The sequence below is a fragment of the Vibrio sp. R11-SG3-ISO9 genome (genome assembly GCF_059834255.1).
On the sequence record NZ_JCBDGU010000056.1, the window covers coordinates 1 to 57,671 of the forward strand.

The 57,671-nt window shown below is 44.8% G+C and carries 51 protein-coding genes (1 of these 51 running past the window's edge); 19 read left to right on the plus strand and 32 right to left on the minus strand.

The window, feature by feature from the left end:
- Window positions 1-122 precede the first annotated feature (122 nt).
- Genes AC6R05_RS20990 through AC6R05_RS21045 form a run of 12 tightly spaced genes read right to left on the minus strand, consistent with a single transcriptional unit; the run spans window position 123 to window position 13,456 of the window.
- Complete coding sequence (locus tag AC6R05_RS20990) at window positions 123-1,547, minus strand: type VI secretion system contractile sheath domain-containing protein (protein WP_032552860.1); 1,425 nt, start codon at window positions 1,545-1,547, stop codon at window positions 123-125.
- Window positions 1,548-1,581: 34 nt separating this feature from the next.
- On the minus strand, window positions 1,582-3,060 hold the full coding sequence (tssC, locus tag AC6R05_RS20995; RefSeq protein WP_150870119.1) for a type VI secretion system contractile sheath large subunit: 1,479 nt from the start codon (window positions 3,058-3,060) through the stop codon (window positions 1,582-1,584).
- A complete protein-coding gene (tssB, locus tag AC6R05_RS21000) occupies window positions 3,060-3,563 on the minus strand; it encodes a type VI secretion system contractile sheath small subunit (protein WP_032552862.1) in 504 nt (167 codons plus the stop codon). The genes tssC and tssB overlap by 1 nt, the downstream gene beginning before the upstream one ends.
- Before the next feature lie 24 nt (window positions 3,564-3,587).
- Window positions 3,588-4,112 carry an Hcp family type VI secretion system effector gene (locus tag AC6R05_RS21005; protein ID WP_032552863.1) on the minus strand — a complete coding sequence of 175 codons (525 nt, stop codon included), beginning with the start codon at window positions 4,110-4,112 and terminating at the stop codon, window positions 3,588-3,590.
- A 47-nt stretch (window positions 4,113-4,159) separates the two neighbouring features.
- On the minus strand, window positions 4,160-5,494 hold the full coding sequence (locus AC6R05_RS21010) for a type VI secretion system protein TssA (protein WP_500648515.1): 1,335 nt from the start codon (window positions 5,492-5,494) through the stop codon (window positions 4,160-4,162).
- Window positions 5,495-5,508: 14 nt separating this feature from the next.
- Entirely contained in the window at window positions 5,509-6,561 is a 1,053-nt protein-coding gene (locus AC6R05_RS21015) for a hypothetical protein (protein ID WP_500648516.1), read from the minus strand.
- A 40-nt stretch (window positions 6,562-6,601) separates the two neighbouring features.
- Window positions 6,602-6,901, minus strand: a complete 300-nt coding sequence (locus tag AC6R05_RS21020) for a PAAR domain-containing protein (protein ID WP_032552866.1) — start codon at window positions 6,899-6,901, stop codon at window positions 6,602-6,604.
- Window positions 6,901-7,479 carry a DUF6931 family protein gene (locus tag AC6R05_RS21025; protein ID WP_032552867.1) on the minus strand — a complete coding sequence of 193 codons (579 nt, stop codon included), beginning with the start codon at window positions 7,477-7,479 and terminating at the stop codon, window positions 6,901-6,903. The genes AC6R05_RS21020 and AC6R05_RS21025 overlap by 1 nt, the downstream gene beginning before the upstream one ends.
- The gene (locus AC6R05_RS21030) at window positions 7,479-9,533 is read right to left on the minus strand and encodes a type VI secretion system Vgr family protein (protein WP_500648517.1); all 2,055 of its coding nucleotides are present in this window, start codon (window positions 9,531-9,533) and stop codon (window positions 7,479-7,481) included. The genes AC6R05_RS21025 and AC6R05_RS21030 overlap by 1 nt, the downstream gene beginning before the upstream one ends.
- Before the next feature lie 50 nt (window positions 9,534-9,583).
- Window positions 9,584-10,582 (minus strand): ABC transporter substrate-binding protein, encoded by a 999-nt coding sequence (locus AC6R05_RS21035; protein ID WP_500648518.1) that lies wholly within the window; start codon window positions 10,580-10,582, stop codon window positions 9,584-9,586.
- A 10-nt stretch (window positions 10,583-10,592) separates the two neighbouring features.
- Window positions 10,593-12,719, minus strand: a complete 2,127-nt coding sequence (locus tag AC6R05_RS21040) for an MFS transporter (RefSeq protein WP_500648519.1) — start codon at window positions 12,717-12,719, stop codon at window positions 10,593-10,595.
- Entirely contained in the window at window positions 12,716-13,456 is a 741-nt protein-coding gene (locus AC6R05_RS21045) for a hypothetical protein (protein WP_253895506.1), read from the minus strand. The genes AC6R05_RS21040 and AC6R05_RS21045 overlap by 4 nt, the downstream gene beginning before the upstream one ends.
- A 397-nt stretch (window positions 13,457-13,853) precedes the next feature.
- On the opposite strand from AC6R05_RS21045, the gene AC6R05_RS21050 reads away from it, so the two are divergent.
- Both AC6R05_RS21050 and AC6R05_RS21055 read left to right on the plus strand, forming a co-directional pair.
- Window positions 13,854-15,416 (plus strand): HD domain-containing phosphohydrolase, encoded by a 1,563-nt coding sequence (locus AC6R05_RS21050; RefSeq protein ID WP_500648520.1) that lies wholly within the window; start codon window positions 13,854-13,856, stop codon window positions 15,414-15,416.
- A 17-nt stretch (window positions 15,417-15,433) separates the two neighbouring features.
- Entirely contained in the window at window positions 15,434-16,789 is a 1,356-nt protein-coding gene (locus AC6R05_RS21055; protein WP_500648521.1) for a sensor histidine kinase, read from the plus strand.
- A 214-nt stretch (window positions 16,790-17,003) separates the two neighbouring features.
- Here the strand turns inward: AC6R05_RS21055 and AC6R05_RS21060 are convergent, their stop codons facing one another.
- The 4 genes from AC6R05_RS21060 to AC6R05_RS21075 form a co-directional block, all read right to left on the minus strand.
- Window positions 17,004-17,648 (minus strand): transmembrane anchor protein, encoded by a 645-nt coding sequence (locus tag AC6R05_RS21060; RefSeq protein WP_500648522.1) that lies wholly within the window; start codon window positions 17,646-17,648, stop codon window positions 17,004-17,006.
- 18 nt (window positions 17,649-17,666) lie between these two features.
- Complete coding sequence (locus AC6R05_RS21065) at window positions 17,667-18,410, minus strand: HupE/UreJ family protein (RefSeq protein WP_500648523.1); 744 nt, start codon at window positions 18,408-18,410, stop codon at window positions 17,667-17,669.
- Between the two features lie 54 nt (window positions 18,411-18,464).
- Window positions 18,465-18,866, minus strand: a complete 402-nt coding sequence (locus AC6R05_RS21070) for a hypothetical protein (RefSeq protein ID WP_500648524.1) — start codon at window positions 18,864-18,866, stop codon at window positions 18,465-18,467.
- Between the two features lie 178 nt (window positions 18,867-19,044).
- Window positions 19,045-20,238 (minus strand): benzoate/H(+) symporter BenE family transporter, encoded by a 1,194-nt coding sequence (locus AC6R05_RS21075; protein WP_500648525.1) that lies wholly within the window; start codon window positions 20,236-20,238, stop codon window positions 19,045-19,047.
- 101 nt (window positions 20,239-20,339) lie between these two features.
- Here AC6R05_RS21075 and AC6R05_RS21080 point away from each other — a divergent pair, with 101 nt between their 5' ends.
- Window positions 20,340-20,906 (plus strand): helix-turn-helix domain-containing protein, encoded by a 567-nt coding sequence (locus AC6R05_RS21080; protein WP_500648526.1) that lies wholly within the window; start codon window positions 20,340-20,342, stop codon window positions 20,904-20,906.
- 235 nt (window positions 20,907-21,141) lie between these two features.
- Entirely contained in the window at window positions 21,142-21,981 is an 840-nt protein-coding gene (locus tag AC6R05_RS21085) for a patatin-like phospholipase family protein (RefSeq protein ID WP_500648527.1), read from the plus strand.
- Window positions 21,982-22,054: 73 nt separating this feature from the next.
- On the opposite strand, the gene AC6R05_RS21090 is transcribed toward AC6R05_RS21085, so the two are convergent.
- On the minus strand, window positions 22,055-23,671 hold the full coding sequence (locus AC6R05_RS21090) for an endonuclease (protein ID WP_500648528.1): 1,617 nt from the start codon (window positions 23,669-23,671) through the stop codon (window positions 22,055-22,057).
- Window positions 23,672-24,060: 389 nt separating this feature from the next.
- Window positions 24,061-25,254: an acetate/propionate family kinase gene (locus tag AC6R05_RS21095; protein WP_500648529.1), complete on the minus strand. Its 1,194-nt coding sequence runs from the start codon at window positions 25,252-25,254 to the stop codon at window positions 24,061-24,063.
- A gap of 387 nt (window positions 25,255-25,641) precedes the next feature.
- On the opposite strand from AC6R05_RS21095, the gene AC6R05_RS21100 reads away from it, so the two are divergent.
- Window positions 25,642-27,243 carry a putative bifunctional diguanylate cyclase/phosphodiesterase gene (locus AC6R05_RS21100; protein ID WP_500648530.1) on the plus strand — a complete coding sequence of 534 codons (1,602 nt, stop codon included), beginning with the start codon at window positions 25,642-25,644 and terminating at the stop codon, window positions 27,241-27,243.
- Window positions 27,244-27,507: 264 nt separating this feature from the next.
- Here AC6R05_RS21100 and AC6R05_RS21105 read toward each other — a convergent pair whose 3' ends face one another.
- Window positions 27,508-29,427 (minus strand): DEAD/DEAH box helicase, encoded by a 1,920-nt coding sequence (locus tag AC6R05_RS21105; protein ID WP_152469793.1) that lies wholly within the window; start codon window positions 29,425-29,427, stop codon window positions 27,508-27,510.
- Between the two features lie 388 nt (window positions 29,428-29,815).
- On the opposite strand from AC6R05_RS21105, the gene rnb reads away from it, so the two are divergent.
- Both rnb and AC6R05_RS21115 read left to right on the plus strand, forming a co-directional pair.
- Window positions 29,816-31,822 (plus strand): exoribonuclease II, encoded by a 2,007-nt coding sequence (gene rnb, locus AC6R05_RS21110; protein WP_150896680.1) that lies wholly within the window; start codon window positions 29,816-29,818, stop codon window positions 31,820-31,822.
- Window positions 31,823-31,995: 173 nt separating this feature from the next.
- Window positions 31,996-32,811, plus strand: a complete 816-nt coding sequence (locus AC6R05_RS21115) for a helix-turn-helix transcriptional regulator (protein WP_500648531.1) — start codon at window positions 31,996-31,998, stop codon at window positions 32,809-32,811.
- Window positions 32,812-32,867: 56 nt separating this feature from the next.
- Here AC6R05_RS21115 and AC6R05_RS21120 read toward each other — a convergent pair whose 3' ends face one another.
- Window positions 32,868-33,230, minus strand: a complete 363-nt coding sequence (locus AC6R05_RS21120; RefSeq protein WP_150870085.1) for a DUF3024 domain-containing protein — start codon at window positions 33,228-33,230, stop codon at window positions 32,868-32,870.
- A gap of 214 nt (window positions 33,231-33,444) precedes the next feature.
- Here AC6R05_RS21120 and AC6R05_RS21125 point away from each other — a divergent pair, with 214 nt between their 5' ends.
- Entirely contained in the window at window positions 33,445-34,260 is an 816-nt protein-coding gene (locus tag AC6R05_RS21125; RefSeq protein WP_150896682.1) for a phosphate ABC transporter substrate-binding protein, read from the plus strand.
- 69 nt (window positions 34,261-34,329) lie between these two features.
- Here the strand turns inward: AC6R05_RS21125 and AC6R05_RS21130 are convergent, their stop codons facing one another.
- The 3 genes from AC6R05_RS21130 to AC6R05_RS21140 form a co-directional block, all read right to left on the minus strand.
- The gene (locus tag AC6R05_RS21130; RefSeq protein WP_032552889.1) at window positions 34,330-35,025 is read right to left on the minus strand and encodes a MaoC family dehydratase; all 696 of its coding nucleotides are present in this window, start codon (window positions 35,023-35,025) and stop codon (window positions 34,330-34,332) included.
- A 292-nt stretch (window positions 35,026-35,317) separates the two neighbouring features.
- Window positions 35,318-38,470 (minus strand): efflux RND transporter permease subunit, encoded by a 3,153-nt coding sequence (locus AC6R05_RS21135; RefSeq protein WP_150870079.1) that lies wholly within the window; start codon window positions 38,468-38,470, stop codon window positions 35,318-35,320.
- A gap of 11 nt (window positions 38,471-38,481) precedes the next feature.
- On the minus strand, window positions 38,482-39,621 hold the full coding sequence (locus AC6R05_RS21140; RefSeq protein ID WP_032552891.1) for an efflux RND transporter periplasmic adaptor subunit: 1,140 nt from the start codon (window positions 39,619-39,621) through the stop codon (window positions 38,482-38,484).
- A gap of 261 nt (window positions 39,622-39,882) precedes the next feature.
- Here AC6R05_RS21140 and AC6R05_RS21145 point away from each other — a divergent pair, with 261 nt between their 5' ends.
- Window positions 39,883-40,326 (plus strand): dCMP deaminase family protein, encoded by a 444-nt coding sequence (locus AC6R05_RS21145; protein WP_032552892.1) that lies wholly within the window; start codon window positions 39,883-39,885, stop codon window positions 40,324-40,326.
- A 118-nt stretch (window positions 40,327-40,444) separates the two neighbouring features.
- On the opposite strand, the gene AC6R05_RS21150 is transcribed toward AC6R05_RS21145, so the two are convergent.
- The 3 genes from AC6R05_RS21150 to pepT form a co-directional block, all read right to left on the minus strand.
- Complete coding sequence (locus AC6R05_RS21150; RefSeq protein ID WP_152469796.1) at window positions 40,445-41,287, minus strand: mechanosensitive ion channel family protein; 843 nt, start codon at window positions 41,285-41,287, stop codon at window positions 40,445-40,447.
- A gap of 373 nt (window positions 41,288-41,660) precedes the next feature.
- Window positions 41,661-42,128 carry a DM13 domain-containing protein gene (locus AC6R05_RS21155; protein ID WP_152469797.1) on the minus strand — a complete coding sequence of 156 codons (468 nt, stop codon included), beginning with the start codon at window positions 42,126-42,128 and terminating at the stop codon, window positions 41,661-41,663.
- 78 nt (window positions 42,129-42,206) lie between these two features.
- Window positions 42,207-43,439 (minus strand): peptidase T, encoded by a 1,233-nt coding sequence (pepT, locus tag AC6R05_RS21160; protein ID WP_500648532.1) that lies wholly within the window; start codon window positions 43,437-43,439, stop codon window positions 42,207-42,209.
- A gap of 348 nt (window positions 43,440-43,787) precedes the next feature.
- Between pepT and AC6R05_RS21165 the strand changes: the two genes are divergently transcribed.
- The 3 genes from AC6R05_RS21165 (at window position 43,788) to AC6R05_RS21175 (ending at window position 46,192) form a co-directional block, all read left to right on the plus strand.
- Window positions 43,788-43,928, plus strand: a complete 141-nt coding sequence (locus AC6R05_RS21165; RefSeq protein ID WP_167332357.1) for a hypothetical protein — start codon at window positions 43,788-43,790, stop codon at window positions 43,926-43,928.
- A 312-nt stretch (window positions 43,929-44,240) separates the two neighbouring features.
- Window positions 44,241-45,293, plus strand: coding sequence for an aldo/keto reductase (locus tag AC6R05_RS21170; RefSeq protein ID WP_500648533.1), 1,053 nt, complete (start codon window positions 44,241-44,243; stop codon window positions 45,291-45,293).
- 164 nt (window positions 45,294-45,457) lie between these two features.
- Complete coding sequence (locus AC6R05_RS21175) at window positions 45,458-46,192, plus strand: RNA methyltransferase (RefSeq protein ID WP_390520309.1); 735 nt, start codon at window positions 45,458-45,460, stop codon at window positions 46,190-46,192.
- Window positions 46,193-46,379: 187 nt separating this feature from the next.
- Here the strand turns inward: AC6R05_RS21175 and fdxA are convergent, their stop codons facing one another.
- Complete coding sequence (gene fdxA / locus AC6R05_RS21180) at window positions 46,380-46,703, minus strand: ferredoxin FdxA (protein ID WP_032550401.1); 324 nt, start codon at window positions 46,701-46,703, stop codon at window positions 46,380-46,382.
- A 238-nt stretch (window positions 46,704-46,941) separates the two neighbouring features.
- On the opposite strand from fdxA, the gene AC6R05_RS21185 reads away from it, so the two are divergent.
- The gene (locus AC6R05_RS21185) at window positions 46,942-48,555 is read left to right on the plus strand and encodes an NAD(P)/FAD-dependent oxidoreductase (RefSeq protein WP_032550402.1); all 1,614 of its coding nucleotides are present in this window, start codon (window positions 46,942-46,944) and stop codon (window positions 48,553-48,555) included.
- A gap of 57 nt (window positions 48,556-48,612) precedes the next feature.
- On the opposite strand, the gene bluB is transcribed toward AC6R05_RS21185, so the two are convergent.
- Window positions 48,613-49,287 carry a 5,6-dimethylbenzimidazole synthase gene (bluB, locus tag AC6R05_RS21190; protein WP_500648534.1) on the minus strand — a complete coding sequence of 225 codons (675 nt, stop codon included), beginning with the start codon at window positions 49,285-49,287 and terminating at the stop codon, window positions 48,613-48,615.
- Window positions 49,288-49,467: 180 nt separating this feature from the next.
- Here bluB and AC6R05_RS21195 point away from each other — a divergent pair, with 180 nt between their 5' ends.
- The 3 genes from AC6R05_RS21195 (at window position 49,468) to AC6R05_RS21205 (ending at window position 51,786) form a co-directional block, all read left to right on the plus strand.
- A complete protein-coding gene (locus tag AC6R05_RS21195) occupies window positions 49,468-50,661 on the plus strand; it encodes a DEAD/DEAH box helicase (protein WP_032550404.1) in 1,194 nt (397 codons plus the stop codon).
- Between the two features lie 74 nt (window positions 50,662-50,735).
- Window positions 50,736-51,128 (plus strand): PPC domain-containing DNA-binding protein, encoded by a 393-nt coding sequence (locus AC6R05_RS21200; RefSeq protein ID WP_500648535.1) that lies wholly within the window; start codon window positions 50,736-50,738, stop codon window positions 51,126-51,128.
- Window positions 51,129-51,162: 34 nt separating this feature from the next.
- Entirely contained in the window at window positions 51,163-51,786 is a 624-nt protein-coding gene (locus AC6R05_RS21205) for a 3'-5' exonuclease (RefSeq protein ID WP_500648536.1), read from the plus strand.
- A 42-nt stretch (window positions 51,787-51,828) separates the two neighbouring features.
- On the opposite strand, the gene AC6R05_RS21210 is transcribed toward AC6R05_RS21205, so the two are convergent.
- On the minus strand, window positions 51,829-52,668 hold the full coding sequence (locus AC6R05_RS21210; protein ID WP_500648537.1) for a DUF6279 family lipoprotein: 840 nt from the start codon (window positions 52,666-52,668) through the stop codon (window positions 51,829-51,831).
- Between the two features lie 247 nt (window positions 52,669-52,915).
- Between AC6R05_RS21210 and AC6R05_RS21215 the strand changes: the two genes are divergently transcribed.
- Complete coding sequence (locus AC6R05_RS21215; protein ID WP_032550409.1) at window positions 52,916-53,089, plus strand: hypothetical protein; 174 nt, start codon at window positions 52,916-52,918, stop codon at window positions 53,087-53,089.
- Between the two features lie 75 nt (window positions 53,090-53,164).
- Here the strand turns inward: AC6R05_RS21215 and dbpA are convergent, their stop codons facing one another.
- Window positions 53,165-54,544: an ATP-dependent RNA helicase DbpA gene (gene dbpA, locus AC6R05_RS21220; RefSeq protein ID WP_390520303.1), complete on the minus strand. Its 1,380-nt coding sequence runs from the start codon at window positions 54,542-54,544 to the stop codon at window positions 53,165-53,167.
- Between the two features lie 202 nt (window positions 54,545-54,746).
- Here dbpA and AC6R05_RS21225 point away from each other — a divergent pair, with 202 nt between their 5' ends.
- Window positions 54,747-55,418 carry a prepilin-type N-terminal cleavage/methylation domain-containing protein gene (locus AC6R05_RS21225; protein WP_152469806.1) on the plus strand — a complete coding sequence of 224 codons (672 nt, stop codon included), beginning with the start codon at window positions 54,747-54,749 and terminating at the stop codon, window positions 55,416-55,418.
- 59 nt (window positions 55,419-55,477) lie between these two features.
- Here AC6R05_RS21225 and AC6R05_RS21230 read toward each other — a convergent pair whose 3' ends face one another.
- Window positions 55,478-56,386 carry an aldo/keto reductase gene (locus AC6R05_RS21230; protein WP_150870049.1) on the minus strand — a complete coding sequence of 303 codons (909 nt, stop codon included), beginning with the start codon at window positions 56,384-56,386 and terminating at the stop codon, window positions 55,478-55,480.
- 140 nt (window positions 56,387-56,526) lie between these two features.
- Window positions 56,527-57,117 (minus strand): hypothetical protein, encoded by a 591-nt coding sequence (locus AC6R05_RS21235; RefSeq protein WP_500648538.1) that lies wholly within the window; start codon window positions 57,115-57,117, stop codon window positions 56,527-56,529.
- A 476-nt stretch (window positions 57,118-57,593) separates the two neighbouring features.
- Here AC6R05_RS21235 and AC6R05_RS21240 point away from each other — a divergent pair, with 476 nt between their 5' ends.
- Window positions 57,594-57,671: the 5' portion of a M3 family metallopeptidase gene (locus AC6R05_RS21240; RefSeq protein WP_500648539.1), read on the plus strand. 1,770 nt of this gene lie beyond the right edge of the window; the window shows 78 of its 1,848 coding nt (coding positions 1-78); it begins with the start codon at window positions 57,594-57,596; its stop codon lies beyond the right edge, outside the window.

Genomic DNA, 57,671 nt, shown 5'->3' on the forward strand with positions numbered 1-57,671 from the left:
CGGAATCAAACGCATTGGCGCTTCCGAGTTGAGTAACGTCGTCAATTGATAATGAATAGACTCGAGCAGATCATCTCGATCCGAGCTGGTGTTGCTTTTCTTAACAAAGGTTTTCCAGAAACTCATGCGCGGCCTCCAGAAGCAAACAATGACTCTTCCGTGCCAAGGTCTGTTGAAAGCAATACTTCACCACACACGTTATCGAACTGATACTGGGGCTGAACGAGTACATTACACACGTAACGATCGTTCTCACCTTTCACCTGCTTCACTTCTACGCGGCTCTTACTAAGTGGAAATTTTGCAAGCGTTGCTTCATCGGCATTGAACAAGTTACTGGTGTATTTTTGCAGCCAGTTGTTCAGATACAATTCACACTCTTCTGCACTTTGAAAATTGCCGATCATGCCGCGGATTTGCACCTTCAAGAAATGAGCGATGCGGCAGATCATCAGTGTAGTTTGCACTTGGCCTGCGACAAGGTCGGCATCATCTCGAGCCTTATCCCAAATAGAACGATTACCTCTGAAGAAATACTTATCGGTGGTGGTGCTATGACACAAAGGAATAAATCCTTGGTCTGCGTAGAAGTTACCCATCTCGGTATATATGTTGAGTTCTGGCGTTGGAGTGAATGTTGCAGGCGTGCCCACGCCATTTTGCGGGACATTCACTAATGAGCCGATCAACTTGTCTTGCCAGCGCGACTTCATAAAACCAAACCAATTGATGCGATTAAATTCTCGCATCGCAATCGAGGCAAACAACATAGCTGCACTGCCCCACAAGCCCTTTTGCATCTGTGCTGATTCAGAAAAAACAATGCGACGAGAAGATGAAAAAGAGTGCGCTTCACGCAAGCGAACACGTGGCATCGCAAGAGCGATGAATCTGGCTTGGCTAATACTTCTTAAACGCTGCCAAGAGACAAAATCCGGTCCATCTAAGATCTTTTCTATTCGATTGGTATCAGATAGCCAGTCAGGGCCACTCTCGCCAAAAAAGTTATCTTCTGGAGACAGTACAAAAGGACACAAACAGAGCTCGCCTAGACAGGCTAATAGCTCTAATGTGTAGAGATCATCATAGTCGTCATCGACATCCATTGAGATAGCATGGTCGACGACTATCATGCCAAAAGGCTGACCGCCAGAAGTGTTTAACTCTCTGTTGGCGACCAAATTATATAAGCTGGTTCTCTTTAAAGAGACGGCGTTATTAAGCTCATGAGAAAGCTCTCCCCACGAGGTATCTAACAATTTAACTCGTATTTTTTGGTAGTTAACTGGAAGCATGACAAGGGTTTCTACGCCCTTCCATGTTGCCTCCAATTGACTAAAACTAGGATGATGAATGATGTGAGACAGCTGCTCTGAAATACGACGATCTATCTCCGCAATGAGGCGAGTGACACCGGCGAATAACAAACCAGTATCACTTAGCATCTCTGCATCAATATGGAATAGCAAAGAGAGCGCATCATGCAGATACGCACTGTCCTCACTATTCAATTCGCAAAACTCCGTTTGCAGCTTCTCATCAAACATCCATCAATCCATTCGTGCTTGCTGTTGTTCCAGATTAACCTGGGATCTTCGTTACCATACGGACAGAAGTGGTTAATTCCTCCATTTGCAACCACGGTCTTAGGTGAGCGACAGCAGAGTACGCACCCGGTCTACCTGGCTGTTCCACAACCTGAATCTGAGATTCACACAGTGGCGTTTTAGAACGTTCAGAGTTACCAACAGCACCAGAGTTCGTGTATTGATCAATCCACGTTTGCAGCTGCTTCTGAATATCCGTTGCTTCTAGGTTCGAGCCCAACATATCGCGGCCCATTACTTTTAGGTAATGTGCGATACGGCTACTTGCCATGATGTAAGGGATACGTGCAGAGATCGCTGCATTACTGGTTGCATCAGGATCGGTGTAAACTTTTGGCTTCTGAGTCGTTTGGCTACCAATAAACACACCGTAGTTGGTGTTTTTGTAGTGAACCAAAGGCAAGAATCCAAGATCGCTCAGCTCTTTCTCACGCTCATCAGTCAAGTTAACTTCGATCGGACATTGCTGCTGAATATCACCAGCATCAGACTTAAACGTCAGGTTAGGTAGGTTCTCAACCTTACCGCCATTGTCTAGGCCACGAACTGCTGTACACCAACCAAATTGCGTGTGAGCTTGAGTCATTTTCAAGCCAAACTCAAAAGCAGCGTTAGACCAAACTAACTCTGAATTATTGCTTGGTTTAGGGTTACCCTCTGCGTCTGTTGCTAGCTCTTCATAATTGAATGAGTTAGTTGCCAGACCTTTTTCGCCATATGGAAGACGAGCAAGCGTTTGAGGCATAGTTAATACCACGTAGCGAGCGTCATCACTTTCACGGAAAGCGTTCCAAGAAGCGTACGCTGGAGAGTCGAAACCAGCTGCCACTGGCTTACCTTCATCGAAGGTTTCAAACGAATCAAACTCAAACATTTCAGGGTTAGCTGCTGCAACAAAAGGAGCATGGCTTGCTGCCGCTGTTTCACCCATGTATCTCAGTAGCGCTACGTCTTCATCTTTATGACTGAAGCTGTAGTCACCAATTAGTGCACCATAAGGTTCTCCACCAGCCGTGCCGAACTCTTTCTGATAAAGCGCATCGAATAGCGGGCTACGATCAACTGCAGGCGCATCTTCAAACTGCTCAATAAGTTCATCTTTGGTAAAGTCGACCAGTTTGATCTTAAGCGACTGACCGGTTTCACTCTCTTTCACGAGTTTATTCAATCCGCGCCAAGAGCCTTCTAGCCTTTGGAACTCATCGTTTTGCATCACTTGTGAAAGCTGCTTAGACATCTGTTGGTCGATCTGAGCAATCGCGTTTTCTATCGTTTTAGAAACGTTTTTATCCCAGGTAACAGTGCCGCTTAGAGCCTGCTCTGCCAGTACGGAGAACAGTTCTTTGGTTGTATCAGCCGGGGTTTGGTTAGTCGCTGCAATCGCTCTGTCTAATAGACTCGCCGATGCCGCTTCTGCTTCTCCACCCGCTTGGCTTTCTAGTTCAGAACTCATTACTCATCTCCTTTGCTTTCTACGCCCAACTCACTAGAAAGTGCGTTAATCTGATCTGCACTTTGTAGTACCTCTTTCAATAGCTTCTCTAGATCACGAGAACGATCCGCTTTTGAAAGGAGTGTCTTTAGTTGCTGACGTGTTTCAGCAAGTTTTTTCAATGGTTCAACTTGCTCGATGAGCGCATCTGGCTCGAAGTCTTTCATTGAAGAGAAAGATAAAGCGGCTTCAAATTGGCTATCGTCATCTTGTAGCGTGTTGTCTACTTTCAACTTTAGCTCTGGGCCTACACGTTTAAGCACAGTGTCGAAGTTATCTTTATCGATCTGGTAAAACGTTCTCTCTTCTAAATCTTCACGATCTTCTTTATGCGCAGAAAAATCCCCAATAACACCGACAACAAACGGCAGTTCTTTGTTCTCTACTGCACCATTGGTTTCGACATCGTAAGTGATACTTACCCGGTTTTTGCTAACACGTTTGTGTTGTGAATTTAAAGCCACGTTACTTCTCCCTGTTAATCAAAATTAAGCCGCCTTAGACTCAAGTTTGCCTGTGGTACAATCGAACTTAACAGTATCGCCTTTCTCGATCTTACCGCCGTCACCTTCTTGGTAGTAAACCTTAGTCAGCGTGGTGTATGTCAGTGAGAAATCTTCTACTGGTAGCTGGCCATCAGAGCCGTGAATGTTGTAGCTAGCAATACGAGTTTTCTCTAGAGTTAATACAAGGTATGGATCTGCACCCGCACCATCACGAGATGGTTTAGTCAGCAGGATTTCAACCGTTTTACCTTCTGCACCTGGTGCGAATAGGAATGTCGTTAGGTGAGGAGACGCACCGTCTGATGTACGAGAAACATGGATTGCATCCAGTGAAACCATACCCTTGTCGGCGTTGTTTGCGTTACCAACATCAACAGCTACGCCACGGTTTGCACCCCAACTCATGTTATCGATAGCGAAGAAGCCTTTCTTACCACCGATATCACCAATTGTTGCTGCACCTTTAATCGTGTTTAAACCATCAATTCGCATGTAAATAGAAGCCATGATTATTCCCTTTTCTATGATTTGTCATTTTTGACTGTTAGTAACCGCTACCACTCAATATTGGAGAGCCCTGAATCAGAGCTTGGGGTAGAGGTCGATTCCTGCGCTTTCACTTCTTCCTGAACTGTCTCCTGCGGCATGACCACTTGAGGCTGTGGTACCGCTGTCGCTTTGAGTTCTGCTTTATGCTCAGCACTCTCAAGTCCAGCTAGATGTTCGATTCTTTGATGTACGGCGTTGTTATCGCCGACCAGTTCTTCGAGTAATTCTGGTAATGACATTCCTCCCCAACGTATCGCTCGTTTAAGTAGTAAATAAATTGGACTGTGTGGTTCATTCTCTAAAAAGTAGTCGGCAATCACCTGCAGATCTGCCAATGCTTGTTCACGAGTCGCTGCTGCACTGGCTGTTGCCATAGTCGCGATTGCAGGTGAGCTGAGAGCAGCGGGAGCTGCAACAGTAACTGGAGATACAGCGGGCGTGGTCGGTGACTCCGCGACAGCATCTACAACAGCGGAGTCAACTGCTGATGATACTTCCGCAGGCTCTGGTTCAGCCGGCGTTTCGACTACAGGGTCAAGTGGCCAATGAGCAAACTGTTCCCCAACAAGGTATCGAAGTGCTGAAATTAATCGCTCAATAGACTCTTTAACAAAACGGAAACTCAGAGCCTGAGCACCGACGTCACCACACTTACTTGAAATCAATGTTTCAAGCTGAGTTAGCGCCTCTAAAGACTCACCCAGTGCCAAGATACGAGCTTCAACCTCGCCTCTTTCACTCGCCAGAGCCGACACCGCTTCAGCTTTTAATGTTGCTAAAGTGCCGTCTTTTTCATTCTTGTAGAATCTGCCGTAATCGATATCACCCACTAGCGCTAACATTTGAAGCGGCATGTACAACAAACCACTTTCTGCGGTATCACCAATCAACTGTAGCAAAGGTTTGATTCTGTGCTCTGCCACTTCAACCGCTTGTTGCTGTTCAGTGTCACCTTTACGCTTCTTCTCTGGTAATACCGGGTTTAGCGTGTCCCAGTACTTTTCGACCACGCTTTCCATAGTTCTCAGCGAGCTCGACAAGTTCTGGAACGGCTCTGGCCCAAACAACTGAGCAACGGTGAACCACGAGAAGATTTCAAGGTCTTTCGAATTCTCTTTCAGACATTGATAGCAGGTGTCCGACAACTTTTGCCAGTTCGCGAAATTCGCATCCACTAGCTCTGCATCTTCTAGAGCATCGGGAATTTCCATTAGCTGACGAAATGACGACTGCGCCATATTGAATTCATTACGGTAGCCACGAAACAGCGAGCGATTATCTTTTAGATATTCACCACAAGGTGCTTCATCAGAAATCGGTGTCAGCAAATCTTCAAACATTCATTGATTCCTTACTACTTCGCATGCCAATTGGCTGCTGTACCCGTCACACCAGGCTTATGCTGAGACTTGGTGAAGTTCGCCCAGATAAAGCTTGCCAAAAACGAAATGGCCCAAGCTTGCGCGTTACTAGAGTCTTGATTAGCCGCTTTTTTGTAATCATAAGGACCACATTGAATCACGAGAGGTTTCTTACGATTCTTGTAGCTGTAGTGTTGAGCCGCCGGTAACGATTCACACTCCTTAGACGAAGGAAGTTTGAATTTCGCTGAGACCATCTTGGATAGGATGCTTGCAGCCAACAGTACGTCCTGCTCTCCACAGGCAATACTTCGACAGTGAGTAATAGCCGTTCTTAGCTTGTTCGCTACTTTTCCTGAAATATCAGCAGGAACGGTGATGACACAATTCGTATCGTCCCAAACAAACTTCTGCTTACCATCGATATAAGCAAGGCGTGAAAGGTTGTAGAAAGCGTGACCATAGGTTTTACCCCAAGCCATCTGACTCACGTTTAATTGAAGTTCGACAATATGAGGGATCGTTTTCTTAGGCGTAGGTACGTTGTTGACCTTAGTTGAAAAGTCGATTTCTACCTGTAAGAAAAACTTCACGTCTTTGTATTGGTCTAGGATCTCTTTTTCCCAGAGATCTTTCACAGCATCTGATTGCTTGTCTTTGATCGCCTGATATTCAGGTGTCGTGTAAATATAGTCTCGGAATGCGAACATCTGAGCGATAGTGCTAAAAACAATCGTTGCACGAGCGATGTCCTTTACTGCCAAAGGCTTTTTAACACCCTGCGTTTTATCTGTTGTAGGGTCATCCCAGTTAGTGATGCCACATTTCGCCGCGATACGCTCACGCGTTTTCAAAGGCCCACGGTTATAGGCAATCGCCTTACCTGACTCATTATTTACTTTACGAGTAAGATTAAGCATAAAAGCATGCAGCTTGGGGTTAGCCAGCTTCGCTTGCTCGACAAGTTCTTCTATCTGTTCGCGCTTATGGTCATTGTCCCAAAACGTTGTTTGAGAAATAACTCCCTCAAGAGTATGCGTTGGCATCGTTCCCTCCACTCACCATCTTCATAGTTAGTCCTTTCAACTACCCACCTATTTGAACCGTCGGAGCACCAAAAACAATGCTGCCCCCGTGACTTGTTGTGTCGCCCATTCGTGCAGCCGGAGTGCTATTGATTAGAACCGTCGCACTGCCTTTTACAATGCTGTCCGGTGGTCCTACACAAACCAGCGAGTCCCCCATTTTTGCCGCTGGTAATTTACATATCAGTACAGTGACTGCGCCCGGCCCTACAATTGGCCCTCCCACATGAGGAATTGGCGGAGTACCCGGTGTTTGCATTGGGCAAGTGTGCATGTCAGTTAATCTTGCGGCAGACGGCATCATTGGCCTCCTTCACTAATCATTCCAGAGCCACCATTGGCGATGTCGATGGCACTGCTGAACACCTTCTTGTAATAAGCCTTATACCCAGACCATTCAGGTAAAGCGGCGGCTGTGTTTACAGCGCCTGCCACAGCTTTGGCGTAAAGAAGATCGGCAGGCATTACGACAGGCAAATCTGCAGGTGCAATGCTGCCTTGACCACTCCAAAATACGGATTGACCTACCCATCTCGCTGAGCTTTCATTTGGCAGAGGCTCTAATGTCTTTTCAATGTGTCTTCGCGCCGCTTCGTTGGGCTCTTTCACCCACTTGCCACTCTCGTTAATGAGCTTCAGCTCTTGGTTAGTTAAATCAGCCTTTCTTAACAACGTCGCTTGTACCGACCACCAAACCGCCTCTCGCATTGGCAACGCGTGTGCGAGGTAGTTGGTGAGGTCAATATTCAAACCAGCTTCTTGCAACTTAGCGATCGCCTCTGTTGGTAACGTCTCTCCGTTTACCAATGCGCTTGCTTCTTCTGATAATTCAAAATGAGCAAGTATCTGAGCTGAATTCTTGTACGGGATCTTTTTCATTAGTTCACCATCACTATTGTGCCTTTCACGGCAGTTTGACCTGATGAACTGATCTCAGCGGTTGCTGCTCCAGAAACCTTGGCGGTAACGTCCCCTTTTAACTCTGCGTTAAGCCCTTGAATCTTGGCTCCAGTACTGCCTTTCGCGGCAAAGCTCGTAGATGCACTAAGTGACATCGATGTGCTGGCCTTAGCGCTTAAAGAGCCTTTTGATGAGATGCTAACTGAGGTGCCCGATTGGCTAAGGCTGCCGCCATCTAGCGAGACTTTTGAGCTACCACTGATAGCCACAGTGCCACTGGATAATTCGATTTTATCGCTGCTGATCACGATCTTGCTGCTGCCCACTTTAAGAGTCAGGGTGTCATCCGCAGTTAGAGTGATCGTCTTACCGTCTCCGGTAATAGATTCTTTTGCCTTAAGGGCATACGACTTATCTGTAGAAAGCTCGATACCTTCTTTAGCAGATAGAATATTTTTCTGTTCAATGGTTTGCGTGACGTTTTTAGTGACTGTCGACTTGTACTCTCCGCCCACGGTTTCGGTGTAATCATTAACAATGTCACGCGTCATATCTTTTGCGGCATTGACAGCAAACAGCTCATTGTCTTTCTTATCGTCGAGTTTGATTTCATTCGCCTTGCCAGCCAACTTCGTCATCAAGCCACTTTGAGTGGTGTTTGCGGTTGGATAAGGTGGCTTATGTTTGCTGTTGTAAACACTTGAAACGATCACTGGTTGATCAGGGTCGCCATTGATAAAACTCACCAGCACTTCTTGACCCGCGCGAGGCAAAAATTGAGCACCATATCCATTGCCTGCCATTGCTTGAGCAACACGCACCCAGCAACTGGTTTTATCGCCGCTCTCAGGATCCCAATGGAACTTAATTCTTACACGCCCTAAAGCGTCATTCGCTGGCTCACCATCTTTACTACCTGATACCAAAGCAGATTGCAGACCATGCAAAACAGGTTTGTCTTTTCCGGCTGGATAAAAGACTTGGTCTTCTGGAATGCAGGTTAATTCAGCCTTTAAGTCACCACTCTTTTCATCAAACTCATAGCGCAGCTCAGAGACTAGATAATTACCTTTCTGAGTAGTATCTGAATGACCCGCTAACTTTAGAAAGTGCCCTGCACAAACATCTGATGATTGGGTTTTGGCATAAGCTCTATCGTATGAAGAGTCCAATTGACCGCGCTGACTTTCAACCAAAGCACTGGCTAAGTCGGTGTAACTACCAGCAGGGCTTGCTGACGGGTAACGATACTCGGTAAGCTTTGAGTTGTTCGATAGCGTATATTTCGATTTCTTCGCTTTACTCGTTACCAGTTTGGTTTGGTTATAGTCGTAACCAGCAATTTCGAGTGAAGCACTGTGGAAACGCTTCTCTCGTTGCCAAGTATCAAGCACCTCATAATCGCCCGACGGTTGTGCCGCATAATCAACAGTGACGCTATCGTCTGAAGCAAATGGTTTAGAAGCTTGTTGCAAATAGAGGGTGTCTGCTTTGCTGTCTTTACCGAAGTAATAGTGCACACCTTCTTCCGCCAGCAATCGAGTGACGAAATCGAAATCAGATTCGTTGAATTGAATGCAGTATTCTCGCTTAGTCGACGGCATACTCTTGACGCTATAGTCGCCTTTGAAACCCAAGTCATCAAAGATGTTGGTAACGATCGTCTGTACACTCGCCTCTTGGAAAACACGACACTGACGAGAGTGTTTGAGCAAGAAAAACCAAGGCTGAACGGTCAGCTTGACGCCAAAATACGATGAATCGACACGTTGCGATTGCACCTGAGCCTTTACCACATAGCCTTTAAATGTTCGTACTTCTTTGCGACTTGTACCGGTTTCAGTGTAAAAATTGCAGTCGATCGGCTCACCAATCCAATCTTCGGCGCTAGAGCTGGTCGACAATACCGTGACCTGAAACTCATATTCGTCGCTAACGGCTTCAGAGACTGATAACTCAGAAGCGACAAACTCTTTACTCTTTGAGTTTTTGACCACCAATAAACTGCCTTGAGGTTCAATCAGTTCGTTCATTGAACCTCCTCAATTTTCAGTGTGTAGTGCGATCCTTGCATATTCGATCCTTACTTCATGTCCGCGTTTACCAGTTCGGCAAACCGCAGCAATTGAATCGGAGGGAAGATAGACATGTTCCTTGCTACTTCCATGTTGATCGATATTGAGTAGCTGCTTAATTCAGCAATAGGTAGAGATCCCGGCTCTACGCCCTCAAAAAGCACCTTCTCAGCTTGGTTCGCTGCGAGTTGTCCTACTCGATAGTATTTATTCGATACCGAGATCAATGCGTTCGATTTTGTCACCATTGAATCGTAAGCAGATGCGACAGGCAGACCATGAGCAACAGCAGCCGCTGTGAACTCATCACGATTCGCTAGGTTGTAAGAGCTTGAACCGACGTACACTACATCGGCTCCTTGCTCGACAAGTTTCTGCATCTTAGCGTCAAACTGATCAGGCAACGGTTTACCATTTTCATCAAGCTCGTAAGTCTCAACCAAGGTTTCAAATTCCATCTTCTGTTCTAAGCTCTGTAGCTTTTGGGTATTCAAGTTGGAGTTGAGCTCTGCTGTGGAGTACACCACGCCTATCTTGTTCACAGGGAAGTATTCGCGCATAACACGGATCTGTACTTCTTCATCAATTCGATTTCGAATCCCAGTGACTAGCGTACGGCCTGACGTTTGTGGGGAGTCAATAATGCCCGCACCTACAGGGTCAGCCACAATCATAAATAGAGCCGGTATGTCACCTAACTTAGTCTTGTTTCCAAACTCTTCTCGGGTTCCAATAATTGCCTTACTGACACTGGTTCCCCACGTCACAACCAAGTCTGGAGAGAGGGTTTTCGCCTCTTCAAGAAACTCTGCCAACTTCGTTTTATCCCGGTCTGCGTTCCTTAAGGTAACTTCGATCGGTAAGTTATTGGTTTTAATATAGTCAAAGAATCCTTGGCACGCCTCCTCGCAACCACGCCAAACTGTCATATAAACAGATTTCGGCTCTTTAGCGCGTGCTGAACTGGAGACAATAAGGGCGATGAGCAGTGTGATTATCTTATTCATAATGACGACCCTACTGCGCTGTGCGCTCTGGCATTCTAAGAATCATAAACATGGCAATACCTGCTAGGAAAATACCACCACCTACTATGGTCATCGCTTCACCAAAGCTGTAACTGATCAACAGTGAGGCCACCAAAATTGGTCCAATAACACTACCAATTCGCTCTGATGTACGAAGTAAGCCAAGTACTTCAGTACGTCCAACTTCAGGTGTCGCTTCTGATGCTTCAAGTGCACAAGCGATAAGTGGCGCTTTCAAGATTGAATGCGCAATACCCATGAGTGTTACGGCCAGTAAGATCTTAAATATTGAATCATCACCGTACATCGAGATGAGTATTGCTCCAGATAGCAAGGTGCCCAAAACTACCAGCTGTTTTGTTTTCTGAGTGCGGTCCGCAATGCCTGAAGCTATAGGGCTCAACGGAATGATCACCAATGAGTAGATCATCATGACGCGACCAATTTCCGATTGGCTAGCGTCGAGAGACACGAGATAAAGAGGAACCAAGAAATATAGGAAGCCCGTTAGCACAATCTTAGCTGGGATAGCACAGAACAAGATCACTGCCATGAAGCGCAAGTTTTTAGCCAACAGTAAAACACTACCCTTAGCTGCTGCCTTACCTTTAGCGTTATCGCCAGAAACATCGCCAATAAACATGCGCCATGCTAAGAAGCCTGCAAATGCGGCCAATAATGCCGAGAGTAAGAACACCGGCTGATAACCGATACGGTCAGCAATGATTGCGCCTAAAGCTGTGCCACACATCGTTGCCGTCATTAATACACCGACAAAAATCGACATGCCTTTTGCTCGATTTTCAGGAGTGATAACAGCTGCAATATAACTCTGACAGCTGATGGTGATAATCGCGTAACCAAAGGCCGTCACACCACGAGCGATCACGATATCCATGCTGTCTTGCGCAAAGGCACATCCGAAATAACCACCAATCGCTGGAATCAAACCTAGTAAGAAGAGCTGCTTCTGTCCCCAACGATCAACCCACTTGGCAGCAAATGGAGTACACGCTGCAATCACGAACATGAAGACGGAAATTGGCAGACCAAGCATCACATCTTTTGAAATCCAGCTAGTCGGCTTATAAAACTCATTCACGAATAGCGGCATGAAAGATTTTGAAAGCTCTTCTGCAAACGAGAAAACAAAGAGCGGGATTCGGGCATCAACAATGTTGCCTTTGTGAAAGCCGAGTTTACTCTCTAAGCTAAATCGCTCTGAGATACTTGATAACTTGGAAGTGACCGTATTTGATTCAGCATGACCGTCGACATCAGATTTCGACGAAATAAATCGAGAAAACAGAGCTTTAAAGCGAGACTGGAGATCTTTAGAGTCTTCGTTTAGACGCTGAGAGAACAGACCAATTACACCGTGGGAACTGGTTCTCTCATTAACGGAAAAGTCCCCTTTGACCTGACGCTTTAGTATTGACTCAGACTCTTCTAATGGCCCTGATACATAAAACATCACCACGACCATCACTACTTCGAAGCAAACCAGCAATACTGCGATCAGTACAATCGCGATGTCGAAAAAGATATCCGTCAGTTGAGACTGAACAAAAGTTGAGCTCAAGCCCACGTATACGCGACCTGACACCTCTTCCGCACCTTGAATTGCGAGCTGAAAGACATCGCTTTGAGCGTTGTCGGAACTAAACAAAGAAGGTAGCAAGTTTGGCAACTCTTTGAAGACGACAATCAATCGCTCCAAAAAAGTAGCGGACAAATATTGATTCGAGACTTTTTCAAACGCCACCGCGTAAGTTGGATCAAGCGCTTCGACCGCACCTGAACGATAAAGCACATCCTCATTCTGCGTAATCGCAACAAAGGTTAACTCTGGGTAGGTTGTAAGCGTATTGTCTAGATATGCGTCCATCCCTTTTATTTGTTCAAAAGGAATACCGACATCGATCGCGAGTTCAACATCGTCTTGAATGTTCTGCGCAATAGCATTCGCTTTCTTAAGAAGTTCAGGCTTGATTGAAAAGTTGAACTCAACCAAGGTGTAAGCCGCACTTAGAAAAGAGGCAAGAAATGCACTGACAATAGTAATCCAGATTAGGCGCTTGTTGATTAGGCCCGCCATAGTTTGAACTCTACTCATTTAATTACCTCGGTGTCTTGTTTCTCCTGCTTCTTTGAAAGCTCTTTTAATCTTTCTAATTCAGCAGACACCTCTGCTTTCATCTTCTCACTCTGTTTAATCTGATCGGCAAATGTCTGGCTCATAGTGCCTGGTGGCGCTTTATCTAAAAGCTGTTTATCGCCCTTGGAATATTTCTGGATAAGATCAATAACACCCGCAACATCACCGAAGCCTAGCCTTACCACTAAAAAAACAATCAGAGCTGTTGTCAGGAAAATGACGACCGTTGCTTCTAAGAGGTGCAATTTAACTAGAGCGTAAACACCAAACAGCGCAGATTTGTCGTACTCGATGACTATGCTGCCCGAAAGGTTTCCAAAACTATCGAAAGTCTGAAGCCCGCTGTATAGCTGAGCATCGTTGTTGTACGACCAACGTACTTCATTTGAAGTTAGTGCTCTGCGCAGCACTTCAGGAGGGACATGTGTACCTTGAGTATTTGAAGAGTGAATCAAAAGTTCACCGTTATGGTCCACCAGCGAAATAGCCGTTACATCTGGCTCACGAGTTCGAGCGTGATTAAACTGGTCTTTAAGATTATCTGCCGATTCAAATGGTATCCCCATGCGATCGACACGTTCCATTGAGGTTTTTAATGAAGAAGAGATAACGTCAAGCTTCGATGAAACAACATTCGACATCACACTGTCGAACTTCATGTAATTCATCAAATACAGAAGCCCTAATACAGACATTAGGATTATCCATACTGTAATCACTAACCTTAAATGGACTTCAAAAAATGCTCTCATCTTCCAAACCTCTGATGAAGAAGTACTGCCAATCACGAATTAAGTAAATACTCTATTGCTTTAATTTCGGGCAACTCATAATCAAAACAAGTTATTTCTTATAAAACATACATAATTTAATATTTAACCTAACAATGGAATAACAATAAAACAACCTCTTAATTACTAGGTGTAAAACGAATATTGGTCAAACTAAGTGACGGATAAAATTGATTTTGTGGCAATAGGTTCTAAATTTTAATTGAATCCAATCGCAAAAATTGACTTTCTAAAAAAGCTTGATTGAAGTTAACGGCAAAACTAAGTTAAAAGCCGCACTCTCAATGTTAAGGATAACAATATGCCCAACTCTCTTTTTTCTGTGAGTCAGAAAGGGAAAGAAAGCTCCCCGAAAATCATGGCAGAGCCCGACTCAAAAATAACAATTCGTCCATGGAAAGTACTACTTATTGATGATGAGCCAGATGTTATTGCTGTATCGAAAATGGCGCTAACAGGCTTGAAATTCCAAGATAGTCCTATAGAAATCCTCTCTGCGTCTTCGGCACAGCAAGCAAAAGAAATATTGGATCATCACTCAGATATCGCGCTAGCTTTGGTCGATGTGGTGATGGAAACAGACAGTGCAGGCCTTGATTTAATCCATTGGATTCGCGAAGTAAAGAACAACAAACAGATACGATTAGTTCTGAGAACGGGACAACCTGGACAAGCTCCTGAAGAAAAAGTCATCAGTGGCTATGAAATTAATGACTACAAAAATAAAACTGAGCTAAATGCGACGCGTCTCAAAACTTCTGTTTTGACGGCACTTCGTGCTTATCGAGACATCCGAATTATCTCCTCCAACCAGAAGAGGTTGGAGCAGTTACTGTCCTCAACTGAGACCATTTTGGCTCATTCAGAGGTGAAAGATTTCCTTTGTGCAGCACATTCTGAGTTAAAACGCTTCCTAAAACATGACCAATTGCAGCTGGCTATCAATATTGAAAGCCATATGCCTTACGCACAACCAGTTAAAAAACAGTATTTAATCACCGATGAGAACGAGCTATTCGAAGGTGAGTCGATTAATGCCGTTGAAGACTTCATTGTAGATTTGCCGACGACAAAACCAGATAAGCCCATTATTGATGTAAACAACAAAAGGCTTCTTCATTGCTTAAAAATCAATGAATTCGAACATATTACTATTGGTTTTGACTTCCAAAAGCCGATATCCAGAGGCGTAAGCAGCCTGCTACCTCATTTTACTTCTAACTTTGTTTTGGTCTTCAAGAACCTATTGTCTAACCATGAGATTCAGGAAGTTCAACAACAGTTGATGTTGATGCTCAGCGAAGCGATAGAGACTCGCTCTAAAGAGACCGGTGCTCATGTATTGAGAGTGGCTTTGATCTGCGAATTCATAGCAACACAACTCGGTTTGGGTAAGAAGCACGTTCAAATCATCAAGCACGCAGCGCCAATGCATGACCTCGGAAAAATAGGCGTTCCAGAGAGCATCCTACATAAGCCTGCAGCCTTGTCTGACGAGGAATGGGACATTATGAAAACCCACCCAACTATTGGCTATAACCTATTGAGCAAGCTCAACTATGGGATTCCTCAGATGGGTGCAATGGTCTCACTTTCACACCATGAGAAATGGAACGGGTCCGGCTACCCTAACCAGTTAGAAGGGGAAGATATCCCTCTTGAGGGACGTATTATGGCCATTGCAGATGTTATTGACGCGCTTGGCTCTGCACGGTCTTACAAAAAAGCATGGCGAGACCAAGATATTATTGATCTCATCGAAGACCAAAAAGGGATTCATTTCGACCCTAAAATCGCTGATGTTGCGATTCAGCACTTTGCTGAAATCATGGAAATTCGCAAACACTATCCTGATGCAGACTAAAGAGCTGAACCACCAATATGTTAACTAAGAAATTGAATGCCCTTCTCGACCACCCAAGCATCGACCTTGGGGATGTCGACTCGTTGGCTAAAGAAAGCCTTAATCTGCTCAATTCTGCTTTTCACCTTTCGGATGCGAGCCTGTGGCTAACAACGGACCAAAATGACGTCAGCTGCGTTTATGTAGAACGCAAAGAAGATACAAAAGTCACTGAAAATCAATTTATTAAGTCAGAAGATTACCGCGTATTTTTGGAGCAAATTCATAGCAAAAGTCACTTAGCCTACACCCATACCAACGCAATGAAGGGCCAATGGCTTAAGATTCCTGACTTTGTCTATTTCCAATCGTATCTAGTGCCTGTAAAGCTGAATCAAGAAGTGATTGGATTTATACTACTCAGGCAAGCACCGCACCGAGTTAAGCTAGACCAATCCAGTATTCAATTCGCCATTAGCATTGCGTTCGCCATTGGGAGAACAATAAAGTCGGCGGAGATGAATCACCATTTTAACTCGCACACACAACAAGGCTTAGAACTTCAACAGAGTGTTCAAAGCCAAAATGAAAACATCAAACAGCTACTGAAAAACTTAGAGCAATCGCAGAAATATCAAGTAGAAATGGAGAAAATGGAAGCGCTTGGTCACCTTGTTAATGGCGTGGCTCATGAGGTCAATACACCGCTTGGAGTTGCGATTACTGCTTTGTCGGTAATGGAGGAACACATTGACCAACTTGAGAATGCATACAACAACCAGTTGCTTGACGAAAACACCTTTGTTGACTTCCTTGAAGGCATACGCCCTGCTCATAAGATGACGAGCTCCAACTTAGAGCGCGCAGCTCAGTTAGTCCAACAATTCAAACAGACATCTGTTCATGAGCACCATGGTGACGTGGATGATATAAACGTTTTAAACGTAACGAATGAATTAATTGAGAGCATTGAACCTATATATGCTTCTTATAATGTAGAGTTCATACTCGAAATATCAGAAAACTTAAACATACGTTTAAATACAGGGATTCTTGAACAAATTCTTACAAATTTAATAAACAATAGCTGTATTCACGGTTTTGAATTAAGTAAAGAGGACAAAAATCTAATTTATATAAAAGCCATAGAATCCGATAAAGATATAGTCCTATCTTATCAAGATAATGGTGTGGGAATTGAAGATAATGTTGCTAGTAAAGTATTTACTCCATTTTATACAACGAATCGATTAAATGGCGGAACAGGATTGGGCCTTTCCATTATATATAACCTAATCACTCACAAACTTGGCGGGGATATTAGAGTAGTAGAACAAGAGTCCTCTGTTGGCGCTCACTTTCAAATACGGTTACCAGATACATCCTCTAAATAACCTTTCTAATCAGCACGCCATATTAGTTATTTCAGCAACGTTTAGTGCTTAACGCTAATATAGTCACTTACATTAAGAATGTTATCTTGCAGAAGAGAGCTAACCGCTCTAGCAGTGTTACCAAGCGTAGATTAGTGCCAATAACGAAAAAGGCCTACTCATCAGTTCAACCTTTACTGATTGCGTAGGCCTTGCCTAACAGCTTTTATCTAACTTAAAGCATTCGCTTCATCGCCGAGTATTCACCTTTAGTACGAATGATCACCATAACGGTATTGTCATTTCGGTTTCTAAAGAACCAACCGTGATGTCCAGTGAACGCTGCAACCAGTTCTCCTTCATCGTTCGGTACACCTCTACCTTTTTCATAACTGATCGCGTTGCCATTTCCATCGCCATGAGTATCAAAGTTAACCGGACCACCCTTGGCTGACCAAGCAAAGGTCGCTGTTTGTCCTTCTGTCATCACTAGCTTAACTTCTGCACCTTCGCCCGGTTTTAGTACCAACATCATTTTGTCTTTCCAAGCTGTGCTTGCTTGTTCTTGAGAATCAGTATTTGCTTGCTGTTGAGAGTCCGTACGTGGCTTCGGTTCAGCTTTTGTATCAGGAGTTGCTACGATTACCGCTTGATCGCGCACCCTATCCGCTTCCGCTTCTTGAGCAAGTTGAGTCTTGATTTCTCCCATCTCGGTCAATCCGAGCATTCTGCCAGCACCTGTGGGGTCAATGGCATACTCTGCAGGTAAGATAACCGTAACTAAAGTCACAACCGCCACAACAAGAGCGATAGCAGTAGAACGAACGAGCTGCTTAGTTGTGGGTAACTCGGCTCTGTTTGGCATGTCTGAATTGTACATAAATAATTCCTTTTCTATTTATTGAGCGACAAAGTAGCCCGTTACTTGATACCCGATAAGCATAAAACCGAGACTCATCATTACTACGTTTACCGAATAGGCTTGACGATAGAAACTCGCATGTCTTCGCCAAAAGCCCATCACGATCAAAATGGTGCCAAGGGCCATGAGCTGCCCTATTTCGACACCTATGTTGAACGCTAATAGATTGGGAATTAACCCGTCTGGTGAAATGTCATAATCAATGATCTTGGACGATAAGCCAAAGCCATGACAAAAACCAAACAGTAAGGTCGCGAGCTTGGTATTCGGTTGAACACCAAACCAGCGCTGAAATGCACCTAGGTTATCCATCGCTTTGTAGACCACCGAGAAGCCGATAATGGCATCGATGATGTAGCTGTTGATGCCGATATTGAAGTAGACACCCAATAGCATGGTCGATGAATGCCCTAAGGCAAACAGACTGACGTAAAGCGCGATGTGTTTCATCTTATAGAGGAAGAAAATCACACCAAACAGGAACAAAATATGGTCATATCCCGTGACCATGTGTTTCGCTCCTAAGTACATGAAAGAGACAATATGTGTCCCAGTAATTTCTTGAATATAGCCTTTATCACCCTCTGCAACGGCGTGTGCCAAGGCATCACTGCTTAGTAACGTGCAGAAAAGTAGAATGAAAAAGACCGCCCCATTTTTTATGTGAGTGCCAACGCTATCGTTGAGCCACTTCACCGCATGGGAAGAGGATTGCTTCATACAAACTCCGATATAAATTGAACTGTGTTAGCTGCGTATCAACGCAGCTCGAAATCAGGCGAATATCGAAATTATAGGAGGGCGATCTAAAATGAAGGGGCTGTAATTGGGGTCACCAGAAATTCGAGGTTCTCTAACGATGCTCAAAAGTTGAGAGCTTGTGATCATCAACTCTGGCTTCAAATGACCTTTATCATGATGGTGATTACTCGCATCATGATGTGAAACAAAACCAAGTCCTTCTGCCATCTGACTAGACTCATCGATAGCATGATGCTCCACGGCATGATGGTGAGCTACACTGTATTGCTTATCATCATGGTGATGATGTCCTACAGGGCTATAAGACAAAAGACTATGGGAACGAAACTCACCAATAACAGAAGCGGTCGATCCCAGCGCGACGATGACGAGCATCGACCAACTGATTAACCGTTTGTACAGTTTCGACAACATGCTGTGGCTTCCATTAGAGTTAGAACATTTGAGAGTGGCAACTGTTATATTATAACAAGAATAAAATATCAACGCTCCTCAAGTCTCTGCACAGCAAATAACGCGATTTATACAAAAAGCGAGTTAATGAAATCAACTCGCTGTAGAAACTTTCATGCCCTTATCCAGATCCGAGCATTTATGTTTGTGTTGATGAAGTACTGTTCGTCTGACACGAGCGCATTTTATAGTCATGTAGCCCGCAACAAAGCAAACCAATACACAATCCCCAAAAGGCACTGCCGATCCCCATTAGGTTGATACCAGAGGCAGTAAACAAAAAGGTAAACAGTGCGGGTTCTCGATAGCTTTCATCCGCCATTGATACTGACAAACAATTTAGTAAGGTCGGCATCACGGCCAAGCCAGCTATCGCAATAACTATCGCCGTAGGGACTGCACTAAACAAGGACACCATTGACATACCGAGGACCGCAGCCAAAAGATAAAATACGCCCATTGATATCCCTGCCATATAGCGTGTTTTGGGGTTCTCGTCCGCATTTGGCCCCATACAAATCGCACCCGTAATTGCCGCAAGATTGAACGCAAAGCCTCCCAAAGGCGCTAGCAGAAGACCCGTCACCCCTGTAGTGGTAATCACCTTGGAGGAATCCACTTGATAACCATTGGCTTTTAAGACCGCAAACCCCGGTAAATTCTGCGATGCCATAGTGACAATAAACAGTGGGATTCCAACACTTATTAATGAGAAGAATTCGAAATCTGGCACCATAACCACAGGGACCGTCAAACCAATGAAAACCTCACTCAAATCAAGCTTACCCATGACGATACACATTCCCAGAGCAACCGCAAAAATCGTCGGAATCAGTAGGTTTCCTAGCCAAGCTCTTGCCAAAATAAACATGGTAAGCATCACCAAAACAATCTCAACCTCTGTCATGAGAGAGGAAAACAAACCCAAACCAAATTGCAGCAGAATACCGGCGAGCATAGCGGAAGCGATCGACGTTGGTATGTGTTTAAGGATCTTCTCGAATAAGCCAGCTAGCCCAACCAAAGTGATCAACAGTGAGCTAAAAAGAAATACTGCGACGGCTTGGTTCATGGTCAACCCTTCAAGGGAAGTGATCAGCAACGCAGCTCCAGGTGTCGACCAAGCCGTTACGATCGGCTTCTTATAGTAAAACGAGAGCAAAATCGTTGTAGCCCCCATTCCAATACCTAATGCCCAGAACCAAGATGCGACTTGCTCGTCCGTTGCGCCGGCACTCATCGCAGCTTGATAGATAATCGCAGCAGCGCTCGCATAACCGATAAAAACGGCAATAAAACCGGTTGTAACGTGGGAAAATTTTAGCTTAGTCATGTTAATCGTTCTCCATGTGCGTTATAACGTCCATAGATTCAATCTAGCACTTGTGCGCTATAGCGCACAACTTATTTATCGAAAAAATTTGTTGAGAAAATATGCAATCAGAAATCAAGGTGGGTGACAATCTAAGGCGCCTTCGCAAAGAGAAGGGTTGGAGCCTAGATAAAACAGCGCAAGCGACAGGAGTTAGCAAGGCCATGCTCGGTCAAATTGAGCGTGGAGAGTCCAGTCCAACCGTAGCAAAACTTTGGCAAATAGCGTCGGGTTTCGAAGTTTCATTTTCCAGCTTTATTACAGCGGGCTCGAACAATGAACTCACGAGTCTATTTCGAGATGCTAACGAGCTAAGGCGTGAAGAGTACAATGTCGGCTTTTTTGTCAGTTTATTGTTCCCGTTCGAGCCAGCTTTAGGCTTTGAGATCTTCGAACTGACTTTGGCACCTGAGTACCAACATAAGTCTGACCCACATAACTTGGGAGTTACCGAACATATCTTGTGTATTTCAGGAGAGATGGCTGTCTTTTTTGATGGAGAGTGGCATTTGTTGCAAGCAGGTCAAGCTGTGCGTTTTAATGCTAATCAAATACATGGCTACAAAAACATCGGAAAAGACAACGCTGTATTTCATAACGTTATCCATTACCCTGATAGCAAGCAATAGCATCACTCTACCCCACAATCGTTCTCCTTATGTTCTCCAATGGAAAGCGAGTTAAGCGCTCGCTTGCCTGATCCTTGTCTGAATTCTATCTCATCGAAACAGCCGTTGATTTCGGTTCTTTTGACTATTGCCTCTACACATCAGAACACTAATTTAGTAATAATAGAGCTAATACTCCGCCAGTAAGAGCGGATTGAAGGAACATAATTATAAAACGTTAGGGAATAAACGAACCATGACACAAGAAATGAAACATGCCCTTGTCGTAGAAGGTGGGGCGATGAGAGGCATCTTTGCTGCTGGTGTATTGGACGGCTTTTTAGACCACAATTACAACCCTTTTGATTTCTGTATCGGCGTATCTGCAGGCTCGACCAACATCGCCTCTTGGCTTTCAAATCAACGCGGTCGAACCTACACAATCATATCTGATTACTCTTGCCGACCAGAGTTCATCGACTTCAAGAGATTTGCTAAAGGTGGACACTTATTAGAGCTCGATTGGCTCTGGGATCATATCGCGCAAAACTACCCTTATGACATGCAAGCATTTAGTGAGCAGCCACTACCTTTTCACGTCGTTACTACAGATGTTGATAACGGCACGGCTGTTTATACCCGCGGAGACGAAGAAAATCTTGAAGAGTTGCTAAAAGCATCTTGCTCGGTACCTATGGCTTACCGCACTCCCCTGACCATTGATGGCCGTAGAATGATTGACGGCGGGGTTGTTGATTCGATTCCGGTTATCGAGGCCTACAACCGTGGTGCCAAAAAGATCACCGTGATCCTCTCTCAAAAACAAGGTTATGAAAAGCGACCTCCAAGATCGCCTTGGCTAGTTCGAAAACTATTGAAGAAAACGCCTCAACTCGCTGAAGCAATGATCACTCGTGCCGATCAATATAATCAAACTCTAGCATTCATTAACAACCCACCACACGACTGTACCATTGAGGTGATCGCCCCCGACGACACCTTTGAAGTTGGCAGGTTAACAACCGACAAAGACAAACTAGAAGCAGGTTACCAGATGGGTCTGAAAGCGGCGGAAAAAGCCCTTCAAAGCGGCTAAAAAAAGAGCCCAAACAAAGGATTGGGCTCTATTCAATAATCACGAAACCATTACTATCGTGGCTATATTCCGTTTAGTTTCCCCAGATCTGGCTAACAAACTCTGGATGGTCAATAAACGGGTTACGATTTCCTTGGAAATCATGTACCGCTTGGTTTCGGTCGATTTCTTTTTGGCTTACCGGATCTTCAGAATGCCAACGCTTAAGCATAGTAAGTAGCCAAGGTTCAAACACGGTGGTATTAGTTCCATCTAGAACAGCATCTGAGCTTGTAGAGTTACCTTCCCAGCTCGCGATTTCATTTTCATAGCGTGTTGCCATGTAGAAATATGCTCTTGCGAAATCACCTTTGAACTCATCAATAGGCTCAAACACAGTACCCACATAACCAAGAGAGCTCGCTGCACTACCCAGTTTAGAACCATTGCTTGATGTGTATGTTGCACTGCTCACCTCACCAAATGGCCAGTTACTGCGTTTCGAATTAACGTAACCGTCAGTGGCAAATAGGTGATGGCCATCAGAGTTCATAGGCTCAACTTTTCCACCAAACCAGCTTTTCGGAAAAGAGTGCTCGCGGTTGTAACAATCACCTTCCTTGCTGTATTGGCCGCATTGATCAGTCACCTTAGTGAATTGGACTGAATCTGAACCTGAAGGCTTTTCTGAGTACATATCGAGAATCGACCCATCTGTTTCATAGTATGCGTCTAGGTCAGCTTCAGCCACCAATGTCCAAATAGCGGTGTAACCCTGACTACTATGGTTGCCAATAATTTGATACAAGGCCGTTTTTAAAGCAAAGCCCGTTTTGCCTTCTGCGTCTTTGTAATATTCGCCTAATACTGGTGGTTCAGTTGGTGGTGTCGTTGAGCCACCAACCGTAAATTCTGTACTCTGACTTGATTGGAAATCACCGCCAGATGCTACAACGGTTCCATTAACCGACAAACTGTACGAACCGTTGCCGACATTACAGCACATTCCATCGCCATAAGAGTCTTTAACTTCTAGAGTGTAGCTACCGTTTGCTAAACACATTTCCACTTCATTTGTGGTGTTACTTTGATAGTCTGAACCAGAATAAAGAGTTTGAGAAACTGAATTTTTAAGAGACCAACTGGTTTCAGAGCCATAGTTGTCCGTCACTAATGTAAACGTGGCACTGCTATCATTGCAGCTTTGTGTAGGTGGAGTCACCGTAGGCTGAAAATTATCTAGATACACAACTTCCGATCCGTCAAAACCTGCATCATCATAAAATCGCACGCCCACAACAATATCTTTGGTGCTCGTAGCACTGTACGAATGTGTCAATGCTTGCCACTGATTCGTTAAACCATTGTTCGAGTAACCTAAATAGCCATCAACAAAAAGGCGAGCTTTCACATTACCTTCAGTGTGGTAAACATCGACAGAGAAATCATAAGTTTTCCCTTGTTCAACACTGATCGTTTGCAGAAAATCGGTATTACTTTGAGTACCAGTATTCACTGCCACTTGCGCCGAAAAACTGCCATTACTAACAGGGTCGGTAGAGGGGGAAACCGAAATCCCGGAATCAATTACACTCCATCCAGATGGAACGTTTCCTTCCCAGTTTTCGAAACTGCCATTTTGCATTTGAGCATGCGCACTTGCTGAACAAAGTAATGCAACGCCACTTAGTGTTATTATTCTATTTATCATATAACCTTCTGTTTAATTGGATAAAAATCAACTTAGCTTAGAAAGTAATCAAAATGTGAATAGAGATATGAATCACACTTATAAATGTATGTATCATCACTTTTATTAATAAGTGTGATGTAAAACAACAACACATTGGGTTGATGAATAATTATGCATGCTAGATTCTTGAGAAATAGAGCACATTGCGGAGTTTGAAAGTGTGCTTGGCGAAGAAGCAAGTTATGCGGTGCTAGGTAACTGGGAGCAAGCTGAAAGCAACTTTTAGACAACAAAGCATCTAATAATAGTTGTTTGCGGTGTAGGGATTTAGGTTTAGCCTATCCGACATACAAAACGAAAAAGCGAGCACTAGGCTCGCTTTTTAATTTGTGATGCTATTTAGTAGATTACAGAAGCTCTACCGACTGCTTAGCGATTACAAATTCTTCATTGGTTGGGATAACCATAGCGACTGCGTCCAAAAGCTCAGACTTAGCGATAACGCCTGCAGCGCCAAAACGTGCATCTTCGTTACCCTTCTCGTCTTCAACAAAACCTAGAAGTTTTAGGTTTGCTAGGATTTCACGACGGATTGGTAGAGAGTTCTCACCGATACCACCTGTGAAGATAACTGCATCTAGGCTGCTTAGTGGAATCATGTAAGAGCCGATGTATTTTGCAACACGGTAAGTGAAGACTTCAAATGCTAGCTTCGCACCTTCGTGACCGTTCTCCATCGCTTCTAGGATGCCACGTGCATCAGAAGTTAGGCCAGATACGCCAAGGAAACCAGACTTCTTGTTTAGTGTTTCAAATACTTTTTCAGTCGTCCAACCTTTTTTGATTAGGAACTCAATAACACCTGGGTCTAGGTCACCAGAACGTGTACCCATCATTAGGCCCGCTAGTGGCGTGAAGCCCATAGATGTATCAACTGATTTGCCGTTTTCGATTGCACATACTGACGCACCGTTGCCTAGGTGAACAGAGATGAAGCTCGCTTCTTCAACTGGCTTGTTCAGCATTTTTGCAGCTTCACGGCTCACGAAGTAGTGGCTTGTGCCGTGGAAGCCGTAACGACGGATACCGTACTCTTTGTAAAGCTCACCAGAGATTGCACCTGTAAATGCTTTTTGAGGCATTGTTTGGTGGAACGCTGTGTCAAATACAGCGAACTGAGGAAGATGCGGGAAAGCTTGCATAGAAGCTTCAATACCTTTTGCACCTGCTGGGTTGTGCAGTGGCGCTAGGTCAGACAGGCTTTCGATTTCAGCCAGTACTTCATCGTTGATACGAACCGTAGACGTAAATTTCTCGCCACCGTGAACAATGCGGTGACCAACAGCAACAAGATCGCTAGAGAAACCAAGTGTTTCCATCAGCGCAACGATACGAGTGATTGCATGTTGATGGTGGTTGTCAGGAGCAGTAATCGCTTCTTCAACTTTCTCACCATTGTATTTCCAACTAATTACTGCTTCTGGAAGGCCAAAACACTCGCCTAAGCCACTAACAACTGCATCACCTGTTACTGAATCGATAACAGCGAATTTAAGAGAAGAACTACCTGAGTTAATAACCAGAACAAACGAATTAGACATTGGATATGGATCCTGTTTCAGTACGAATTTGATGAAGCTTTTACTTCAATTTTAGTTAAGCCCATTATTCAATAATTTTTGAATCTTTCAACTTTTGTTTTGAGTATTTAACTAAATTAACACAAATTAGTTGATCCTAGTCATCAGTTGATTTCTTTTACGCCTGAAAATTAAAAAATAGTTGAATTCAACCAGATGTATATATCTATAAATTATAGACTTTGCGCTCAAAAAATTTTTGTCTCTTATTGATATTTTCAATCTAAATCGGCCATTAATCCACCATATGGATGTACAATATATGTACTCGATGTAACACATGGTCTACAATTAAATTACAGAACAAAAAACTGTATAAGTAAAATAACGCTACAAGGAACGTTACTCTTGTCTATTTTTGCTGCTGCATTGGTCTCCCTAGGCATCATAATTCTAGGTGTCGGATTAGTCTTTGCGCATAAGATCTGTCACATCACAGAAAAAAGAGGCTGGAAACTGTTGTCTGGCCTGATTGTCGGTTTTGTTATCGGCTACAGCCTATTTCTAGACGCTCTTTTGGTACTCGATGATATTGATTCGCTGGTCGTTGGCGTTTCTCTTATCCTGTTCTTCGGCAGTATCTTTGTGGTTACGGTCTTACGATTTAGCCTAGCTTCGATTACAGAGCTTAATCAAAAGGCAATAGAGGAGCACTACAACGCTCGTCATGACCTTCTTACTGGTTTACCGAATAGAAGCTACTGCCTACAAGAAATGTCCAGTCGCATTGAACAAGGCGAGCCTTTTACGGTTTTAATGTTCGATGTCGTAAACTTCAAACAGGTTAATGATGCACTTGGCCATCACTGTGGCGATCAGCTACTTTTCCAACTAGGGCAACGAATATGTAAACTGACTAGGTCTGATGAACTGCTCACCCGCTTGGGGGGCGACGAGTTTGTGATCATTACTAATCGTAAGTCCCAATTCGAACTTAACCAGCTTGTAAGCTACATTGAACTTGCCTTAAAAGAGCTGTTTATCGTCGAGCAGTTTGAGGTATCAACCAGCGTAGTGTTTGGCTCTAGCCGTTACCCGAGCGATGCGAAAGATACGACACAACTGCTGAACTTTGCTGACATCAGTATGTATCAAGCAAAGAGCCAAGGTTTAAGCCTAGTCTCTTATCAGCCTGCAATGATAGAAGGCGCGAAACACAACCTCTCTATCGCAAGCCAGATACAGCACGCGTTAGACGACGGTCAGTTCAAGCTCTACTACCAACCGATTGTATGTCCGCACTCAGAACGCGTTGTCGAGTTTGAAGCGCTGATTCGATGGCAGACAGAAACCGGCGAGTTTATCTCCCCTGCTCAATTTATTCCTATCGCTGAGCAAAGTAACAAGATCACTGACATTACGCTTTGGGTTATCAAACAAGTATTTGACGATCTCGAACGCTTTCACGCCCAAAACATACTGGTACCGATCCACGTTAACTTGTCTGCAAAAGACATTATTGGCGGTAAAGTATTTAAACTACTTGCTCAGGCATCCGCCGCCAATCCAAGCATCACCAAAAACATCGTAATAGAAATTACAGAAACTGCAGCCATTCGAGATATCCCAAACAGCCAATCGCGTTTAGAGCGAATCAAACAACTCGGTTATCGCATTAGTTTGGATGATTTTGGGACGGGCTATTCTTCACTGGCTCGCTTAAGTGAACTACCGATTGATCAAATCAAGATCGACCGTAGCTTTATTCAAGATATTACCGATAACGCCAAGAACAGAACCATCGTCGAAACTTCGATCGATTTAGCACATGGATTAAAATTTGATGTTGTTGTCGAAGGGATAGAAAACAAAGAGACACTTGAAGCATTGATGGCAATGAAGTGTGACTTGATTCAAGGCTACCTCTATAGCGCACCAAAGCCGTTACCAAGCATTATTACCTGGACGCAGCAATTCCATTCAAGCGATAAGCTCCCTCTTGTTTACTAGCGAGATGCGAGATGCGAGATGCGAGATGCGAGATGCGAGATGCGAGATGCGAGATGCGAGATGCGAGATGCGAGATGCGAGATGCGAGATGCGAGATGCGAGATGCGAGATGCGAGATGCGAGATGCGAGATTATTTTTCGGCTTTGAAAGTTAAAAGCAAATAATAAACTCAGTATTCGCTGTTAAATCGACAAAGTGATAGGTACAAAAAAGCCGAGCTAGATGCTCGGCTTCTTCTTATCTATACGAGGTAATCTCTAAGATTAACCTTCGCCACGGTCATTGCGACGACCACGGCCGCCATTGCCGTTACCATGGCCGCGTTCGCCACGGTAGTTACCACGGTGATCGCCACCACGGTTACGGTCGAAACGACGCTCGCCATCACGGCCGCCTTCGCGGTTGCCGTCACGGTTACCACGGTAGCCGCCACGTCCGCCTTCACGGTTGCCACGGTAACCACCGCGACCGCCATCACGACCACCACGGCCGCCGTTACCACGACGTGGTTCACGGAAATCGTTGAAGTCTACAACCACTGCGCCCGCTTCTTTTTGACGGATGCGTAGTTTGTTTAGCTTACCAGCAGTTTCAGAGTTCATCGCTTTTGGAAGCTGAACGTAAGTTGCTGCTTGGTCTAGTTTGATAGCACCGATAGAACCTTTAGTTAGGCCTAGTTCGTTTGCTAGTGCACCAACGATGTCTTTAACTTGAACGCCTTGCTCGCGACCAACTTGCAGTTGGTATGTATCCCAATCTTGGCTGTTGAAGTCACGACCACCACGGCCACCGTCACGATCGCGGTTTTCACGACGCTCTTTACGACGGTTCTTATCGCGCTCGATTGCAGCGATCATTGGGTCTTCGCCAATGTAGAACAGTGGACGCTTACCTTGTTGACGCTTAAGAAGCATTGCAGCAAGAGTCGTTGGGTCGATCTCTAGGTTTTCTTGTAGCTTAGCAACTAGCTCAGCGAAGTTTTCTAGAGACTTGTGCTCTTTCTCAGCTTCAAGTTCTGCACCTAGCTTAGCTAGACGAGCTTCAGCAACTTTGTCACGTAAAGGAAGTTGGATTTCTTCCATTGATGACTTAGTTACGCGCTCGATAGTGCGAAGCATACGGATTTGGTTAGTGCGAACTAGAAGGATCGCTTTACCTTTACGTCCAGCACGGCCAGTACGACCAATACGGTGGATGTAAGATTCAACATCGAATGGGATGTCGTAGTTGAATACGTGAGTGATACGTGGAACGTCTAGACCACGTGCAACAACGTCAGTTGCGACTAGGATATCGATAACACCTTCTTTGATGTGATCAACAGTACGCTCACGTAGAGACTGAGGAATGTCACCGTGCAGTGCAGCAGCTTTGAAGCCACGTGCAGATAGCCAATCAGCTAGACGCTCAGTGTCTTGACGTGTACGTACGAATACGATTGATGCGTCAGTCTCTTCAGTTTCAAGAAGACGAGACATTGCTTCGTCTTTCTCTACACCTTTAACAACCCAGAAGTTCTGCGCTACTTTGTCAACTGTGTGGTTAGTACCAGCAACGTCAACTTTCGCTGGGTTACGTAGGTAACGATCAACGATAGTCTTAACCATTGGAGGCATAGTTGCAGAGAATAGTACACGTTGTGCAGATTCTGGAGCTTGCTCAAGGATCCAAGTAACGTCATCTACGAAGCCCATTTTTAGCATTTCATCTGCTTCATCAAGAACAAATGTGTGTGCTTCATCTAGGTGTAGACGGTCACGAGTTAATAAGTCTTTAACACGACCCGGAGTACCAACAACAATGTGAGCACCGCGGCTTAGAGCACGCATTTGGTCAACGATTGAAGCACCACCGTAGATTTCGATAACCTTTAGGCCTTTGATGTCACGACCAAGGTTTTTGATTTCCGCAGCAACTTGAATCGCTAGCTCACGAGTAGGAGCCATGATGATTGCTTGTGGTTTGTGTTGGTTTAGGTTGATTTTGTTAAGTAGAGGCAGAGAGAATGCTGCTGTTTTACCAGTACCTGTCTGTGCTTTACCTAGTGCGTCTTTACCTTCAAGAAGAAGAGGAATTGCTGCCGCTTGGATTGGAGTTGGAGATACGAAACCCATGCTATCAAGAGCTGAAAGGATGTTTTCGTTAAGTGCTAATTCATTAAATTGAATTACAGATTCGGACATTGGGATCCCACTATATTAAGTAAACAAAAGGTCCCGGGAGCTCTACCAATTCCAATACTGATCCTATCAGATACTGATTCCGTTCAGTTGCGAAGCAGTAATAAAACGCATCAAGCCATTAGGGACGTCTAAGGGAGGCGGATTATTCCTTAAATGCATAAAAAAAGCCAGAAAAAATTGAAATACATCACATATTTTTCTGATTTACTGAATTTTTGGCTATCTTGTCATCAAAATTTGACGTTAACCCATTCAAATGAGGGTCTATCGTGCAAAGTCACCCACATTCGTTGTCACCATTTAATTTGCGCTGTCACGTGCTTTAAGTAGTAATCAGGCCTCGCAATGATTATAGTGTGCTCAATTGTTCTCGTAAGATAAAAGTAAGATGTTTCAAGATAACCCTCTACTCGCTCAGCTTAAGCAACAAATCCAAGAAACACTTCCTAAAAAGGAAGGCACAATCAAAGCAACAGAAAAAGGCTTTGGTTTTCTAGAAGTAGATAGCAAGACTAGCTACTTTATCCCGCCACCGTATATGAAGAAGTGTGTTCACGGTGACAAAGTAGTCGCGATCATCCGTACTGAGAAAGAACGTGAAGTCGCTGAACCAGAAGAGCTAGTAGAACAAGGTCTTACTCGATTTATCGCTCGCGTTAAGCTTTTCAAAGGCCGCCTAAACGTTGTACCTGATCACCCTCAGCTTAAAAAGTTGCAACTAAAAGCTAAGGCGAAGAAAGGCCTAAACCCTGAAACGCTAAAAGAAGGCGACTGGGTTGTTGCCCACATCGTTCAGCACCCATTAAAAGGTGATAACGGCTTCCTTGCGCAGATCTCTGAAAAAATCACCGATGCGGACGACAAAATCGCACCTTGGTGGGTAACGCTTGCTCAGAACGATCTACCGAACAGTGAGCCTGAAGGCATCGATAACTGGCAGATCAATGACGATGCGGATTTAGAGCGTATCGACATGACGCACGTACCTTTCGTAACTATCGATGGTGAAAGCACCAAAGATATGGATGATGCTCTGTACGCGAAGAAAAAAGAGAACGGCGATTTCGAACTGACGATTGCTATTGCTGACCCAACAGCTTACATCTCACCAGATGATGAGATGGACAAAGTAGCACGCGATCGTGGCTTCACGATTTACCTACCGGGCCGCAACATTCCAATGCTGCCACGTGATTTAGCAGACAACCTATGTTCACTGATCGAGAACGAAGAGCGCCCTGCGCTTTGCTGTACAGTGACTGTCTCTAAAGACGGTGTGATTGGCGACGATATCAAGTTCTTCGCGGCAAACATTAAGTCTCATGCTCGCCTAGCATACGACAACGTATCCGATTGGTTAGAAACCGGTGCATCTGAGAAGTGGCAACCGAGCGAAGAGATCGCAACCATTGTTGCTGACCTACATGAGTTTGCTAAAGCTCGCTCAGCGTGGCGTGAAGCGAATGCTGTTGTATTCCCAGATCGCCCTGACTACCGCTTTGAACTAAGCGAAGACAACGACGTAGTAGCCATTCACGCAGACATGCGTCGTAGTGCGAACAAGTTGGTTGAAGAAGCTATGATCAGCGCGAATATCTGTGCTGGCCGTGTGCTAAAAGAGAGCTTCAACCAAGGTGTGTTTAACTGCCACGCAGGCTTTAAGACAGACAAACTTGCAGACGTGCTTGAGCTAGTAAACCCACAGGCAGAAACACCGTACACAGAAGAGCAAATCGCTTCTCTTGAAGGTTTTGCAGCTCTGCGCCGTTGGTTAGGTTCACTTGAGAGCAACTACTACGACAACCGTATTCGTAAGTTCCAAGCGTACAGTGAAATCAGCAATGAGCCGGCACCGCACTATGCGATGGGTCTAGATATTTACGCGACTTGGACATCTCCAATCCGTAAGTACGGCGACATGATTAACCACCGTATGTTGAAAGCTCACATCCTAGGTAAAGCACCAATTCAAACACCTGACGAAACGGTCGGTGAAGAACTGGCACTACATCGCCGTCACCACGGTATGGCAGAACGTAACGTTGGTGATTGGCTATATGCTCGTACACTTGCCAATGCACCAGCAGAAGAGACTCGTTTCCAAGCAGAGATCTTCGACATCAACCGTGCAGGTATGCGTGTACGTCTACTAGAGAACGGTGCTGCTGCATTTATCCCTGGCTCTCTCATTCTTGATAATAAAGAAAGAATTGAGTGCAATGGTGATATGGGCACTGTATCTATCGATAAAGAAATGGTATACAGACTGGGAGACGTATTAGAAGTCGTTCTCTCTGAGGTTAACCAAGAAAACCGCAGCTTAGTCGCTAAGCCAACTCAAGTCTTTGCAGATCAACCAAGCAAAGAGGAAGAAGCAAGCGAACAAGCGAGCTAACCCTTATTGAACAACTCTTCTAAAGGCGCTAATAATTAGCGCCTTTTTTATTGCCGTCTCATAAAAAATAACAACAAAACAAGCTATTATTTCTAAATAGCACTAAGTGACTTTATGCATATTGTACTTAGTGAGGAAGCATTTAGAGCAATCAGAACGTCAAAGAAGTGTGTATGCCATCAATCAACGTCACCCAGTTTAGAAACTTTACCCCCAGGAAACGAGAGCGATACCCCGCCTCAAGAAATGGCATTTTTATCGTTCGCCAAGGCAGTATCTCTTTTGCATTACCCAATGGCTCTCAAGCCTCTCTCCACGCTGGTGAATTTGCGCTCTATAGCTCCGGCGAAGTTCAAGAAATATCAGTTAACACTGAACACGGCGAATTCAACGCCATCTGCCTAGACTTCGATCTCTCAATTTTTCAAAAATTTATCAATCAATTTGGTGACCTAGAATCTGTACGCCCTCCAGAGCGATACATCAAGTTTGATGCTGAGGATATTCACCTAAACCAACTCAAGGAAATGCTGCTAACGTTGGCCAGCGAGCCGACTCAAAATGACTACGCAGTCACTCAATTGAGTTTAGCCTTGCTCTCTCTGATGGTTGAGGCGCACCCTTCCCTTTTGGCTGTGATTGGGAGAGCTTCAAAGCTAACCGTGACCCAGAAGGTGATTAATTACATCGAGCAGAACATTGAAGACAATATTTCTCTCGATACGTTAGCCAGTTACATGGGGATGTCGCCGGCCACGTTAAAACGACGCCTAGCTGCCGAAGATTTGTCCTTCTCGAATCTACTCAAGATCAAGCGAATCGCTCATGCTGCAACGCAACTGAGAACCTCTAACAAGTCGATTACTCAGATAGCCTACGAATCCGGTTTTAAGAGTGCCGCACACTTTAGTACCGCATTCAAAACCTATCATGGAAAAACACCGAAAGATTTTCGTTCTCTGATCGCTCAAAGTCACGCGACAAGATAGAGGTATTGGGATTTAAACAAGGTAAGGCGATTCAGGAAGGACGCATTAATGAATGCTTAGACCCAAAAGTAAGTTTTTGGGTCTTTTTCTATTTCGTGGAGAATTAATTCCAAATCCTTTGAACGAGATAGATAAGGATAAGGCCCCCAGAGAACCGAATCGCCTTGCGCTCCTTCATCTAAGGGTACTTCCACCAGCCAGGTAGAATCGCTGGAGTTAAACACGACGCGTGCTACGTCATCTGTGTAGTCGCTATGGGATGAGTCTAGTAGATAGTGAGCTTTCGAAAAAACAACACCGCCCTCGCACTCTTCAAAGAGCGATTTTCCTAGCTCAACGGGCAAACTTTGATTGCGTGAAGTACATAGCTTTTCAGCACCATGTAGAAGTCGACTAAGCTCTATTTGTACTACCGACATCCACTTCCCTCCTTGACACCAATTCGTCTGGCGAACAATCCTAACTAGAGCTTAGAACTGAACTCTTCGTTTAGCGAACAAGACTTTATGAAATGTGAGCAGGCATTTATGAAATGTGAACCAAACTGCCATAATTCAACCGCATGGAGTTTCACAAAAATGTCATATTAGCTACATATGATAGGCGGCAAATATAATCTAATAGGAGTTGTATATGTTACGAGTCGCTCTTGCCTCTCTTTTATCACTAGCTTTATCTTCTCAAACCGTTCTGGCGCAAGAAACCACAATTTCAGGCTCGACCTCTGTCGCTCGTGTTATGGATGTGTTGGCTGAAGAGTACAATAAAACTCACGCTGACAATTACATCGCTGTTCAAGGCATCGGCTCAACGGCCGGTATCACTATGGTGAACAAAGGCGTTACAGATCTTGGGATGAGCTCTCGTCGTTTGACCGACCAAGAGCAAACGGATGACCTAACCGTTAAACCTATTGCATACGATGGTTTAGCTGTTGTCGTAAACCGCTCAAACGGGCTGACTAACATCACTCGTGAGCAGTTGTTCAATATCTACAAGGGTAAAGTCACGAACTGGAAAGAGATTGGTGGCGCAGATCAACCTATCGCTGTGGTTACACGTGAAGCGTCTTCTGGCTCTCGTTACAGTTTTGAAAGCCTAATGGGCCTGACTAGAATCATCAACGACCGCATGGTTTCAGATATCAACCCAAACAACTTGGTTGTAAACAGCAACAGCATGGTTAAAACCATCGTCAATCACAACCCACACGCGATTGGATTTGTGTCGGTGGGTTCGATCGACCGCTCAATCAAAGCAATCTCGTTTAATGGCGTGGAGCCAAGCTCTAAAAACATCGCAAATCACAGTTACGAATTGGCTCGTCCATTCCTGATCCTTTACAAGAAAGAATCGGTTTCTGATGAGAGCAAAGACTTCGTTAAGTTCGTAAGCTCAAAACAGGGCCAAGATCTTATCGAAGAGTACGGATACACTCGTGTGAAATAAGTTTACGTCCAAACGAAAAAGAGAGAGCTAAGGCTCTCTCTTTTTTTATTCTTAAACAACTATTCTGGTTTAGAAGTGCAGTTGAATAACTGAAACAACCACAGCACCTGGGCGGCGTACGCCTTCGATCTCAACTCGAATTTCACGTTCAATCTCAAGACCTTTACGGATAGGAGTCACTTTCGTAAGAGTACTCTTAGCACGCACATTGTTGCCTGATTTAACAGGGTATGGGAAACGCACTTGGTTTAAACCAATGTTCACCACCATTTTTGCCGTCGGGAATTGCGACTTATCAGGATCAACACTATCTGTTAGACGTGGTAGTAGAGACAGAGTCAAAAAGCCGTGCGCAATGGTTGTTTTGAATGGTGAGTCAGATTCTGCTTTTTCAGGGTTTGTGTGAATCCACTGCATATCTTCCGTTACTTCACCAAACTGGTTAATACGATCTTGGCCTACGTGAATCCAATCACCAGTATGGATCACTTCACCGATCTGTGCAGACAGCTCATCGTAAACCGCTTGTGCTTCAGGTTTCAGCTCGATCGGCTTCTCAACCGGTGCTACTGGCTGGATCGGTGCATCTTCATTTACAGCAGGTTTGTGATGGTCGCGTACCCATGCAAAGAAGTGGCTATTTTGCGTGCGGTTCAGAAAGTCGCCCCAGTACTCTCTTAGAGTTGGAGACATCCATTGCATAAACTCTGAGTGTTGTGGCGACACACTATCACTACGGTGTTTAAATAAATCAATGACCTTCATAAGAACCTCAATGCACAAAATAACGTAACTTAACCCGCTAATTTTGAAACACTTCACAATATTGTGCAAACATTTTCGAGCATACACACGTTCACTGAAAGGTGTTATCTCAATAAATATCAAACACTTATTTAAAAAACACTATTTTATTAGAAGATCGAGTTTAGAGTATAGACTCAGCAATATATTTAGAAAATTAGCATATCGGATAGCATTTATATTCCGTTTGGATATAAAAAAAGGCCTAGCGAATGCTAAGCCTTTTGTTTCATGTGGTTAATTTTAGATAGCTTTATTCATCATCGAGAGGAATAAGTTTGGTATTTCCGCCATGTGCTTTCTCACGTTTACGCTGAACGAACGCATAGAAGCCAGGGATTAGGAAAGTACCTGCTAACAACACACATAGCAGACCACCAATCAATGAAATACCCAATGAGTTTTGACTCACGTGACCAGCACCCGCAGCGAAGATAAGCGGGAAAATACCCAAGATAAACGACCAAGAGGTCATGTTTACCGCTCGGAAACGTAGAGTACCACCCTTCACAGCTGCATCATCGATAGGCACGTCTTTCTCTTCGCGCTCTACTTTCGCGAATTCCACAATCAAGATTGCGTTCTTCGCCGCCAGCGCTATGAGCAGAACCAGACCTATCTGCGCATACAAGTTAAGTGGTGTGCCAGTTAGGTTAAGTGCTAAGAAGGATCCTAGCGTTGCCACTGGCACCACCAATATAATCGCAACCGGAATCGTCCAACTCTCGTACTGCGCAACCATGAACAAGTAAATGAAGATCAGAGCCAGTGCGAACGCGAAGATAGCTTGGTTACCCGCTAGTACTTCTTGATACGCCATGCCTGTCCACTCGTACTGGTAGCCCTGTGGAAGCACTTCTGCAGCAACACGTTCCATTGCGGCAATCGCATCACCACTTGAGTAACCCGGAGCCGGTTGACCTTGAATCACAGCACTGCGGTACATGTTGTAACGCCATGCAACGTCTGGCTCAAAGATCTGCTCATGCGTTACCAATGTGCTTAGTGGAATCATCTCACCTGATGAAGAACGAACGTGGAAGCGTTGCAGATCTTCCATGCTGCTGCGGTGATCACTGTCGGCTTGCATGGTTACACGGAAGTTCTTACCAAACATGGTGAAGTCATTCACGTACAAAGAACCTAGGTTACCTTGCAGTGTTTGGAAGATTTCAGACAGAGGAATACCTAGCTGCTGCGCTTTTTCGCGGTCGATGTCGACGTAGTAATGCGGTACGTTAGCACGGAAGGTACTGAAGGTACGTGCGATCTCAGGCTGCTGATTGGCTTTCTGAATAACATCGTCCATTACCATCGCAAGATCGCTTCGGCTACGACCCAAGGTGTCTTCTAGTACAAACTCAAAGCCAGACGCTGCGCCCATACCCGGAACCGCCGGAGGTCCCATCGCAAACACTACCGCTTGTGGCAGTTCCATCGCAGCACGACCGTTGATTCGCTGAGAGATCGCTTGTGCTGAGTGCTCTCCATCAAGTGCATTACGCATATCCCAATCGTGCAGTTTGATAAACAGTGAAGCACCATTTGATGCAGATGCACCCGTCATGAAGGCATAGCCGTTTACTAGCGTCACACCATCAACACCTGGTTCTTGCTCAACCATTTCCAGCAAGTGTTCAGTCACCTCTTCTGTACGAGACAAAGAAGCTGCATCAGGTAATTGCACGTTGACCAGCAAGATACCCTTATCTTCCTGAGGAACGAACGCTGTTGATGTTGTCTTCGAGAAGTAAGTTACCGCTGCCAATGCCACCACGAAGAAGGTAAATAGCAGCACACCTTTCTTAACAAGGAAGCCTGCCACTTGACCGTACTTCTTAGTTACACTTTCTAAACCACGGTTGAATGCTTGGTACCAGCGCGCAGTGTTACCACCGCCCTGTTTGAGAACCAGAGAACACAATGCAGGAGATAGCGTTAGTGCGTTGATAGATGAAATCACAACCGCGATACAAATAGTCAGCGCGAACTGGCGATACATAATACCGGTTATACCCGGAAGCATGGCTACAGGGATAAATACCGCAAGCAGTACTAGGGTAGAGGTGATGATTGGTCCGGTTACCTCTTTCATCGCAATCAGTGTTGCTTTACGAGGAGAGATAGTTGGATCTTTGGCCATGGTGGTATCAACGTTCTCGATAACCAGAATCGCATCATCCACCACGATACCAATCGCGAGGATCAAACCAAACAGGGTTACCGTGTTGATGGTAAAGCCAGTCATCTGCATTACGGCAAAGGTACCAATCAAGGATACCGGAATAGCCACAACAGGGATCAAGGTGGCACGCGCACTACCCAAGAACAGGTAAGTTACTGCGATTACCAACAAGATAGCTTCAATAAGCGTTTTAACTACACCTTTGATCGATTCAGCAACGAATACTGTGGTGTCGTAACTCGCCTCGTAGGCAACACCATCAGGGAAGTTATGGCTAAGATTTTCTAGCATCGCCATAACCGCTTTACCACTTTCAAGTGCGTTCGCATCCGACTGTAGTGACAACGTCACGATAGAAGCATCTTGACCACGGTATTTACCGTTACCATCGTAGAACTTCTTACCGAGCTCGATGCGAGCAACATCTTTCAGGTAAACCGTCGAACCATCTTGGCTAGCGCGCAAAACAACATTCTCAAACTCGTCTGCAGTCTCTAAGCGGCCTTTGGTCACCAAGTTAAACTGAACTTCTTGAGGATTGTTGTATGGCGCGGCACCGATACGACCCGCCGCCACCTGTACGTTTTGCTCAGCCAACGCAGCATAGACATCGGTTGTCGTCAGGTTTAGGTTGGCCATCTTTTCTGGGTCTAACCAAACACGCATTGCGTATTCACCGCCACCCAATACGTTTACTTCACTGATACCGCTAACACGCGCTAGCTGGTCTTTGATGTTGAGGTTAACGTAGTTGATCAGGAACTGGTCATCGTACTTACCGTTTGGTGAGTAGAAGTTGAGTACCATCAGCAGGTCTGGAGAACGCTTTTTCACCGTAACGCCGACCATTCTTACTTCTTGCGGCAGCTTCGACTCAATTTGAGCGACACGGTTTTGGACGTTTACCTGAGCCATATCTGGGTCAGTACCGACATCAAAGGTCACGTTTAGGTTGTAAGAACCATCATTCGCACTCTTCGATGACATGTAGATCATGTCTTCTACACCGTTAACCGAGGTTTCTATGGGGTCGGCTATCGCCTGTTCCACAACCTCAGCACTTGCACCTGTATAAAATGCAGAAACACTCACCGACGGTGGGCTAATTTTTGGGTACTCTGCAACGGGCAGAATGGCCAAAGAAATCGCCCCCGCCAATGTCAGAATAATCGAGATAACAAGGGCAAACTTAGGCCTTTGAATAAAGAAACGACTTAGCATACTTGTGCCCCTTACTCTGCTTTCTCAGAAGCTGAAGGCTGAATACGCACTGACATTCCATTTCTTACGCGCTGTAGGCCTTGTGTGATGATCGCATCGTCTTTTTCAAGACCAGAATGAACAATCACACCGCCTTCAACCTGACGACCCATTTCGATATTACGACGCTCTGCAACCGGAGCACCTTCCCCTTCCACCAGAACCATCACAAAATCACCTTCAAGGTCAGTTTGAACAGCACGGCGTGGGATAGTCACAACATCGATCTCTTGCTTATCACGAAGGTTTACACGTACGTGTTGGCCTGGAAGAAGCTGTTGGTTCGGGTTATCCGCGATAGCACGCATCGCGATCGTACCTGTGTTTAGGTTGATACGGTTGCCTAAGAAATCCAACTTACCTAGGTGCTCAAACGCTTCACCGTTCTCTAAAACAATTTGTACTTCAACGCGGTCTTTATCGCTGCTGCCATCGCCTTCAATGCGATCCATACCTAGCGCTAAGCGTTCACGTTCACTAATGCTAAATGCGGCATGAACTGGGTCTAGGCTTACCAAAGTGGTTAATACACCAGAAGATGGAGAAACAAGATCACCGGTGCTCACTTTGCTATCGCTAATACGGCCTGCAAACGGCGCTTCGATGCGAGTGTGAGAAAGTTGAACGTTAGCTGAGTTTAGCTGAGCTTGGTTCGCTTCAAGTTGTGCCTGAGCGCCTAACAGGGCAGCTGTAAGAGCATCGAATTCCGATTGAGAGATACTGCCTTTAGGAAGTAGGTTTTTACCACGATTGAAATCTAATTCGGCCTTTTTAAGGTTGGCATTCGCTTGCGCTACCGACGCTTTTGCACTCGCCACTTGTGCTTCAAAAGAAGAGGGCTCGATGGTGTAAAGCAACTGACCTTTCTCAACCATTTGTCCTTCTTTGAAATGACGGTTTTGAAGGTAGCCCGATACCTGAGCCGTAATCGCTGTATCTTCTACAGCTTCAATACGACCAATATAAGACTTGCTTTGTTGGTGAGGAATAACATTAACATCCTGTACTGCTACGAGAGGTAAAGGCGCTTGTTGGGCGTTTTGGGCATCTTGCCCACAGCCGACAAGGATCATAGAGCTGGCCAGAGCGGTCAGGAGTAGCTTTTTACGCATTGGTATACCGTCGCTAGTTAAAAATAGAACAGTATAAAAATCTACGTAACACAATTGCGACGATTGTCCGAGGAATATCAATTATTACCAGTCAAAATGTTTCAACTTGTAAATAGCAACCTGATGCACATAAATAGCTTACAATTGCGCTACATTTTTCCGGAAAATCTTAGGCTTAGGCTTTTAGTCTGACAGGATATTGTCTAACATGATGATTCTTCATATCTAAAATTTGTCTTATACATCGTTAAGGTAATGTACATGATTTCAAAATGGGCTAAGCGTTTTTACCAAATGGCAGAGTTGGTCGGCTCATGGAGCAAGGACCCTTCAACTCAAGTAGGTGCCGTAATTACCAAACATAACCGCATTGTCTCTGTCGGCTTTAATGGATACCCACATGGCGTATCAGATAGTGCCGACACTGATGAGCGCGAGATGAAATATCTGAAGACACTGCACGCAGAAGAGAACGCAATTCTGTTCGCTAAGCGAGATCTGGATGGTTGTGAAATCTGGGTAACTCACTTCCCGTGTCCAAACTGCGCTGCAAAGATCATTCAAACGGGTATCTCTGCGGTTCACTGTCCAGCGCAAAGCGAAGACTTTTTGTCACGTTGGGGCGACAAGATCAAAGTCAGCCAAGACATGTTTGAGCAAGCTGGCGTGCAGGTTGATTGGTTACCAGTCGAAGAACTCTCTTAACCAATAACCCAAAAACTTATTCGTTTATATAGCGAATGCATTAATACAAAAAAGCCGATAACAGTTCGCTGTTATCGGCTTTTTTATTGTTTATTGTTCAATGAACAGAGAGCAGAAATTACTCCTTCTCTGGAAACGCTTGAGCATAGCTTTCCATAAAGTCGCGACGAATCTCCTGCTCTAGATGAGAAGCTTGTTCAGTCGGACAAAAAATCATGAAGTGCACCACTTGCTCACCGGTTGCCCCACTCGTTACATGAATGTGCGGCTCTGAACCGGGAAGATCTACCCCAGCATGACGCTCGATCACAGCGTTGTAACGGCGAGCGACTTCAATAAAGTCCTCACTGTGCGCTTCAATCTGTTTGATCAACCCTGGAATCAGCGGGTACAAGTTAACGAAGTCTTTCACCACAATAGAAAAGTCGTGGTAAACATAGCGCTTCATAAAATTGAGGTTCTTTACCGGGTAAGTAAAAAACATACTGTTAGGCAGCGTGGCTGTTTTACCGGTGTAGTGATATTGCCCGTGGTACAGGTCGATTTCCTGAATCACTGTCGCCATCATATTGTGCTCAATCACCTCACCGCTGATCTTCCCGACTTCAATCCAATCACCAATACGAAAAGAGCGTGAACTTGCTCTTTGGATAGAGCCTGTAAAACAGAGGATGATCTCTTTCGATGCCACAACGATCGCCACCGCAATCGCAGTTAACGACAGCGCGAACTCACTAATTTCCGACTGCCAAAGTATGAATAGCGTGATCACTATGAAGGCAAAGGTGCCATTCTTAGTACGAGACATCCAGTTACGCTGATCTTCAGAGAGAAAGGCAACATCGCCTCTGATTTGAGACAGTGTGATTCGGCGAATAATTAAAACAACAGCGATGATTAGCGCACTGAACAAGCCTTTGTGCGCCAATAAGAAATCAATCACTTGCCACATTTTTTCCATTACAACTTCCTTTGGAATGATGATGACTTAACCTAACAAAAGCGCCCATTTACTGAGCGCTTTTATTAGGGCGTGTTGACCTTTCGTGATTAATTTTTGTTCGAGGCAAAAGCGTTTTAATCGCGGCGAGGGAGAAGTAGCCTAGTCATTCTAAGCAAATCTCCCTCAACAAAGAGTAAAACGCTTTTTGCGGGGGCGCCCAGCTCGAACCCTTCGGGCAGCGTTTGCTGGTCATTTCTACTGCGTTATCGGCTTCTCATGTAGGCTAGCTACACATCAAAGCCTCTGCCTTGTATAAATACCCAGCAACTCGCTGCAAAAACCAGCTCGAAAGATCAACACGCCCTGGTTAAAAACGGCTTTGTTTAGGCTATCATTTTATTTTTGCAGAAGTAATAAACTCGCCAAAAGTTTCACACCAAATCACAACCGTATCGTACTGAGTGAGATCTGTCCCTTGAGGCAGAGTCAACATAAAGCGGTCAAAGGTTTTTACGTCGCCCACCTTCAGCATTGTTGACTTAAGCTCATTAAAAGCAACCTCAGTTTCAACATAGCTCGGCGACAGATAGAGTTTATAGTCTGGCCCCGGAGCGAGCTCACCCTCAAAGGCTATGGCATCCTCAGTAATGGAGACAATCCCCTCTCCCCAATGAAGAAAATCACTGTCTTGGCGATCTTTAGTAAACTCGCCACTCAACACCGCTTTCTCTGTTACCGCTTGCACTGAATTGACCGAAGGTGACTCAGGTTCAATCAAAATAGGTAATGCATATACCCCTAGCCCAAAACCAAAAGCACCCACAGCAAGGTGGGTGCAGAGTAGAATTAATTTTCTCATCGCTTACTCCCTTATACTTATGGAAAGTATTAATGAATACTCTCTAAAATACAAAGGGATAAAGCATTAATTCCTATCTTATTTTTGATAATGCGTAGCAGTATTTTGAGATAGCTCTACGATCACTTTCACAGCCAGTTCCATACCCTGAACAGTAATGAACTCATGAATACCGTGGAAGTTGTAACCGCCGGTGAAAATATTCGGGCATGGTAACCCCATAAATGAGAGTCTCGCACCATCCGTACCGCCACGAATTGGTTTGATCATCGGCTCAACGTCGCAAGTGATCATCGCCTGTTTTGCCAATTCGATAATGTGCTGATGCGGCTCAACCATCTCTTTCATGTTGAAATAGCTATCAGTAAGCACAAGCTCTACACTGCCTTTCTCTAAACGACTATTTAGCTCATCAACTTTTTGTTGCATGAAGGCTTTACGCTCCTCTACGCCCTCGCGCTCAAAGTCACGAATGATGTAGCCTAGCTCCGAGCGCGCGACGCCCATCTCCGCTGATTTAAGGTGATAGAAACCTTCATAACCTTCGGTGCATTCAGGTGTCTCTTCCGCTGGCATCATCAGTTGAAACTGTGCTGCGATGTTCATCGCATTCACCATCTTGCCTTTCGCAGTGCCCGGGTGAACATTGACGCCATGGCAGATAACATCAGCACTTGATGCGTTAAAGTTCTCAAATTCCAGCTCACCTACAGGGCCACCATCAATGGTGTAAGCCCACTCGGCACCAAACTTTTCAACGTTGAACAGATCAGCGCCACGCCCAATCTCTTCATCAGGCGTGAAGCCGATACAAATATCACCGTGTTTCAATTCAGGGTTAGCTTTTAGGTAAGCGATAGCCGTGATGATCTCAGCAATACCTGCTTTATTGTCCGCACCAAGCAAGGTCGTTCCGTCAGTTGTAATCAAGTCATGACCGAGCAGTGCGTTGAGATCTGAGTACTGCTCTGGATCTAAACACTCGCCACTGCTACCTAGTTGTACTACGCCACCTTGATAGTCACGTATTAATTGTGGCGCGACATTGGCACCCGATGCGTCAGGTGCGGTATCCATATGGGCAACGAAACCGATCGCTGGCACCGGATAATCAACATTCGACGGTAGCTTGGCCATCAGATAACCATTGCTATCTAGGCTGACATCGCTCAGCCCTAGTGCAATCAACTCTTCCTTTAACGCCTCTGCAAAAGTCATTTGACCGCTAGAGCTAGGGCACTGGGTATTCGAAGGGTTAGATTGAGTATCAAAGGTCACATACTTAAGAAAACGTTCAACTAACTGTTCCATAACTTGTTCTCACCATGGATTTAACTAACTGATTCATCAACATAATTATGATTCGAATAGACTAAGATTTGAGAAAGGTAGTCTTGAAGATGTTGATGTGTGAACGCTCATCTTACGCCCCTAAAGGATGAGCAATTTGCTCTAAATCATTTTTCTGCGAAATGATCAGAGCTTCCTATACTTGAAATTAGAGGGTTTCGTCAGTTACTTATTGCAAGAGGATGATAAACCGTCGTTTTGTTCGCATTCTACGCCCTCCGCTCTCAGCCTAAAAAAAGAACAAAATGGATGATGATCACAGTTTATCCTTCGAGCAAACTATGTCATACGTTACATGAGGGTTCGATTATGACTATCAATAAGTACTTTGTTTTTGCTCCTCAAGCGACTGAGGAACAAGTTAAAACGGCATCGACAGACAAAGAATCTCAAAGACTGGAAGCTTTAAGACAGGTTCAACAACAAGGTGGCATGAGCGCAGAGGACTAAAATCGGTCCAAACCAATCATTCACTTAGAGCCGTATCACGCCCTGACTTCTCCACGCAGGGCGTTAGCTTCCGAACCTCCCGAACCTCCCGAACCTCCTACCTTGACCTAAGCATCCTTTTCTCTGGATTCAATACCATACACTTGTATCCACGCTACACTTCATTCAAGCGTTCTATACATCGTTAAAAACCGTACCCGAACGTGTTTTTTTATGTTACTAATTTGTATTCCAACTCACGCCACTCGCGATTTATTTTTCGTCAAAACTCTCATCTGCGATGGACGTATAACAATAGGAATCCAGTAACCAATGGAATATTCAAAGTTAGGAAGCAGCCAAATTCCAGTATCTCGCATCTGTCTTGGAAGCATGACATGGGGCCTGCAAAATACTCAACAGCAAGCCGACCAACAGATCGAGTACGCACTTAGCCAAGGGATTAACTTCATCGATACCGCTGAAATGTACGCGGTTCCACCTTCTCCTGAGACTTACGGCAAAACTGAAGAGATTATTGGCGACTGGTTATCACGCAACCCTCAACGCCGTGGCGAACTGATCATCGCAACCAAGATTGCCGGTGCGGGCCTACCTTGGGTTCGTGGTGGCGGCCCTATTACTGGTGAAGCGGTAATTGCCGCTGTCGATGCGTCATTGAAGCGACTCAACACAGATTATATCGACCTCTACCAACTGCATTGGCCAAATCGTACAACACCGCATTTCGGTAAGCATTTTCCAGGTCACATTTCGTTTAGTGATATTGATCGCCAAGAACACGAAAACCAAATGCTGGAGATCCTTCAGGCACTAGCAAGCTGCATTAAAGCAGGCAAGATTCGTCACTGCGGTCTGTCTGACGACACAACTTGGGGGATTAATACCTATCTCAAGTTGAGTGAAAAACACGACCTACCACGCATGGTGTCGATTCAAAACGAGTTCAGTCTACTGCACGCCAAAGATTGGCCATATTTGATTGAAAACTGTGTTCATGAAGACGTCGCTTACCTGCCATGGTCACCGTTGGCGGCTGGTATGTTGAGCGGTAAGTATATTGATGGCGCACGCCCTGCGGGAAGCCGTTGGACCTATATGCAGCGTAAAGGTATTTTCCGTGACACTGAAATCGCTAACTCGGCAGTGAAAGAGTACGTGGAAGTGGCGAAAATCCATGGCTTTACTCCAAGCCAACTTGCTCTAGCATGGTGTAACCAAGTTGATGGTGTTACATCGACGATTATCGGTGCAACGAATCTAGACCAGCTGAAAGAGAATGTGGCGGCGTTCAGTAAGCCTCTGTCGGAAGAAGTGTTAGCTGATATCAACACCGTATTTAGACGCTACCCAGTACCATACTAATTCGCGGTCACGCCACCTTATGTGGTGATAACAAGACTAAACTGAAACATAAAGCGCATCGAAAGGTGCGCTTTTGTTTTTAATCTCGCGAGCATTTCACTCTCCCACTTTGTGTTCACTAACCTTTGCTCTATAATGCGCGGGCTTATATCTAGGATAAAAACATGATTTCAAAAAACCAATTAAAACTCCTTCGCGCCTTAGGTCAAAAGAAGCAACGTAAAGCACACGGCTTGTTCCTTGTTCAAGGAGAAAAGAATGTGCTTGAGCTAATCGACAGCGATCTAGTGGTGAAGAACGTTTTTGCAACGGCCGAGTTTCTGACACAAAACCACGCGGCACTGAGAGCGTTCGATTGTGTTGAAGCTTCCCTAGATGAGCTAACTAAAGCCAGTACATTGGTGAGTAACAATGCCGCTATTGCGGTTGTTGAGATTCCATCATTCGAACTGCCAAAAGCAAACGGGTTGATGATCGCACTTGATGGTGTCTCTGACCCGGGCAACCTTGGCACCATAATTCGTGTTGCTGACTGGTATGGCATTAAACACATTGTGGCGAGCAGCGATTGTGCTGACCCTTACAACCCGAAAACCATCAGTGCTACGATGGGAAGCTTTGGTCGTGTGCAAGTAAGCCAAACCGATTTACCGAGCTACTTGGAACAAGCGAACCTACCTGTATACGGCGCATTTCTTGAAGGTGAGAGTGTACACCGCACTGAGTTTTCAGCTAACGGCATTCTATTGATGGGCAGCGAATCTCACGGCATTCGTGAAAAAGCGGCTCAATTCGTGACAGACAAGATCACGATTCCAGCCTTTGGCGGTGCGGAGTCTCTTAATGTGGCGATGGCGACTGGGATCATTCTCGACAACATGCGCCGTCAGCACAGCTAGTAGCAAGAACGTGAGTTAAACGAATTAAAGAGCAAGATTCCCTATCTTGCTCGTTCCTCGCAGTAGGGAATGACGCGAGTGAGACTTAAAAATATCAAGGAATATATGATTAGTTTAATTATCAGCCGTCATCCTCAAGAAGGAGGGACGACTGAGTTGGGGATCTTTTTCGGTGAGAGTACCTGAATTACTTCTCTAACATACCTAGCTTATCTGGCACACCATTCCACTTCTCAGCTTCATCCATTGCAGGTTTCACTTCAGTTTGAACAGGCCACAGCTCTGCTAATTCCGCATTCAGCTCAATGTAGATTTGCTGATCTTCTGGTACTTCGTCCTCTTGGAAGATCGCTTGGGCATCACATTCCGGCACACATAGGCCACAGTCAATACACTCAATCGGATTGATTACCATGAAGTTTGGACCTTCATGAAATGCGTCTGCGGGACATACCGCCACACAGTCAGTGTATTTACATTGGATACAGTTATCGCCGACGACAAATGCCATGATGCTCTGCTCTTAAGTTAGTCAAAATTGAGGAATGGGGATAATACTCATCCCAAGACAAAATTCAATATCATCGCGGGGGAATATCATCTCTAATTCGCTTCTGCTTTCAATTTATTATGACAGAGAATTCAATTTCTCGTAAAATGCGCGCCATTGTGAGCGAAGCACTCTCTCAACAACTATGATGAGATCCGCAGTGCCAAGCTAAGACACCTATAAAACGAGACATCTATACATGATACGTTTAACCGAAATTAAACTTCCACTCGACCACGAAGAGCACGAAATCCAAGACGCAATTGAAGCGAAACTGGGTATCACTGCTGATCAGGTTATCTCTTTTAATATCTTTAAACGTGGCTACGATGCTCGTAAGAAAACAAAGATCCTTCTTATCTACACTCTCGATGTCGCTGTAGAAAACGAAGAAGCCCTACTCGAAGAGTTCGTGAGCGACCCTCACGTGAAAGTAACGCCAGACATGGCTTACAAGTTTGTTGCACAAGCACCTGAAAACCTAACTGAGCGCCCTGTCGTTATCGGTTTTGGTCCATGTGGCCTATTCTCAGCGCTTATCCTAGCGCAAAGCGGCTTCAAGCCTATCGTTGTTGAGCGTGGTAAAGAAGTTCGTGAACGTACTAAAGATACCTTCGGTTTCTGGCGTAAACGTACTCTGAACACAGAATCAAACGTACAGTTTGGTGAAGGCGGCGCGGGTACATTCTCTGACGGTAAGCTATACAGCCAAGTAAAAGATCCAAAACACTACGGTCGTAAAGTTATCGAAGAGTTTGTTGCGGCAGGCGCACCTGAAGAAATCCTATACGTAAGTAAGCCGCACATCGGTACCTTTAAACTGGTTACCATGATCGAAAAAATGCGTGCGAAAATCATCGAGCTTGGTGGCGAAATTCGCTTCAGCACTCGTGTTGACGACATCCACATGGAAGATGGTCAAATCACAGGCCTGACCCTATCTAACGGCGAAGAGATCAAATCTCGCCACGTTATCCTAGCGGTAGGACACAGTGCTCGTGATACATTCGAAATGCTGCACGAACGCGGTGTTTACATGGAAGCGAAGCCATTCTCTGTTGGTTTCCGTATTGAACACAAACAATCAATGATTGATGAAGCGCGTTTCGGTCCAAATGCTGGCAACCCAATCCTTGGTGCTGCGGACTACAAACTGGTTCACCACTGTAAGAATGGCCGTACCGTTTACAGCTTCTGTATGTGTCCTGGCGGTACTGTTGTTGCTGCGACTTCTGAAGAAGGCCGCGTGGTAACTAACGGCATGAGCCAATACTCGCGTGCCGAGCGTAATGCGAACAGTGCAATCGTTGTTGGCATTGACCCTGAACGCGATTACCCAGGTGACCCACTGGCAGGTATCCGCTTCCAACGCGAATTGGAAACAGGCGCATACGTGCTAGGTGGTGAAAACTACGATGCACCAGCGCAGAAGATTGGTGACTTCTTGAAAGGTCGCGATCCAAGCGAGCTAGGTGATGTCCAACCATCATTCACACCGGGTATCCACCTAACCGATATCTCTAAAGCGCTACCTGACTTCGCTATCGAAGCAATTCGTGAAGCTATCCCAGCGTTCGATAAGAAGATCAAAGGCTTTGCTAGTGCAGATGGCCTACTAACAGGTGTTGAGACTCGTACGTCTTCTCCTGTTTGCATCAAGCGTGGTAAAGATTACCAAAGCATCAACCTAAAAGGCTTCTACCCTGCGGGTGAAGGTGCCGGTTACGCAGGTGGTATCTTGTCAGCGGGTATTGACGGTATCAAGGCTGCAGAAGCGCTAGCGCTATCAATGACGGGTCAAGCAGCAGAGTAACGACCTGACACCGAAACTTGATTTTAAAAGGGCTCTTAGAGCCCTTTTTTATTCGTTTTATTTGTCAGACTGAGCGGACTCGACTTGTTCAGGGTTCCACTTCCCTTCATGAATCACTGAATTCACGTCACGTCGTGGCAGCCATCCCAAGGTTTCTAGCTCAGGCTTATCCTTAAAGTGCTCGACCTGACCAAGGCAAAGGTAAGCAACGATATCGATCTCTTCTGGGATCTCCAGAGCCTCTCTCAACGCAGAGTCATGAATAATACTCACCCATCCTAACCCTAGGTTTTCTGCCCTTGCAGCCAACCATAGGTTTTGAACCGCACATACAGTACTGTACAAGTCCATCTCTTGCTTGATTGTTCTACCGAGAACTACCGGACCAGTTCGGTTTCTGTCGCAAGTCACGCAGATACCAATTGGCGACTCAACAATACCCTCTAGCTTCAATCTTTTATAGAGCGCTTGCCTTTCATCGCTAAACATCTCTGCCGACTCTGCATGAGCTTGATCAAAGCCACGCTTTATCTTCTGTTTGGTTTCCGCGTCTCGCACCACGATAAAATCCCATGGCTGCATGAAACCGACACTGGGTGCATGATGCGCTGCAGTGAGCACTCGCATTAGCACCTCTTCAGATATCGGGTCCGGCAGGAATTGGCCTCGAACATCTCGGCGTGAAAAAATAGTCTTATAAACGGCGTCGCGTTCGTTGGTCGTGATTTCCATACTTCCCTATCACTTAGTTGAGCGGTTTGAATGAGCGATTGAAAAGGCATTATCCAACTAAAGCCACCATAAAACTAGCGGTAGTCAGGCAACATGGTAGAATGCCCCGCATCATCATAGACTTTGTCTTAATGACTGTTCCAACCCACCGCTAATACAGCCAACCTAACTGAGACCCTTATGCCATTTTCCAAACTTGGATTAAGCTCCCCAATTGTTAAAGCCGTTAATGCACTCGGCTACGATAAACCGACATCTATCCAAGAAAAAGCAATTCCTATTGTTCTTTCTGGTCGTAACCTTATCGCCGCAGCGCAAACCGGTACTGGTAAAACCGCGAGCTTCGTGTTGCCGATTTTGGAGATGTTGAGCAAAGGGACGACTCAGCGTAAAAAACGCATTCGTGCTGTGATTTTAGCGCCAACTCGTGAGCTAGCCGTTCAGGTTGATCGCAACATCAAAAAGTATGCGAAGCACCTTAACCTAACCTCATTGGCAATGTACGGTGGAGTTGAGTACAAGCATCAGAAAGAGCGCCTCATTGAAGGTGTCGATATTTTGGTTGCGACTCCAGGTCGTTTGATCGATATGTACGGTCAAAAAGCGGTGTACTTTGAAGAAGTAGAAGTACTGGTTCTTGATGAAGCTGACCGCATGCTAGACATGGGCTTCATTGAAGACATCAACAAGATCATCGCACGTCTTCCTCAAGACGTACAAAACTTGCTGTTCTCGGCTACTCTATCGAACCCAGTTAGAGATCTTGCTAAGAGTGCTATTCAAGAAGCGGAAGAGATCTCAATTGCTAAGCATGCCGCATCAAAAGCCAATATTGAACAGTGGTTAGTCACTGTTGATAAAGACCGCAAATCAGCACTCCTAAGCCATATGATCCAAGAAGGAAACTGGGAACAAGCTCTGATCTTCATCGAAACCAAACACGGTGCAGCCAAGTTAGTTTCTCAGTTGGAGAAGCGCGGTATCCACGCTGAGTCTTTCCATAGTGGTCGCAGCCAAGCGATTCGCGAGAAAGTCCTAGCTGACTTCAAAAAAGGGAAAGTAAAGTTCCTTGTTGCGACAGGTGTAGCTGCTCGTGGTATCGATATCGACAACCTGACTCGCGTAGTCAACTACGACCTGCCATTCCCAGCGGATGACTATGTACACCGTATTGGTCGTACTGGCCGTGCAGATGCTTCAGGTGAAGCGATCTCATTCTTATCAAAAGATGATTTCAAGAACCTATGCATCATTGAAAAGCGCCTCGGTCATTTGATTGAGCGCCGCGTGATTGAAGGTTTTGAGCCGCGTAAGCCTGTGCCGATTTCTGTGTTGAACTTTGTGCCTAAACACAAAAGAGAGCAACAGAAGTAACGCATTCATCAACGAAGCGAAGTCATCTGGCTTCGCTTCTGTTTTTCCTTCTAGCGTTGATTTAAGGAAACACTATGATCACTCCAATAGCAGTTAGGCTAACCCGAGGCCAAGACCTCAAACTGTCGATTCAAGAGTTGGTTAACCAGCACCAAATATCAGCAGGTACCATCGCATCTTGTGTAGGTTGTGTCTCAACCATCAACCTTCGACTCGCCAACGCTGACCAAACTCTACAAATTGACGCGCCATTTGAGATAGTTTCGGTAATGGGAACTCTAACGCCCAACCACCAGCACATTCATATCTCAGTAGCGGACGAGCAAGGAAAGGTTATCGGCGGGCATCTGCTAGAAGGCACACTCATCGCTACCACGGCTGAACTTATCTTACACACTTACCCAGAGCTCGCGTTTACCCGTGAACATGATGAGTCGACTGGCTATACCGAACTTGTCATCAATTAAAATCGTCGCTAAACCATTTTCATCAGGAACCATTATGCCGTCTTCTTCTGCCCACTCAGTTATCGTACTCGACTTCGAAACCACTGGCCTGTCTCCTAACATGGGCGACCGCGCTATCGAAATTGGTGCAGTAAAGCTAGTTGATGGCGTCGTCGTTGATACCTTTCAGCAGTTAATGAACCCAGGTTTTCGAGTCAGCAGTTTTATTGAGGGCTACACGGGCATTACTAATAACATGTTAAGGCTTGCCCCTAGCTGCGAAGAGGTTATGACAGAATTCGCAAACTTTATCCAAGGTAGCCATTTGGTGGCACACAATGCCTCTTTTGATAAGCGTTTTTTGGATGCTGAACTTGAGCAAGTGGGTAGGAATTATGATGGGCAATTCGCGTGCTCAATGTTGATTGCGCGCCGTTTAATCCAAGATGCGCCAACACATAAGCTAGGCGATCTAGTACGATACAAGCAGATCGAAAACGACGGTACCTTTCACAGAGCCTTAGCGGATTCAGAGATGACAGCCAAATTGTGGTTGGTGATGTTAGACGAGCTAGCGTCTGGACACGGTATTACCAACCCCGATTTCGCTTTAATGCAGAAGATCTCAAAAACCAGCAAAACCGCTGTATCAAAACTATTGGCAAACCAAGTGAGCTAGCCCTTTATTTATGCCTTTGACTATTCAGTCATGGGCACGAAGCTACTTCTGTAAGTCGATTAGAGTAGACTTTAATATACCCAGTTCATCCATAAAATATTGCCACTGATTCTCACTACTTGATTGTGCAATGAGCATTAAATACTTCGCTGAAATGGCACTATTCTTCTGCAATTTGTCGGGTAATGTGTCTGGGTAATAAGATTCATTATTCAGCAACAATTGCATGGTTGTTACCTGAACGAATGGTAAATCGACCTTTTTCTTTACTAGGTCTGATACCGCTTGATAAGTATTCTTCTGATATTGGTGCCAATCAGGATTCGTATTTACCCACTCGCTAGCCCAATTCTTAATGATGGTATCTTGCTCCGAGCTTATATCTCCGAGCCAGCGCTCCACTCTTTTTCTTACTCGTTCGGAATAGAACTCGCGAGCTTCTTTATCATCCAACGATAGACGCTCATCATAATATTCTTGTTGTTTCGCTCTAAAATTTTCTAAGAATTCTTGGTCTTGTTCTGGTGACAACTGCAAGCTCAGTGCATATATATCTGGCGAAAACTCAGTCACGATAGTTCGAATATGCGTTCTAATTTCATCACCCTGCTGCTGAATAAAATCAGCGGTGATCGATTGCCGCTTTTGCTGCTGAATGTTATTGATTTGCTGAATGTATAATGGAAGTTGAGTGGACTTATGCCACTGCTGTAGGTCTTGTAGCCGATTCTCTAATTCCGATTCTTGGACTGAATTTAAAGGCACTAGGTCTTCAATATACGAAATAATGAACCAATCAATATTGTTGTATGCAAATTTGGTGGCACACCCAAATGTGGCAAGGCTTGCCAATATAACCGCTAAATATCGATGAAATTTCATACAACTCACTCTGTCTGCAACGTTTACTCACAGATAGTTTAGATTGTTGTGCTTCATTTGGCGGGATTTATAAAGAAATTGAGAGATGAACTTGCCAAGTTCTCTATTTGGGTAAATGCTTAAAATAAAATTAATTGTTGGCAGTGATGAATTTCGTAATTTATTGACCAATAGATAAGCAACTAAACATACAGAAAGGTATGATATTTGCATAAAATATCGAAGGTTAGTATTTGGGAGGCAATCTATGGCCGCTATTCCTCATTATTCGAGCGAAATAGAATATGAGCTTTGCTATTTTGAAGATGGAAAAATAACCACAGTAAGGATATTAGCGAACAATCGTCAGGAAGCTATGAATTGGTATCTTGGTGAAGGTAAGCATATCAATGATCTCTATTCTATTCGCCCAGATGAATAGAGCTGTGTGGATAGTCTTAACGGCACTTTGAAATCAGAGTGCCGTTAAGGCGTCACAAGAACTTGGTCGTTCGAATTACTTCAGAATTCGAGCTCGGAACTGTCTTCCCTTCATCTTACCAGATTCAATCTTACGTAACGCTTTCTTCGCCACCGATTTTTCGACTGCGACATAGGCACGCATTGGGAAAAGGTTAATCTTACCCACGGACTTACCTTCAATACCACCTTGGCCTGTCAATGCACCTAAGATGTCACCTGCACGTAACTTCGCTTTTTTGCCACCATCGATCTGAATCGTTACCATATTTGAGTAGTATGGCTTCGCAACTGGTTTAGCTGGCAACTCAGATGGCTCAATCGGCATATCCATGTACTCATCAATTTGAGCAACGCGATACATCTCTTTCTCACTGAAGAAGCTACAAGCAACACCCTTGCTACCTGCACGTCCAGTACGACCAATGCGATGTACGTGAACTTCAGGGTCGCGCGACAACTCAAAGTTAAATACTGCGTCTAGGTTGTCTACATCCAGACCACGAGCCGCGACATCTGTTGCCACCAGAATCGAAATGCTCTTGTTTGAGAATTGAACCAACGCCTGGTCACGTTCACGCTGCTCCATATCACCATGCAGTTCAATTACGCTGAAACCGCGATGTGCGAGTTCATCTGTTACGTTCTGAACTTCTTTCTTAGTGTTACAGAATACAACCGCAGATTCAGGCTGGTGATGAAGTAACAGCAGCTCTAGTGCATCGTCACGTGCTTCTGTGCCTTCAAGCTTATAGAAGTGCTGCTGGATGCTTGAGTGATCGTGTGTCGACTCTACTTTCACCATCTCAGGGTTATTCATAATACGATCAGCAATCGACTTGATCTGTTTCGGGAACGTCGCACTAAACAACAATGTTTGACGCTGTTTCGGCGCAGCATCAATCACAGCATCAATTGCATCTTGGAAGCCCATCTCTAGCATGCGGTCAGCTTCATCCAAAACCAATGTGTTCAGTTCAGATAGATCGATACGACCACGATCAAGGTGATCAAGAATACGACCAGGTGTACCCACAAGAATGTGAGCACCATGCTCAAGAGAACCAATTTGTGGCCCCATTGGCATACCGCCACAAAGCGTCAGCACTTTGATGTTATGGATACCACGAGCCAGTGTACGAATCTCTTTCGCCACTTGGTCAGCCAATTCACGTGTTGGACATAGCACCAGTGATTGAACACGGAAGCGCTTAACACGAAGGTTTTGTAGCACACCCAAACCAAAGGCGGCGGTTTTGCCTGAACCCGTTTTACCTTGGCCGATGACATCTTTACCACCAAGAATAGAAGGCAAGCTCAGTGCTTGGATCGGTGTCATTTCGGTATAACCCAATGAATCCAGAGTTTGAATAAGTTCTGGTTTTAGGGCAATTGAAGAGAATTTTGCAGTGGTCACAGGACAATTCCAGCTAATGAAAAACAGAGTGCATTATGAGTGTTTCTAGAAAATATTCCACTCAATAGTAGCCGTTGTTAATTTACTCACTAATAAAGAGAGTGAATATATCTCAAATTTAAGACACACTGACCGCCCCAATGTGATATCGTACATCATTCTCAAATTTTGAAATAGAATATTACTTCAAAGGTCTTAGGTAATGAAAAACAATACGCTCAATAAAGGCTTTACACTATTAGAACTAATTATAATTATTGTCATTATTGGAGCTATTGCCGTTGTAGCTGCACCAAGGTTCCTTTCTATCGCCGATGATGCAAGATCAGCATCTAGTTCTACCCTACTAGAAAACTTTCAAACTGCCGTGAACATTTACCAAGCCGCTTGTTTGGCGCGTGGGGGAGATGTAGAAGAAGGGCGTGATGAAAACGCAACTGACTTCAATATCGAAGGTATTTACTCCAATTATACCGGAAGCTGCTACCCGGTTTGGAATTCAGCGTCGGGTATCCAAAGAACGATCAATAACAATCGTTCTTGCTATTGGCTACTACAAGATCTGACTAACTCTGATCATTATGAAGATAACCGCTACGGTAATTCTCCTAAAGAAGGGGGAAGTACGAGCAGAACCCCAAGTTTTTCAAACTTCCAATTAGCTAAACAAAACGGTTACAAATTTCTTATTAATCAACCAACTGGTGAATTTTCCTACTGCCATTTTTACAGCATTGAGGGTGATCTTAGTCAAGCACCATTCCTACTTTATAACGCAGTTGATGGAGAAATGGTCACTGGCATTACCGATCTATCAAACGGTATTGACTATGACGAAGAGCTTAAAAAGTATACGGTAGCTACCAAACCATAACAGAAAGGCCAGCAAACGCTGGCCTTATTTCTATGTTCTGAACTTAGCTATATTAAAGTCTATGGTACACCATGACCTTTCGATGCTACCCAAACTCGATACCACTGCTCACGCGTCAACTCGATGCTCAATGCGTCAATCGCTGTTTGCACTCGCTCAATCTTTCCTGAGCCGATAATCGGCAAGGGTTTTGATGGCAGACGACGAACCCATGCATAAATCACTTGGTCGATACTTGCAGCACCAACCTCTTTGCGAATCGCTTCAAGTTCATTACGTACTCGAACAGCTTGCTCGCTCTTACCCGTAAACAGTTCACCACCAGCAAGACAAGACCAAGCCATTGGACGAATACGGTTCATCTGCAGTTGATCCAGAGTTCCATCATGAGCCACTTCAAAGTTAAGTGGATTGATCTCTACTTGGTTGGTAACCAAGGGCTTACCTAAGCGCGATTGCAAAAGCTCCAGTTGACGAGGAGTGAAATTAGACACACCAAAGTGCTTCACTTTACCGATCTTATACAGTTCGTTGAACGCTTCTGCCACTTCATCCGCATCCATTAGTACATCTGGGCGGTGAATAAGTAGAACGTCAATCTCATCAACGCCGAGACGCTCCAAAGAGTTATTCACTGATTGGTAAATATGCTGAGCACTAGTGTCGTAATGGTTGATCTTGCGGTCAGGAGTATGGTCTCCACACAAGTTAATGTCGCACTTAGTGACGATCTGAATCTGCTCGCGCACGCTCGGGTCCAAAGCCAGCGCTTCACCGAATAACTTCTCACATTGGTAACCACCATAAATGTCTGCGTGGTCAACCGTTGTTATACCGAGGTCTATGTGCTTTTTGAGAAAAGTGAGGCGTTGTTGCGGAGTCATGCCCCATTCAGCCATACGCCAATATCCTTGAACCAGCTCAGAAAAGTCTGGGCCTTGTGGCGCGATTGTTACTTTTGCAACCATGGGTTATCTCCTATATCAGTAATAACCGTATCCTATGCTTATTTAATTATAGCCTCAAATTAATAAAGCCTTCGCCGATACGCCCCACTACAAAAATGTGAACTTGTTACAAAAACATCGTCATAAAAGACAAAGACTGTTTATTGGTTAACCATGTCTCTCGTGAGTTCGATGATGATCTCTTGATCTTGATGGCGCATCATCACCAAAGCTGCTTCATTGTCTGGCCAATGCCAAACCAAGGATTTATTGCTGTCCAAGGTAGAGCTCGATGAAGACGTCGTGTTAAGAAAAGTTACCAATGCTTGGTCAACACTTTGTGGGCTATTTCCTTGCTCATCGGCCAGCTCAAGTTCCTTCAACACATCGAAGGTAACGCCATTGATGGTTGCAGACTTAAGTTGTAAGCCATCTTTACGCAAGTAGAGCTGGGCCTTAGTATCATTCAACTTGGAATTGGGTAAAGAGAGTCTGGTTAAAGATACTTTTCCTTCAATTAACTCGAGTTCAACAAACACTTTTAGATCATAGTAGTTTGTCTCATCACTGCACAACAAAGTCCCCTCTTCTTCGCCACAATCAAACAGCTCAGCATCATGCATTAGGCTGGCAGTATCAGGAGCACTTAAATCACTATTAAACACAGTACGAAACCACCAAGACTCACTGGCACGTGTTGCATGACTGAATAGAAGAGCAAAAGAGAGGCAAAGAGTTGAAGAGAATTTCATCGAGCAATCCTTATCTGAGATGCCCCAATTATACGTTCGCACGGGTTAAATAAGTACGACTCTCTGAGTGGAAAGCAAAAAAAAGCGAGCATACATGCCCGCTACAGAAATTCACTTTGCTTAAATAACGTAATCCATCACGTTGAGAACCATTACACAAATAGAATATCATTCCATATATTGCATTTCAACACGCATTTATCGGCTTAACATACATAAAATGAACCCATAATCGCCTTATATTGAGTAAATAAATAACCATTTAGGAATAGACGTCACTGTGCAGAGCAACTCGTTCAAGTATGATTTGCACCATTGTGGCCTAGGAATAACCTTCTAGATATCAATGACTTTAATGAATCATCTCCATCTGTAATGAATTAAATCAACAGATCGCGACGTCGACAAATACATTATTAAAGGCCAGTGACATTGATAAATAGCCACACAAACAGGATATCAATTAAGGGAATGACATGAACCCAACTCAATACCTCAACCAACTCAACAAAGAGTACCTCGCTATTCACCAAGAGAAAGAAGCTTTCTTTTGG

Coding starts and splice junctions, on each gene's coding strand:
- AC6R05_RS20990 (WP_032552860.1), bottom strand. CDS start 1,547: ATGTTTGATGAGAAGCTGCAAACGGAGTTTTGCGAATTGAATAGTGAG.
- tssC (WP_150870119.1), bottom strand. CDS start 3,060: ATGAGTTCTGAACTAGAAAGCCAAGCGGGTGGAGAAGCAGAAGCGGCA.
- AC6R05_RS21005 (WP_032552863.1), bottom strand. CDS start 4,112: ATGGCTTCTATTTACATGCGAATTGATGGTTTAAACACGATTAAAGGT.
- AC6R05_RS21010 (WP_500648515.1), bottom strand. CDS start 5,494: ATGTTTGAAGATTTGCTGACACCGATTTCTGATGAAGCACCTTGTGGT.
- AC6R05_RS21015 (WP_500648516.1), bottom strand. CDS start 6,561: ATGCCAACGCATACTCTTGAGGGAGTTATTTCTCAAACAACGTTTTGG.
- AC6R05_RS21020 (WP_032552866.1), bottom strand. CDS start 6,901: ATGCCGTCTGCCGCAAGATTAACTGACATGCACACTTGCCCAATGCAA.
- AC6R05_RS21025 (WP_032552867.1), bottom strand. CDS start 7,479: ATGAAAAAGATCCCGTACAAGAATTCAGCTCAGATACTTGCTCATTTT.
- AC6R05_RS21030 (WP_500648517.1), bottom strand. CDS start 9,533: ATGAACGAACTGATTGAACCTCAAGGCAGTTTATTGGTGGTCAAAAAC.
- AC6R05_RS21035 (WP_500648518.1), bottom strand. CDS start 10,582: ATGAATAAGATAATCACACTGCTCATCGCCCTTATTGTCTCCAGTTCA.
- AC6R05_RS21040 (WP_500648519.1), bottom strand. CDS start 12,719: ATGAGTAGAGTTCAAACTATGGCGGGCCTAATCAACAAGCGCCTAATC.
- AC6R05_RS21045 (WP_253895506.1), bottom strand. CDS start 13,456: ATGTCTGTATTAGGGCTTCTGTATTTGATGAATTACATGAAGTTCGAC.
- AC6R05_RS21050 (WP_500648520.1), top strand. CDS start 13,854: ATGCCCAACTCTCTTTTTTCTGTGAGTCAGAAAGGGAAAGAAAGCTCC.
- AC6R05_RS21055 (WP_500648521.1), top strand. CDS start 15,434: ATGTTAACTAAGAAATTGAATGCCCTTCTCGACCACCCAAGCATCGAC.
- AC6R05_RS21060 (WP_500648522.1), bottom strand. CDS start 17,648: ATGTACAATTCAGACATGCCAAACAGAGCCGAGTTACCCACAACTAAG.
- AC6R05_RS21065 (WP_500648523.1), bottom strand. CDS start 18,410: ATGAAGCAATCCTCTTCCCATGCGGTGAAGTGGCTCAACGATAGCGTT.
- AC6R05_RS21070 (WP_500648524.1), bottom strand. CDS start 18,866: ATGTTGTCGAAACTGTACAAACGGTTAATCAGTTGGTCGATGCTCGTC.
- AC6R05_RS21075 (WP_500648525.1), bottom strand. CDS start 20,238: ATGACTAAGCTAAAATTTTCCCACGTTACAACCGGTTTTATTGCCGTT.
- AC6R05_RS21080 (WP_500648526.1), top strand. CDS start 20,340: ATGCAATCAGAAATCAAGGTGGGTGACAATCTAAGGCGCCTTCGCAAA.
- AC6R05_RS21085 (WP_500648527.1), top strand. CDS start 21,142: ATGACACAAGAAATGAAACATGCCCTTGTCGTAGAAGGTGGGGCGATG.
- AC6R05_RS21090 (WP_500648528.1), bottom strand. CDS start 23,671: ATGATAAATAGAATAATAACACTAAGTGGCGTTGCATTACTTTGTTCA.
- AC6R05_RS21095 (WP_500648529.1), bottom strand. CDS start 25,254: ATGTCTAATTCGTTTGTTCTGGTTATTAACTCAGGTAGTTCTTCTCTT.
- AC6R05_RS21105 (WP_152469793.1), bottom strand. CDS start 29,427: ATGTCCGAATCTGTAATTCAATTTAATGAATTAGCACTTAACGAAAAC.
- rnb (WP_150896680.1), top strand. CDS start 29,816: ATGTTTCAAGATAACCCTCTACTCGCTCAGCTTAAGCAACAAATCCAA.
- AC6R05_RS21115 (WP_500648531.1), top strand. CDS start 31,996: ATGCCATCAATCAACGTCACCCAGTTTAGAAACTTTACCCCCAGGAAA.
- AC6R05_RS21120 (WP_150870085.1), bottom strand. CDS start 33,230: ATGTCGGTAGTACAAATAGAGCTTAGTCGACTTCTACATGGTGCTGAA.
- AC6R05_RS21125 (WP_150896682.1), top strand. CDS start 33,445: ATGTTACGAGTCGCTCTTGCCTCTCTTTTATCACTAGCTTTATCTTCT.
- AC6R05_RS21130 (WP_032552889.1), bottom strand. CDS start 35,025: ATGAAGGTCATTGATTTATTTAAACACCGTAGTGATAGTGTGTCGCCA.
- AC6R05_RS21135 (WP_150870079.1), bottom strand. CDS start 38,470: ATGCTAAGTCGTTTCTTTATTCAAAGGCCTAAGTTTGCCCTTGTTATC.
- AC6R05_RS21140 (WP_032552891.1), bottom strand. CDS start 39,621: ATGCGTAAAAAGCTACTCCTGACCGCTCTGGCCAGCTCTATGATCCTT.
- AC6R05_RS21145 (WP_032552892.1), top strand. CDS start 39,883: ATGATTTCAAAATGGGCTAAGCGTTTTTACCAAATGGCAGAGTTGGTC.
- AC6R05_RS21150 (WP_152469796.1), bottom strand. CDS start 41,287: ATGGAAAAAATGTGGCAAGTGATTGATTTCTTATTGGCGCACAAAGGC.
- AC6R05_RS21155 (WP_152469797.1), bottom strand. CDS start 42,128: ATGAGAAAATTAATTCTACTCTGCACCCACCTTGCTGTGGGTGCTTTT.
- pepT (WP_500648532.1), bottom strand. CDS start 43,439: ATGGAACAGTTAGTTGAACGTTTTCTTAAGTATGTGACCTTTGATACT.
- AC6R05_RS21165 (WP_167332357.1), top strand. CDS start 43,788: ATGACTATCAATAAGTACTTTGTTTTTGCTCCTCAAGCGACTGAGGAA.
- AC6R05_RS21170 (WP_500648533.1), top strand. CDS start 44,241: ATGGAATATTCAAAGTTAGGAAGCAGCCAAATTCCAGTATCTCGCATC.
- AC6R05_RS21175 (WP_390520309.1), top strand. CDS start 45,458: ATGATTTCAAAAAACCAATTAAAACTCCTTCGCGCCTTAGGTCAAAAG.
- fdxA (WP_032550401.1), bottom strand. CDS start 46,703: ATGGCATTTGTCGTCGGCGATAACTGTATCCAATGTAAATACACTGAC.
- AC6R05_RS21185 (WP_032550402.1), top strand. CDS start 46,942: ATGATACGTTTAACCGAAATTAAACTTCCACTCGACCACGAAGAGCAC.
- bluB (WP_500648534.1), bottom strand. CDS start 49,287: ATGGAAATCACGACCAACGAACGCGACGCCGTTTATAAGACTATTTTT.
- AC6R05_RS21195 (WP_032550404.1), top strand. CDS start 49,468: ATGCCATTTTCCAAACTTGGATTAAGCTCCCCAATTGTTAAAGCCGTT.
- AC6R05_RS21200 (WP_500648535.1), top strand. CDS start 50,736: ATGATCACTCCAATAGCAGTTAGGCTAACCCGAGGCCAAGACCTCAAA.
- AC6R05_RS21205 (WP_500648536.1), top strand. CDS start 51,163: ATGCCGTCTTCTTCTGCCCACTCAGTTATCGTACTCGACTTCGAAACC.
- AC6R05_RS21210 (WP_500648537.1), bottom strand. CDS start 52,668: ATGAAATTTCATCGATATTTAGCGGTTATATTGGCAAGCCTTGCCACA.
- AC6R05_RS21215 (WP_032550409.1), top strand. CDS start 52,916: ATGGCCGCTATTCCTCATTATTCGAGCGAAATAGAATATGAGCTTTGC.
- AC6R05_RS21225 (WP_152469806.1), top strand. CDS start 54,747: ATGAAAAACAATACGCTCAATAAAGGCTTTACACTATTAGAACTAATT.
- AC6R05_RS21230 (WP_150870049.1), bottom strand. CDS start 56,386: ATGGTTGCAAAAGTAACAATCGCGCCACAAGGCCCAGACTTTTCTGAG.
- AC6R05_RS21235 (WP_500648538.1), bottom strand. CDS start 57,117: ATGAAATTCTCTTCAACTCTTTGCCTCTCTTTTGCTCTTCTATTCAGT.